Source organism: Arthrobacter tecti, assembly GCF_054511355.1.
The window spans coordinates 113,079-170,042 of the sequence record NZ_JBTNCT010000004.1 but is presented as its reverse complement, the minus strand read 5'-3'; the positions used below and the strand labels follow the sequence as shown (position 1 = coordinate 170,042).

The following is a 56,964-nucleotide window of genomic DNA, read 5'->3' as shown; positions in this document are numbered from 1 at the left end:
CCATCCGCGAGATCGTCAAGAACCTCGGTGTCTCCGATGCACGCATGGAGCGAGGCAACGTCCGCTGCGACGCCAACGTCTCCCTCAAACCCAAGGGCCAGGAGAAATTCGGTACCCGCACCGAGACCAAGAATGTGAACTCGCTCCGGGCCGTCGAGCACGCTGTCCGCTACGAGATCCAGCGGCACGCCGCCGTCCTCGACTCCGGCGTTGCGATCACCCAGGAAACCCGGCACTGGCACGAGGACACACGGTCGACGACGGCGGGCCGTCCCAAGTCCGACGCCGACGACTACCGTTACTTCCCTGAGCCGGACCTTGTTCCGGTGGTTACGGACGATGCGTGGATCGAGAAGCTTCGCAGCGAGCTGCCCGAACCACCGGCAGCCCGCCGTAAGCGTCTCCAGGCGGACTGGGGCTACTCGGACGCCGAGTTCCGCGATGTCGTCAATGCCGGCGTCATGGACTCCATCGAGGAAACTGTTGCCGCCGGGGTCAAACCGGCAACAGCGCGGAAGTGGTGGATGGGCGAGATCTCCCGCCGTGCCAAGGTTGCCGACGTCGAACCCGCCGAACTGGGCGTCACACCGGCCATGATCGTTGAGTTGCAGGGGCTGATCGACGCCGGCAAGATCAACGACAAGCTCTCCCGCGAGGTGCTCGACGGCGTCCTTGCCGGCGAGGGTACGCCCACGGAAGTGGTCTCCCAGCGGGGCCTTGAGGTGGTGTCCGACGACGGCGCTCTCCTCGAGGCGATCGACGGCGCGCTCGCCGCACAGCCCGACGTCGCGGACAAGATCCGGGGCGGAAAGCTGCAGGCGGTCGGCGCGATCGTGGGCGGCGTGATGAAGGCTACCCGTGGCCAGGCCGACGCCGGCAAGGTCCGCCAGCTGATCCTGGAACGCCTAGGGGTCGAGGGCTAGCTCCTTCCAGGGACGAGGAAGCCATGGCGAACATGCCGGCCGCGGAGATCGACATCACCGCCGAACTGGTGCAGGGACTTCTCGACGAACAGCACCCGGACCTCTCCGGGCTGCCGCTCACGCTGGTCGCCAATGGCTGGGACAACGCGATCTTCCGGCTTGGCAAGGAGTTCGCCGTCCGCCTGCCCCGACGCGAGGCGGCGGCGAACCTCATCGTCAATGAGCAGGGTTGGCTGCGCATACTCACTCAAGGTGTGAAGGCACTGACGCCGGTCCCGCAGCGGACCGGCGCGCCGGCGTCGTACTTTCCCTGGTACTGGACGATCACCCGCTGGATCGAAGGGCCGTTGGCGGCCGATCTCCCTGCCGCCGACCGGACGGGGGCAGCGGAACAGTTGGCGGACTTCGTCCTCGCGTTTCAGCAGCCGGCACCCGCAGACGCTCCGCGGAACCCGGTACGGGGAGTTCCGCTTTCCACACGCAGCAGGGCGGTGGAGGAGAGGATCAGCGGTGCAGGACTGGCCGCAGAATTTTCCGCGCTCTGGGTCGAACTGCGCGACCAGCCGCCGTGGGAGGGCGAACCGCTGTGGCTCCACGGAGATTTCCATGCCGCGAACATCGTGCTGGACTCCCACTGCCGGCTACTAGGCATCCTGGATTTCGGTGATCTGACCAGCGGAGACCCGGCCACGGATCTCGCTGCGGCCTGGATGGTTTTTGAAAGAAACGGACGCCGCGCCTTCATCAACCGAATCAACAGCGAACGTCGCACCGATGCCGCCACGTGGCAGCGGGCACGCGGATGGGCGCTCTGCATGGGATCAGCAATGGCCGCGACGTCCGATGACAACCCTGACTTCGAGGGGATGGGCCGGAACATCCTGCACGAGGTACTCACCGACGCAGGAGATGAAGGGAAAGCATGAACTGGACACACGTATCGCGCGTGCAGACCGAGGGCGACAATCACGTGCAGGAGGACGCCTGCGGCTACCGGGGCAATGCCGCCTGGATGGTTGACGGCGCCACCTCCCTGCTGGACGAACTGGATCTTCCCGGCGCCTCCAACCCGTCCTGGTATGCGCGCGTTCTGGATCTTGCGATTGCCGAATGCGTGGGACCGGCTGATCCGCGCGCGGTTCTGGCAGCCGCGCTTGGCAGAGTGGACGAGCTTGGACACCAGCTGGTGGGCGCCGAGTCCCAGCGCTTTCCCAGCGCGGCGGTGTCGTTGGTAACGGCCGACGACGACGGCGGCCTGCACGTTCTCAGCCTCGCGGACTGCCACGTGGTCGCGGCCCTCAACAACGGCGAAGTACGCCACGTCGGGGAGGGAATCAGTGAGCCCTCTGCGTCTGGAGAACAGTTGCGCCAGGCACGGCTGGACCGCAATACGCCCGGCGGCGTCTGGGTCGCGCGAAGGGAGCCGGCTGCCGCTGAACAAGCGCGGCTGAACACACTAGGGCCGGCCCACACGGTTGCGCTTGCCTCGGATGGGGCGTGGCGCGCCGTCGATCTCGGTCTGGTCAGCGGACCGGAGGAGTTCCTCGAAGCCGTGCGGACACCCATCGGCGCCCAGGAACTGCTGCTGACACTGCGAAGCGTCCAGGAGGAGATCGGTGAATCGGCTGACGACGCCTCCGTGCTCTGCGTCGCACTCGCGTAGAGCTGGGAATCAGAGCCGGAAATACCCGGCCGTTCCCAGCACCGGAGTTCCGGCGGCATACCGGTCCAGCACCGCGCGCTGCACCGAGGATGCCCGGGGAAGCGACGCGAGAGAATTGGTGTCGCGGGTGCGGAAGACGAAGTACAGCGCATCGGTCGGCTCAGCACCCTGACGCCCAAGATGCGTGAACCGGTCAGCGAACCGCGCCACGTTGGAGGTATCCGGCAGTTCGGACCGGAGGCCGGGATCGAGCATCCAGGAATCGCAGGTGGCGAAGGTAGGCAAAACCTCGGGGAAGTGCACGGGGAAGAACGCGCGCGCACGTTCAATCGATGCATCCACTGCATCGGGATCGAGCGGCTCTGAAGTCTCCGGGATATGGATGCCCAGTGCGTAGGTGCCCTCCCCATCGGGCAGTGCAGGATCCGGCCTGTAGAGCATGAACTGCAACCGGCCCAGCTGGAACATGGTGCCCTGTGCATGAGCCACCAGCCAGCGCCACGTTTCGAGGCCGAACGCACCGTGCACCCGCCGGTGCAGCGCGAAGTGCCGTCCCCAGTCGGGAAGGGAATCGGCAATCACGTCCTCCGGGACGCCACGCGCCCGGTACCAGTCCAACAGTTCGGGAACGAAGCGCAGCAGGCCCGCTGTCCACACCGATTCCGGGTATTCGGGAAGCTGCGGTTTCTCAGTCAGTACGCCAAGGCGTGCGCGTAGCGAATTAAGCGCTCCCTGCACCTCGGAGTCAATGGGCGCTTCCAGCATTTCCCGGCACGCGTCCCGTGCAGCGGACGGCAGCCGTAATAGGTCAAGATGGTCCTGAGTCATGCCCTGCCTTCCCGTTCCGCGTGCGGTTCCACTCATGAGCCGCTGACGAGGACGTCAGGGTCTGTTAGAACAGTACCTAACGCTTCGGCGATCGGCGCGGCCGAAAGCGCCGCGAACCAGGCGGGTTGTACAACGATGGAGGTGGGTGCGCTGTGGCTTTGACAGCAGATGTCCTGATTGTCGGCGGAGGCATTGCCGGACTATCCCTTGCCTCGGCGCTTTCCTCGGAGTACCCGGAACTCGAGGTCATCCTGGTTGAGGCGGAACAGACGCTGGCCTACCACACCTCCTCAAGGTCCGCCCGGCAGCTCATTCCGAGTTATGGCCCGCCGGAGGTTCGGCAGCTCACCGAACGAACCCTGGATTTGATCCGGGAGTTCCAGCAGGAACTGCCCGAACCTATCCTGGTTCCGCGCAGCTTCATGCTCGTCGGATCGGAAGCGGACGTCACAGCGCGGGCAAGCGGGGCAATGCAGCGCATCTCCATCCGCGAGGCGGAGAGTCTCTGTCCGCAAATTGCCGCAGCGGGGTTCGAGGCAGCCGGGCTCGACACCACGGCGTTCGGTTCCAACACCGAAGCGCTGCTGCAGTACCACCGCACTCGTGCTGAAGCCGGGAGCTGCCGGATACTCACGGGAGCGCCCGTTCACTCCGTCCAGCGGCTGCGCAGCGGGTGGGAAGCCGGTGCCGGAGCGCACGGCGTGCATGCCGCCGTCGTCGTTAATGCTGCGGGCGCCTGGGCTGATGAACTGGCCGTGCTGTCCGGTGTTGCCACCCAGGGTCTGCGCCCCTACCGACGGAGCGCCGCCGTCGTGAAGGCGGCCAATCCGCCAGCACCCGGTGCGCCGATGGTTGCCGCGGCCGATGACACCTTCTACTTCCGGCGGGACGACGCCGGCGCGCTGGTTTCGCCGTCGGAATCCGTTCCCAGCGTGCCCGAGGACGCACAACCGCGGTCGGAGGACATTGCGGAGCTGATTGACCGGCTCAACCGGTTGACCACCCTGGGCATCGGGGACGTTGTCCGATCGTGGACCGGACTGCGGACACAGGCTGCCCACGGCTTGCCGGTTGTGGGTTTCGACCCCGAAGCAAGCGGCTTCTTCTGGCTCGCCGGCCAGGGCGGCTACGGATTCCAGACCTCATCCGGGATCGCGGAGCTCGCATCCCGACTCATTGCCGGGAGGGAATCCGACCAAAAAATCACCGGCGCGCTCGCACCCCAGAAGTGAACATGAACGCCCTTAGCACAAGCAGGTCTAGAGTAAAACCATGAGGGTTGAACAGACACCACTTCCGGGAATCGGTGTGCGCAAGGACATTGTGACCGCGTCCGGCCGGCGCATCGGGACAGTCACCCAGCGGGACGGCGAGACGGAGCTCATTGTCTCGCGCGCCGATGATCCGGATGCCTGCCTGGCATCCATCCCGCTCACCGCGGATGAAGCATCCACCCTGGGCAACCTGCTCGGCGCGCACCAGGTGGTGGCACAGCTGACCGAAGAACACCGGGATCTTCCCGGCGTCAACACGCGCCAGTTCCTGATCGACGTCGATTCGCCCTATGACGGACGCAAGCTCGGTGACACTAAAATGCGGACCCGGACCAGCGTGTCCCTGGTGGCAGTCCTCCGCAAGGGGCAGGTGCAGGCTTCACCCACCCCGGACTTCACTCTCGCAGCCGGCGATCTCCTCGTTGCCGTCGGCACCTCTGAGGGGCTCGACGCCGCCGCCGAGATACTTCGCGGCGGCTGAGCCGCCCATGGGGAATCACAGTGCACTGGTCCTCATTGAATTGGGGGCCGTTTTCTTCGGCCTTGGCATCCTCGGCCGGCTCGCAGGACGAATCGGCCTTTCGCCGATCCCGCTTTACCTGCTGGGTGGTCTCTTCTTCGGGCAGGGCGGATTCGTTGAGCTCGGCGGACTCGAGGAGTTCAGCGCGATTGCCAGCGAAATCGGCGTAATACTGCTCCTGTTGCTCCTGGGCCTCGAATACACGGCAGGTGAACTGGTTACCGGGCTCCGGCAGTCCTGGATGGCCGGCATCCTGGATATCCTCCTGAACTTCCTTCCCGGCGTCGTCATCGCCCTGATACTCGGCTGGGGGGTCGTGGGTGCCCTGGTACTGGGCGGCGTCACGTACATCTCCTCCTCAGGCATCATTGCCAAAGTGCTCACCGACCTGGGGCGGCTCGGCAACAGGGAAACCCCGGTGGTGCTGTCCCTGCTGGTATTTGAGGACCTGGCGATGGCGGTCTACCTCCCCATCCTGACCGCCGTCCTGGCCGGAGTGAGTTTCGCGGGAGGGCTTCAGGCGGTCGGAATCTCCCTGGTTGTCGTGACCATCGTGCTCGTCATCGCCCTGAAGTTCGGCAACGCGGTCTCCGCCGTCGTCGACTCCAAGGACCGGGAGGTTTTCCTCCTTACCCTCCTTGGTGCTGCGCTGCTCGTTGCCGGCGTTGCTTCAGCGATGCAGGTCTCGGCTGCCGTTGGGGCGTTCCTCCTGGGCATCGCGATTTCGGGGGCAACCGCCACCAACGCGACCCGGCTTCTGGAACCCCTCCGGGACCTTTTCGCTGCCGTCTTCTTCGTGGTGTTCGGACTCAACACGGATCCGAGCACCATCCCGCCGGTGCTCGGGTATGCGCTGCTGCTTGCGCTCATCACCTCGGTCACCAAGGTGGCAACGGGCTGGTGGGCTGCCAAACGGCAGGGCATCGGCAAGCTTGGGCGGGCGCGCGCCGGTGCTGCGCTGATTGCCCGTGGCGAGTTCTCCATTGTTATCGCTGGTCTGGCCGTAGCCTCCGGTGCGGTGACCGATGAGCTTGCCGCCCTAGCAACTGCCTACGTCCTGCTGATGGCTGTCCTCGGACCGATCGCCGCGCGTCTTGCTGAACCGGTCATGGGTTTTCTCACCCGCAAAACACCGCAGACCGTCTGAGTCGTCAGAAGCACACGGTGACATTGCGGATTCGCGTTGGTTGCGTTTTGAGCCGGGTTGGCCGTTGAAAACCCCGCACAAGCAGCCGCAGTAACGGTTGGGCGCCATAGTCTGTACGGCCGGATCTTTCTATCCGGCGCAGCCCTACGATGATTCCACCTACTCCTCCTTGAAAGGTGGTGCATCATGCACAAAATTCGTGCGCTGCTGGCGGCCCTGCTCCTGATTGCCGGGCTTGGCCTGGTGGTGCCGAGCAGTGCCACAGCAGCTCCCTACTGTGGAATTACCTGGGGATCAACGGCCAAGAGCAGTACCGCTCAGACCAGCGCTCCCATAGTCAACGCACGCGCCGGACGCCATGCCTGCTTCGATCGGCTCGTGATCGATGTTCGAGGCAAAGGCGCCAGCTACACCGTCAGGTACGTAAGCGCCGTCGTCGGCGTTTCCGGTATGGCTACTCCGCTTCGCGGTGCCGCCGACCTGCAGGTGAGAGTCAACGCCCCCGCGTATGATTCCCGCGGCAACGCAACCTATCGCCCGGCCGTCCGGAGTGAAGCAGTCAATGTGGCTGGCTTCACCACGTTCCGCCAGGTGGCTTTCGTCGACAGTTTCGAGGCCCGCACCACCTTCGGTCTTGGTGTGCGCGCCCGCCTTCCTTTCCGTGTCTTCACCCTCGATGGCCCGGGAACCTCATCACGCCTCGTCATCGACGTGGCGCATCGCTGGTAAACCACACTTAGTCGCGCGTGAGTGTGTAGATAATGGCTGAATGTTCTCGGGAAACGCCATTATCTACGCACTCAGCGTTGGGATCAGGCCGGGTTAGACGAGCGGATCATCAAGAACGCCGTCGACGGCTTCAAGCACCGAACCTGCTACCACCAGCTTTCGAACGGCTTCTATCTCGGGGGCCAGGTACCGGTCAGTGCTGGGCCCCTGAACAACCTCCCGGATGGTGGTCCGCGCAGCGTGGATCGCAGCGGAACTCAACGAATCCCCTCCGCCGCCGTCGCGCTCATCGAGTCCACGGGCAGCGGTCAGCAACTCCACCGCCAGGACGCGTTCGAGGCCGTCCAGCGCCCGCCGTAACTTGAGGCCCGCGGACCAACCCATGGACACGTGGTCCTCCTGCATGGCTGAGGACGGAATGGAGTCCACCGACGCCGGCACCGCCAACCGCTTGAGCTCGGAGACGATCCCCGCCTGCGTGTATTGGGCGATCATGTGCCCGGAGTCCACCCCGGGATCGTGGGCCAGGAACGGGTTCAGCCCGTGGTTGCGGCTCTTGTCAAGGAAGCGGTCCGTCCTGCGTTCGCTCATGGAGGCGAGATCGGCGACGGCGATGGCCAGGAAGTCGAGGGCATAACCGATGGGCGCGCCATGGAAGTTCCCGTTTGACTCAACGCGGCCGTCAACCGTGACCACCGGGTTATCGATTGCCGAGCCGAGCTCGATGGATGCAACCGACTCCACATGCGCCAACGTGGCCCTGGCAGCACCGTGAACCTGCGGCGCGCACCGCAACGAATAGGCGTCCTGGACGCGGGTGTAACGGTGTTCGCTGCGTTCGGCAGAGTCATGCCGGCCGATCAGGCGCGACCCGGCAAGCACCCGCCGGATGTTCGCAGCCGTTGCCACCTGCCCCGGGTGCGGACGCAGCTCATGCAGGTCCTCGGCAAACACACTGTCGGTGCCCAGAAGTCCCTCGACACTCATGGCGGCGGCGAGATCGGCGGTCCGGAGCAACCGGTGGAGGTCCGCAGAGGCAAGGACCAGCATCCCCAGCATGCCGTCCGTACCGTTGATGAGCGCCAGGCCCTCCTTCTCGCGCAGCTCGACGGGCGCAATTCCGGCGGCAGCCAACGCATCAGCGGCAGGCAGCAGTGCGCCGTCGTCGTTCCTTACTTCGCCCTCACCCATGAGGGCCAGCGCAACATGTGACAGCGGGGCAAGATCACCCGAGCAGCCCAGCGAACCGTACTCGCCGATGACCGGCGTGATGCCGGCGTTCAACATCTGCGCGTAGGTGCGGGCCACGATGGGCCGGACGCCCGTGCGTCCGGTGGCCATGGTGGAGAGCCTGCCGAGCATGAGCCCGCGCACCACCTCGCGGTCCACTTCAGCGCCCGACGACGCCGCGTGGCTGCGGATCAGGCTCCGCTGCAGGTGAGTGCGTTTCTCCACCGGGATGTGCTTGGTGGCCAGTGCGCCGAAACCGGTGGAGACGCCGTAGTGGGGGGTGGGATCGTCGATGAGGGACTCGATCACCGAGCGGCTGGCCTCCATCGCAGCGACGGCGTCGCCGCTCAGCTCCACCTGCGCTCCGTGGCGGGCGACCGCGACAACATCGTTCGGCGTCAGCGCCCCGCGACTGATGGTGACAGTGGTTTCGACCTGCATTCCGTTCCTCTTCTCAGCTGCATACTCGGGCCGCTCTTGCCAATAGATGAAATGAGCGTTTCAATAAGTGAAATACAAATTCTTTGACAACGCAAGGATGGATTCGTGGCGGATACCTCAACCCGCACCGTCGAGCGGGCACTGCTGCTGCTCGGGACCGTGTGCGACCGCGGCTCGGTCACACTGGCTGATGCTGCGCGTGACGCAGGCCTCTCCGCGTCAACAGCGCTGCGTCTGCTGCGGACACTGGAAGGCACGGGCTTTGTTCGACGGGACGACGACGGTTACCGGCCGGGAATGCGGGTTGTGCAGTTGGGTGCACAGGCTCTTTCGAACGAGTCGCTGGTTTCGCTCGCGGAACAGGCACTGGAACGGCTGGTGGATTCGACCGGCGAATCCGCCTACCTCAACGTTCCCTCGCACGACGGCCACGGCATCTACCTCGCAGTCCGCGAAGGCACCCACTCGGTACGGCACACCAGTTGGGTTGGCCGCAGTATTCCGCTGACCGGTTCCGCCGCGGGCGCCGTGTTGAGCGGAGGGACGCCCGAGAGCGGGTTCGTCGTCGTCAGCAACGGGATTGAACCCGACGTCACAGCCATTGCCGCGCCCGTGATTTCCGGCGGACAGGTGGTGGCATCGCTCAGCGTAGTGGTGCCCAGCTACCGGATTACCGATGCCGGTGCGCAGAAGATAGGCCGTCTTGTCGCCGCCGAGGCGGCCGGTATCCTCACGCCCGGGCAAGTAAAGACCCAGCAGGTAAAGACGCAGCACGAAAAGAACAGCTCAGACGCCCCGACAACAGGAGCACAGTCATGACATTTACCCAGCACGATCCCTCGCGTTCGGTCCGCGCACCCCGCGGAACGAGCCTGACCGCCAAGTCCTGGCAGACCGAAGCGCCGCTGCGGATGCTGATGAACAACCTCGACCCCGAGGTCGCCGAACGCCCCGAGGACCTGGTGGTTTATGGGGGGACAGGCAGGGCTGCCCGCAGTTGGGAATCCTTCGACGCGATCGTGGCGGCACTGAAGGACCTCGAGGATGATGAGACCCTGCTGGTCCAGTCCGGCAAGCCGGTAGGGGTTTTCCGCACCAACCCCTGGGCCCCGCGTGTTCTGCTCGCCAACTCGAACCTGGTGGGGGATTGGGCCACCTGGCCGGAGTTCCGGCGCCTGGAAGCCGAAGGCCTGACTATGTACGGGCAGATGACCGCCGGGTCCTGGATCTACATCGGTACCCAGGGGATCCTGCAGGGCACGTACGAGACGTTCGCCGCCGTCGCGCGCGCCCTGTTCGCCTCGGAGGACGCAACCCTCGCCAGCACACTGACGCTCACCGCCGGCTGTGGCGGGATGGGCGGTGCGCAGCCGCTGGCGGTGACGCTGAACGGCGGTGCGGTGCTGATTATCGACGTCGATGAAACCCGCCTGAGGCGCCGGGCCGCCAAACGGTATCTCGACGTCGTCGCCGAAGATCTTGAGGACGGGCTGCGCCAGGTGCTCGCCGCGAAGGCCGAACGCCGGCCGCTGTCGGTCGGAGTGGTGGGCAACGCCGCAGAGATTGTTCCGGCGCTGCTTGAGCGGCAACGAAACGGTGAGTTCACCGTCGATATCGTGACCGACCAGACCTCCGCTCACGATCCGCTCAGCTACCTTCCCGAGGGAGTGGCCGTGGATGAATGGGAGCGCGAGGCGGCCAGTGATCCGGACGGCTTCACCAAGAAGGCGCAGACCTCCATGGCCCGCCACGTCGAAGCGATGGTCGGTTTCCAGGACGCAGGTGCCACCGTCTTCGATTACGGGAACTCGATCCGCGACGAAGCGAGGAAGGGCGGGTACCCGCGGGCATTCGACTTTCCCGGCTTCGTGCCCGCCTACATCCGTCCGCTCTTCTGCGAGGGTCTAGGTCCCTTCCGCTGGGTTGCGCTGTCCGGCGATCCTGCGGACATCGCCGTCACCGATGCAGCACTCAAGGAGCTGTTCCCGGAGAACAAGCACCTGCACCGCTGGCTCGACGCCGCCGGTGATCTCGTCGAATTCGAGGGGCTGCCCGCACGCATCTGCTGGCTCGGTTACGGCGACCGCGCCAAAGCCGGCCTGCTGTTCAACCGGCTCGTCGCCGAAGGCAAGGTATCCGCACCGATTGTGATCGGCAGGGATCACCTCGATTCAGGCTCCGTCGCATCGCCGTACCGGGAGACCGAGGGCATGGCCGACGGCTCTGATGCCATCGCCGACTGGCCGCTGCTGAACGCCCTGCTCAATACCTCCTCCGGCGCCACCTGGGTGTCCATCCACCACGGCGGAGGAGTGGGCATCGGCCGGTCAATCCACGCCGGGCAGGTGTCAGTGGCGGACGGGTCCGCGCTCGCCGCCGAGAAACTGGAGAGGCTCCTCACCAATGATCCCGGCACCGGCGTCATCCGCCATGTCGACGCCGGTTATGAGCGTGCGCAGGAGGTGGCGCGTGAGCGTGGTGTCCGCATTCCGATGCAGCAGTGAACCCTCAGGCGTTCTCCCACAGTCCCATGATGTTCCCCTCCGGATCGCGGAAATAGGCGGCGAACCCCATGTCACCGACAGCCATCTTCTCGCCGACGGTCGACCCTCCCAGCTCCTGAACCTTCGCGAGTGCGGCGTCGATGCTTTCGACGTCCACGGTGATGACCGGTGTGGGGGAGCTCTCCGGATCCCGCTTGTACATGCCCCCGTTGATGAACCCGGCCTCGCTCGGCATGCCCTGCTCGCCGACGGGGCCCGAGGCGAGCATCGTATAGTCCATCTCCGGCATCTCGGTGATGTTCCAGCCGAATGCGTCGCGGTAGAAGCTCCGCGCGCGGTCGCCGTCGTCGAATGGAATCTCGAAATGCACCACGCGTCCGCTCATGAGAATTGTCTCCTTCAAGGGTGGGTTAGGAATAGCCGTGTTGGTGAGTCTAGGCCCGGCAAGCGAAGCTGAACAGGGGCTTCCCAGGCAAACGCAGGAACATTCCTGGAACGGAAGGAAAACCTTTGGAAACCGTTAGTAATCTGTTCGGAGCCATAGCCGATGTCGGCCGCGACGTAGCGCGCGGCGGCTATTCCCGGCCTGTCTTCTCAACTGCTGAAATGGATCTGAGGTCCTGGTTCGAGGAACAGGCCACCCGGCGGGGGCTCGCCGTTGAAACCGACCGGAACGGCGTCCTCTGGGGCTGGTGGGATTCTGCCACAGGGATCGGCCGCCGGGGTGCGCTGGTGACCGGAAGTCACCTTGATTCCGTGCCCGGGGGAGGTGCGTTCGACGGCCCGCTCGGCGTCGCGTCCGCCCTCGCCGCCGTCGACATCCTGCGTGAGCGCGGCGTGGAACCCCAGCGATCGCTGGCTGTCGCCGTGTTCCCGGAGGAAGAGGGCTCCCGTTTCGGAGTGGCCTGCCTGGGTTCCCGCCTGCTGACCGGCGCGATTGACGCGGATGCCGCACGGAACCTGAAAGATCCTGACGGCACAACCTTTGCTGAGGCGGCACGGGCCAGAGGACTGGACCCGCAACACCTTGGCAGGGACGAAGAAGCGCTGGGCAGGATCGGTGACTTTGTGGAACTGCATGTCGAGCAGGGCCGCGGGCTGATCGACCTTGACTCTCCCGTGGCGGTTGGAACCTCGATCATCGGCCACGGGCGCTGGAAGCTCACCATCACGGGGCAGGGCAACCATGCCGGCACCACGCTGATGGACGACCGGGCGGATCCCATGATCGCCGCGGCCCAGGTCATCCTCGCCATCCGTAAGACCGCTGCGGCAACGGCCGATGCCCGTGCAACGGTCGGCCGCGTGCAACCCATCCCGGGCGGCACCAACGTCATCGCGTCCCGGGTTGAACTATGGATCGACGTCCGCCACCCTGACGACGCCACGACCGCCTCCCTCGTCGAAAGCATTCACGGTCAGGCGCAGAAGGCTGCAGCCTTCGAGGGCTGCTCGGCGCACCTTACACAGGAATCGGTCAGCGGGACTGTAACGTTTAATGCCGAACTCCAGCGCCAGCTTTCCCTGGCCATGCCCGCAGCGCCGGGCCTGCCCACAGGTGCCGGTCACGACGCCGGCATCCTCGCCGGCTACGTGCCCTCGGCCATGCTCTACGTGCGTAACCCGACCGGTATCAGCCATTCGCCCGAGGAGCACGTGGAACCCGACGACGCCGATCACGGCGCCACCGTGCTCGCCGACGTCCTTGAGCGCCTGCTGTGAGCACCCTCTGGTGCGAGCGGGCCTGGATGGGGGACGGCAATAACGCGCCGCATATTCAGCGCGGCGTTCGGGTGGAGTACGACGACGGCGGCATCGTCCGCGACGTCAGCGTCGGCACCGGGCCTCCACCGGACGCGCTGGTGTTGACGGGCGTGGTCTTCCCCGCTGCCTCCAATGCCCACTCGCACGCCTTCCACCGGGCACTCCGGGGCCGGACCCACGGCGAAAGCGGGACCTTCTGGACCTGGCGCCAGGCAATGTACCGGGCAGCACGAGCCCTGACGCCGGCCCTGTACGAGGAGCTAGCAACCGCCGTCTACACCGAAATGGTGACTGCCGGCTGGACCAGCGTGGCCGAGTTCCACTACCTGCATCACCGCCCGGACGGAACACCCTACGGCCCGAAGGGCGACAGCGGCTCCCACGAGCGTACCCACGAGATGGAGCGGGCTCTTGCGCGCGCGGCAGTGACTGCCGGCATCCGCCTCACCCTGCTCGATACGTGCTACCTCTCCTCGGGCTTCGGTGCGCCCCTGCAGCCGGAACAGGCCCGCTTCAGCGACGGCAGCGCAGCCGCGTGGCTTACCCGGTTGGACGCCTTGCGTAGCGCCTTCGCTGACGAGTTCGACGCCGCAGAGGTTTCCGTGGGAGCGGCCCTCCATTCCGTTCGCGCTGTGGACGAGGCTGCGCTCGCCGAGATCGGCGGAAAACTGCCGGCGGATCTGCCCCTGCACATTCACCTCTCGGAGCAACCGGCGGAGAACAGCGATTGCCTAGCGGCGACCGGTCTCACGCCCACTGCCCTGCTGGCGCGGCACGGTCTACTGTCGACGCGGCTTACGGTCGTCCACGCGACCCATCTCACGCCCGACGACATTCGGATGCTCGGTGACGCGCACGTCACCATGGCGATGTGCCCGACAACCGAAGCAGACCTCGCAGACGGCATTGGTCCTGCCCGCGCACTCCACGACGCCGGTGCTCAGGTGGCGCTCGGAACCGACCAGCACGCCGTCATCGACCCCTGGCTGGAGATGCGGGCACTGGAGCACGGGGAAAGGCTTACCAGCGGCCAGCGCGGGCGGTTTGCGCCGGCGGACCTGATTCGGATTGCTGCGGCGGGGGGTGCCCGCGCCCAGGGCAGGACCAGCCCCGGCCTGGCAGTCGGCCAACTGTGCGACCTCGTAGCATTGGACCCGCGCAGCACGCGTACAGCCGGATCCCAGCCCGACCAGCTCCCGGTGACAGCCACGGCACAGGACGTTACTGCCGTCGTCGTCGGGGGAGTGGTGGTGGCACGGGACGGCCGCCATATTCGGCTGGGGAATCCGGCCGACCTCTTGGCCGCGGCGATCGACAAACTGGATGTGGCCGGTGAGCCGGAAGGCGCTGCTGCGCTTAGGGACGGAAGGAAGGCGCCATGACGTCGCTGCTGATCACCAACATCGGTGAACTGATGACGCAGGACCGCGAACATCGCGTGCTTGCCGATGCCGCCGTCGTACTGGAGGGCGAACGGATCTCCTGGATCGGTGCGGCATCCGCAGCGCCTGCCGCCGATGAAGAGTACGACGCCGGCGGGCGGGCTTGCCTGCCCGGCTGGGTGGACAGCCACACGCATCTGGTGTTCGCGGGCGATCGGACGGCGGAGTTCGAAGCGAGGATGGCGGGGCAGTCCTACGCGGCCGGCGGAATCTCAGTCACAGTTGATGCAACCCGGCGGGCCACCGACAAGGAACTGGCGCGGCTCGTAACGGCGCGGGCAGCCGAGGCAGCGGCGGGTGGAACCACCTACCTTGAGACGAAATCCGGTTACGGCCTGGACGTTGGCGAGGAAGCCCGCAGCGCCCGCATCGCGGCGACGGTAGCCGACGAAGTTACGTTCCTCGGCGCGCACCTCGTGCCCGATGGGTGGGCGGCCGACGATTACGTACAGCTGGTCACCGGGCCGATGCTTTCCGCCGTCCGCCCGTACGCGCAGTGGGCCGACGTCTTCTGCGAAACAGGTGCTTTCACTCCGGATCAGAGCCGTGAAGTGTTGCGTGCGTGCCACGACGCCGGGCTCGGACTAAGGGTCCACGGAAACCAGTTGGGACCGGGCGGCGGCGTGCAGCTGGCGGTCGAGATGGAGGCCGCGAGCGTGGACCATGTCAACTACCTCGGCCGGCCTGACGTGGACGCCCTTGCCGGTTCCTGGTCCTCCTGGGACTCCGGTGCCGGTAGGCGCGGCACCGTGGCTACCTGCCTGCCGGCCTGCGACCTGTCCACACGGCAGCCGCTCGCGCCGGCCCGGGAGCTGCTGGACGCCGGCGTCGAAATCGCAATCGCGTCGAACTGCAATCCCGGGACGTCCTACACAACGTCCATGGGTTTCTGCGTAGCAACTGCCGTGCTGCAGATGGGGCTGATCGTGCACGAGGCGGTGCGGGCTGCCACTTTCGGGGGCGCGCTCGCACTTCAGCGGGAGCAGGGAAACGACGACGACGGCGCCCGCGCCGTGGGGTCGCTGGCCGTCGGACATCGCGCGGACCTGCAATTGCTCAGTGCACCGTCGGCTACGCATCTGGCCTACCGGCCAGGTATGCAGCTCACCCATGCGGTATGGCGTAAGGGCATTCGCGTAGCGTGAGGGGCGGTGCAAGACAAAGGGTCGCCCGGTCATGGACCGGACGACCCTTTGAAGCGATCCCGGGCATGCAGCCAGGGTTCGATCCGGGTGTTACTTCATGGTGCCCTGGGTGACGGACCCCTGCAGTTGGCGCTGGAAGATCACGTACACCACAAGGACCGGTGCAACGGTGATGACAACGGCCGCAAACAACGCACCGAAGTCGACGGCGTAGCCCATCTGGGAGGCAAACCGCGCCAGGCCCTGGGAAAGCACGTAATTGTCTACGTTGGTGTTCAGCGCCACCGGAATGAGGAACTGGTTCCACAGTCCGAGGAAGTTGAAGATGGTTACCGACGCGATGCCGGGTTTTGCCATTGGCAGCATGACCTGGAAGAAGGTCCGCCAGTCCCCGGCACCGTCGATCGCCGCGGCCTCGCCAATCTCGTACGGGAGAGTTTTGAAGAACGAGTACAGGAAGAACACCGTGAACGGCAGTGCGAAGGCCACGTAGGTGATGATCAGGCCAGGCAGGGTGTTGAGGAGTCCCATGTTCTGCAGGATGAAGAACAACGGAACGATCGCCAGGAAGATCGGGAAGGTCAGGCCGGCCAGCATGAGGTAATAAATGGCCCTGCTGCCACGGAAGGTGAACCTGGCCAGGACGTAGGCGCACATTGATCCCAGAACCATCACGATGATGAGTGCGCTTCCCACCACAATGACGGAGTTGAGGAAGTAATCCCCAATGCCCGCCGTTGTCCACGCGTTGACGTAGTTCGCGAAGTTGAGCCCCTCCGGCAGCGCGAACGTGGACGCAAAAATCTCATCAGTCGACTTGAAGGACGTCATCAAGGTCCACAGCAGCGGCAACACCACAATGACGGACCACAGAATCAGCGCGGTGTGGGAAATAGTTCCTACAACCTTGTCGCTCCCGGTGGAGTCCTTTTGTTTCCGGGGCTCAGCGGCGGGAGGAGCGTCCTTTGCATGCTTGGTTTCAGCGACTTTGGTGGTCATAGCCGGTTGTCCTTCTTCGTGCCTCCGGTGAGGCTGTTGATCAGGAACACGAGCCCTGCGAACGTAAGCGTCACAACCGCGAGGACAACGCCCATTGCACTAGCCCGACCGAACTGGCCTTGACTGAACGCGGTCTCCAGGAGGACCTGTGGCATCACGATGGTGGAGAATGCCGGGCCGCCGCCGGGATTCATCGCTTCCATGTAGACAAAGGCGTCAAGTGCGAGGATACCCATGTAGACGTAGGCGGTCTGTACGTTGTCACGAATCATCGGGATGGTGATGCTGATCGCAGTGCGGAAGCGACCGGCGCCGTCCAGGCGTGCGGCCTCATAGATTTCCGCGGGGATGCCCTTGATCGCAGCCACGAACAGCACCATGTAGAACCCCACGAAACCCCAGACGATAACGAACATGGATACCGGCATTGCGGTAGCCACCTCGCCCAACCATGCGTAGTTGATGAACTGGTCGAGTCCGAGCGCGGTGAGCGCGCCATTGACCAGGCCATTCGGCGCGAAGACCTGGCGCCACATAAGGCCAATGGCGATTGCCGGGATCACGTAGGGGAAGAAGGAAACGACGCGGTAGAAACCGGCGTGCTTGAGGCCGGAGATCTGTCCTTTGCTCCTGCCTCCTACGGTTACCAACGTAGCCAGGATGAGGCTGAGGATGATCGTCACGATCGGCAGCACAATCACCAGCACTACGTTGTTGCCCAGTGACTTCACAAAAGTGGCGTCCTGGAACAGGCGAACGTAGTTGTCGATGCCGATGAAATTCATCACCGGGGTGAATCCTGACCAGTCCGTCATCGAGTAGTAAAACGCTTGGATGAACGGTGAAACTACGAAGATCAGGTACACCGCGAGGGGTAGGCCCAAAAAGATGGCGAAGAAACTGATCCGGCCAAACGAAAAATTTCGACGGCGGCGCCGGCCGCCCTTGTTGGAGGCGACCGGCGCTGCGCGATCAATTGCTGCAGTCACTGTACTTCTAGCTTCTCAATCGAGTCGTCGTTACGGATGGCGTCGGAGATCTTCTGCATTTCTGCAGTAAGCGCTGCTGCGTCAATCTCACCATCGAGGAAGCTGTTCCACCATACGAGGTTGTCCGCGTTGGTTCCGTAGAAATCGATGAAGTTCCAGGTGAAGACGTTCTCACCTGCCGCTTCCAGAAGTTCGACCTGCGATACGAGGGCGGTCGATCCGAAGCCGTCTTCCGGAACGGTTCCGCGCACAATGGTGGGGGAGAGCTTCGACTCGGTGAAGTTCGTTGCTGCTTCCTTGGAAAGCATGGTCCGCATGTATTCCTTGCCGCCCTCAACGTTCGCGCCCTGCGAGGGCACGATGAAGGGCTCGCCGGCTGCACTGTGCAGTGCCTCGGCTGGAAGTGCGGGATCGGTCGACACGGTAGGAACCGGGGCGCCCGTGAGCTGGAAGTTCTCGGCCATCTGGTCGCGCATTTCGTTCTCGATCCAGGAGCCGGAGGGGTACAGGAGCGCTTCCTGGCCCTCTCCGATCCACTGGGCCTGCGCCGCGGTGAACTGCGTGCCCGACCCGCCCGGAAGTACGTATCCCGCGGCAATGATCTCCTCCATCGCCGTGAATACTCCCTGAATGGCCGGATGCGACCAGCAGCCTTCCTCCAGGTTCTCCAGTGAGAGACGGACCTCGTCGCCGCCTTCCTTGATGGCCGAAGCGATCGCGAGCTCGAGGTAGTAGCTCGCGGCTTCCTGGCCCCAGCAGAACAGGTACTTGTCCTGTGCCTTTGCTTCCTCGCCGAGAGTCATCATCTCGTCCCAGGTGGTTGGCACAGTCCATCCGTTCTCATCGAACAGCGACTTGGAGTACCAGAGTGCGTAGACAGTCAGCACGTAGTTGATGGCAGCGAGCTTGCCGTCGAAAGTGCCCGGGTTGAGAACACCGGGGAAGAGCGTGTCGCGAATGGTTTCGCCCTCGATGTTCTGCGCGTCGATGACGTCGGTGAGATCCTCGAGCTGAGCGAGAATAGTAGCGATGCCAATAGCGTTTGCGCCCGAGTTGTCGATCACGTCCGGTGGGTTGCCGCCCACGAAGCGGGGCTGAAGCTCCTGCGCCAGGTTGGTGGACGGAGCGACATTGACAGTGACGCCCTGGTTCTCGGCCATCAGTTCGCCGGCGAACTCGGCATAGTCAATCCCGTAGCCGCCGTTGAAGATGACAACATCAACGGTTGAATCAGCCGCGACTCCGAAGGGATTGGTATCCGATACTTCGCCCTCAGGCGCGTTGCCGCCGTTCGGTGCGCCGCCACCCGCAGCACAGGAGGCAAGCGCTCCTCCGAGCGGAATGAGCGCTGCGGTCGCGAGCGCGCCCTTAAGGAAGTTGCGGCGCTCGACCGGCTTTTTTGGGAAGTTCATCTTCTTGCCTCCATTGGTAGGAATTGCATCCCGTGATGTGTGAGATAGTGCAAAGTACTGATTGAACGGCTAGCAAAGTGATCATGTCGATTCATCGCTTGAAGTAGATAATTGCGTGATCTACGCCTCACGTCAAGTCTTCCAGCCCCTCCGTTACAGGAGAGTTATAGCAAATTTACTCCACTCGGTAGGATCATGCCGCTCTATTCAGTGAGACACTTTCTGACTTATGCTTGCTGTCTACACGCAGTTTCGCTCACTCAGCCCTCACTGGGACTGATCAGGCCACCAGGGAGCACAATGAATCTGGAAGCGGGTCTCAAACGGGGAGACCGTCTCAACGCGATCCTCGAGTTGCTCGCGCAGTCGAAGCAGCTTGAAGTGGAGGACATCGTGACGCGGCTGCACGTGTCCCCGGCAACCGCACGCCGTGACCTGGACAGCCTCGCCGCACAGCGCCTGCTGAGTCGAACGAGGGGCGGCGCAACCATTGAGTCAGGTGCGTACGCTCTGCCCCTGAGGCAGAACCGGGATCTTGGCGCGCTGCGCAAGCGAGCTATTGCATACGCAGCAAGCGCCCTCATACCCCGGGGCTCAGTAGTTGGCCTGTGCGGGGGAACCACAAGCACAGCTCTGGCCCAGGTGCTCAGCGTGCGCCGTGATCTGATGGAACCTTCGAACAAGCCCACCCTCACCGTCGTCACCAACGCGATCAACATAGCCGCCCAACTGGCGGTACGCCCGAACATCAAGATTATGGTGACCGGTGGGATCATCAATTCCCGTTCATCCGAATTGGTGGGTCCCTATACCGATGCCATCCTGAAGCATGTCGCCCTGGATTTCGCGTTCGTTGGAGTCAATGGACTTGATCCTGAGTTCGGACCGACAGTGACTGATGAAGGGGAAGCTGCGGTGAACGCCATGGTTGCACGGCGGGCAGCCACGGCGTATATCGTTGCTGACTCATCAAAGATCGGCGTGCGTGCGTTCGCTACGATGACGGGCCATGCAGTCAGCAACCTCATCACGGACGATGGGATTTCCGAGTACCAGCTGGCCGCATTCAGGGAGCGCGGGACCCGGGTGATTGTTGCCCCGGCGGTGGCCGAAGACTAGGCAGCAGAGACTGCCGGTGGCTGGTGGGCCGCGCGTTGGCCGGCCGGCGCTGCGTACGGCACCATAAAGTATGACAACCGTTCGCGAAGGCGATCCTTCGTCCTTGACCCTTGGCGCTCGTCGCAGGGTCAGGATCGAGATACTCATTGTGCTCGGTCTCTCGCTTGGGCAATCGGCGGTCTACGCCGTCGTCGATCTGGTTGACAAGCTCAGCCAGGCACCGTTGGCAACACAAACCACTCGCCTCAATCCGACGCTGGATGACAGGCAGTACTTCGATCTCACCTACCAATTGCTGGGGATCTTCTTCGCCCTGGTGCCCGTGGCGCTAGCCCTGTTTGTGCTTTCTGGTCCCGGCAGGTCGGCATTCCGGCGGATCGGCTTCACCTTCAGTAACCCGAAGATCGATTTTGGCCTCGGATTCCTGCTCTCCGCCGTCATTGGCCTCGGCACCCTCGGCGTCTATGCAGCAGGCAGGGCCATCGGCCTGACAACCCAGATCATCCCCACCGCGCTGGATACCTACTGGTGGACCGTGCCCGTGCTCGTGTTGTCCGCGCTCCGGCACGCCGTGCTTGAGGAGGTGATTGTGGTCGGCTACCTGTTCGAGCGCCTGCGGGAACTGCGCTGGTCCACTCCGGCCATCATCATTACTTCAGCGCTGCTGCGAGGAAGCTACCACCTGTACCAGGGGATCGGCCCGTTCATCGGGAACGTCGTGATGGGCCTCATCTTCGGCTACGCGTACACGCGAACCAGACGGGTGATGCCGTTGGTTGTTGCACACGCACTGCTCGACATCGCAGGATTCGTGGGCTTCGCGATATTCGGACCGGCGATCGGAATCGGCGGGTAACCCTAGATCTGAACGGAGCCCTGTCCGGTCTCGAAGGTGACCGACATGATCCCCGGGGTTCCGTTGGGTGCAATCCAGTCGACGTCGACGTCGTCAAGCGGGTGGGCCGGAGGAGTGCCGAGCCACTCGGTTACCCGGTCGGCAGATCCGGCGATAGTAAGGGCGCTCAGTCTGACTGAAGCTGGCCGAGCCTGCGAGGGATGGATAGCTTCCGTACCGTTGTCCCAGCGGATCATGTAGGGCACCTGCGGGTCCGAAATGAGACCCTTGATGCCGATCTGCTGCCAGGTGAGCTCTTGCCCGTCCGGGAACTTCCGGTTGCCGGGAACCGCGCTGCGGCCGAGGCGCTCCTCGAACGGGGTGAGGTCATCAACCGCGACGCACCAGCCCATCCAGCCGCCGCCGGCCTCGGAACGGGCGCGGACGGCCTGTCCGAAAGGCGCCTTGTCCGACGCAGGGTGGTCCAGTACCTCAACCACCTCGAGGTACTGGCCGTTCACCAGCGGAAAGATCATGTTGCGGGTTCCGAATCGAGGGTGGACTCCACCCTTGACAAATTCGACTCCCAAAGCTTCGGAGATTCGCTCAGCCGTGGCAGAGAGACCGTCAGGTTCGCAGGCGTAAGAGACGTGATCCAGGCGCATGGCCCCATTTTGGCACTTTGTGATGGAGGCCTCGACTTAGGGTTACCTAAGTCACACGCGGCTCCCGGGTAGTCCCAAGCTAAATACAAGGTTTCGCGCGCATAGTTTGCCGCACAGGAAGACCGGTTCCGAGACCGCCGGGGCTTCCTGCCAGGGGCTTTCGAAACGGAAGTCCCCCTTGAGTGGAGTCGCCCCCTTCCAGGGATACGGCGGCTCCACTCAAGCATGTTGTATGGCATTCCTGGTTCCGTCCAAAAGGCCGGAGATTCACCCCGGGTCATATTAGTTGCCCAATTCCGCACCGTCGGGTTTTCTTGTACCAGGTCACGAGTGACAGTCCGGCGCATCGCGCCGCCAGCCCCGGCTTGCTGTCCGGCAACCCTCCTTCGCGGTGGGGTGCCCCGGGTGACGACCAGGCGATGCACGAACCGGTGCAGGCGCAAGCGCGATTCACGAAGGTGGCACTCTTGACTGGCATCACAACAACCCAGGCCCAACCGCGACCGGAGCTGGACGGGGACGCTGCCATCCGGCGGTTGTCTATCGGCCCGATGACCCTCGAAGGCGGAGGGCACCTGCCCGACGTCGTTCTCGGGTATGAGACCTGGGGCCGGCTGAACGCCGATGCCTCCAACGCGGTCCTGATCGAGCACGCGCTGACGGGCAGTACACACGTTGCACGCGGGGACTCGGAAGAGGAAGGCTGGTGGGACGGGCTGGTTGGCCCAGGCCGGACCATCGACACTGACCGCTATTTCGTTGTGTCCATCAATATGCTCGGCGGCTGTTACGGGTCTACGGGACCGGCGTCCCTGCACACCGATGGGAAACCGTGGGGCTCACGCTTCCCGTTCGTCACGATCCGCGATTCCGTACGGGCTGAGGCATTGCTCGCGGATCTGCTCGGAGTACAGTCCTGGCATTCGGTGATAGGCGGCTCAATGGGAGGCGCCCGCGCACTGGAGTGGGCGCTCACTTATCCCGACCGCGTAAAGCGCTGTGCAGTGATTGCCTGTGCGGCAGCCAGCTCCGCGGAGCAGATCGCATTCGCCCAGGCGCAGGTGCAGGCAATCCGGCTTGACCCGCGGTTTGCCCAGGGAGACTACTACGGCACCGCCGGGCCGGAGGGTGGCCTCGGGATCGCCCGGCGGATTGCGCATATCACCTACCGGTCCGAACCCGAGTTCGCACACCGGTTCGGGCGCGCTGCGCAGGGTACGGAGGAGCCGTTCGGCTTCCGGCTCCCGGCGGAGCGCGGCCGCTACCAGATTGAAAGCTATCTCGACCACCAGGCAGACAAGCTCGTCCGGCGCTTCGACGCCAACAGTTACATCGTCCTCACTGAGGCACTGATGAGCCATGATGCTGCACGTGACCGCGGCAGCCTTCCCGAAGCACTGAGCAAGGCACAGGCGCAGTTCTTCATCGCGACGGTGGATTCCGACCGGCTCTACTGGCCCGCGCAGTCACACGAACTCGCGGCCGCGCTGCCGGGAAAAGTGGCGGTACACACCATCACCTCGCCAATCGGCCACGACGCGTTCCTGACGGAGATAGCGCAGCTTGAGCCCGCGCTGCGTGAGGCTTTTTATGAAGACAACGACGACGACGCCGCGTAGTACTCAGCGCTTCCAGACCTTCAGTGCACGTCCAAGGAAATCCCCGTACCTTCGCACCGCGTTGTCCAGTGCCGCTGTCTCCGCCTCATCAAACGGACGATCGGTGACAATATCCAGGACCGCTTCCCGTGGGCTCAGGGAGTGTTTCCACCCACCCGCCACCTGTCCGTTGAGCAGGATGAGGTGCCCGGACAGGCGGGCCGGGCTGCTCGCCAACGGCGGCGCACCGAAGAACCGGGTGGGTGTGTAACCCATGACGAATTCGTCATAGCACTGGATGAGGTCTACCACGGGGCGCTCCGGGGGCCTGACTTCCAGCGGTTCCACCGGGATAACGAACCTCTGCCCGCCGATCTCTTCGGAAGTGAGGAGATCGGCGGCTTCCCGCAACCCCTCGCGTACGTCGGTGAGCGTGAGCCCTGACCAGAGGGAGCAGTCCTTGGCCGTAGCCGGTGCACGGCCGCCGAAGTAGCGGATCACCAGTTCGCGCAGTGCTTCAGTCCGGTTGAATTCCGTGCCGGAAGGGATGCGGACAGATCCGTCCGCGGCTCCGGGCTCCGCTCTTGCTTCGAATGCGGCGTAGGTGTGCCTGACCGTCCCGCCGGCACTGACGCGGGGCGTTCCGCTGATCAGTACCCGATCGAGTTCGGCCGCCATGAGGAAGCTGCCAAGCGCCGGTCCGGCTGATGGCAGGGAGGCCGCTTCCAATGCTGTTGCCAGTTCGTCGCGGGTTCGGTGGGATCCGTCCGCTACACACGCTCCAAGGACGGCGATTCCGGACCGTAAGGCGGCTTCGTCAAGACCCCATTGCCTGATCACTGAGCGCATTGTCATCTTTACCCGCGGCGCCGTGAGCTGCAGCAACCAGGCGGCGTCGGCGCGGTGCACAAAATGCCAGGTGGGCCTGAGCACGTGTGTCCGCAGGAGAACGCCGTCTGCGTAGAGCCGATCAATAGTGGAGGCAGTTTCGCCGGCGCTCCGCTGGGCAAGGGACCAGCGCGCGTAAGCGAACTCCTGCGCCTGCATCGCTCCGAACTTACGCAGCACCGCGGCCGCGGGTTGGTCGCCAGTGCCCCAGAGGTGCTGGCGCAGCAGGCGCCGCATGCCGACGTCGTGCCCTGATTCGTTCGGTGGAGGATCCGGAGCAACCTGTCCGTGCGGCACGCTCAGGTGCCTGATCCGGGAGGCATGCCGGGCCCGAAAATCGGTGCCGGTTCAGGACGCTTCGGTGTGATCCCATCCCCGGAGGAGCGGTGCCGCAACCGGCGCAACACCCAGGGCACAAAATACTCACGGGCCCACACGAAGTCCTCGCTGCGCGCAACGCGCCAGTTCTTCGGGGGCAGCGGCTTCGGCTCAAGCGGCTGCAACTGGTGGCCCACGGCGAGGGTGTCCAGGACCATCATCGCGATCGTATGGTGTCCCAACGGTGAGAAGTGCAGACGATCCGGGTCCCACATCTGCGGATTGACCAGTTGCCGCAGCGCCCACATGTCCGCGATGACGGCGTCGTGCCTTGCCGCAATGATTCGAAGGTTTTCGTTATAGATGGCGGTCTTCGCGCGGATGCTGCCGAGAACCGTCTCGCGGACATCCGGTCCCGTGAAGAGGACCACGGTGGCCCCGTTTGCACCCAGGACCTGAACGACGCCGTCCAGCCGGGCGGCAAGCTGGTCGGGGTCGCCTCCCGGCCGGATGAGGTCGTTTCCCCCTGCGGACAGGGTCACCAGGTCCGGTTTGAGTGCGACGGCGGGGCCAACCTGCTGATCGACAATTTCCTGGAGCAGGCGCCCACGGACTGCAAGGTTCGCATAAGCGAAGTTATCGTGTCCCCGGCCCAACTCCTCGGCGACGCGATCCGCCCACCCGCGGTACCCGCCGGCGCTGGCCGGATTGGGATCGCCGATACCCTCGGTAAAGGAATCTCCCAGGGCAACGTAGCGGTTCCACGGGTGGGGTTCGGCATTGAGCTGGGAGCCACTCACCGACGGGGACCCGGTTTCTGAAGGAGGAACGATCGCTTCGGTCACTGTCCTATCCTGCCAACCCGCTCACCGCCTACGCGACCGTAGGTGCGCAACAGCCGTGATGATGGAGAACTCCGCGGGATTCCACCGTGACAGAATGAGCCAATGACTTCTTCCAACCCATTTAGCGGTATCGATACGCAGTCCGCGGAGAAGAGTGCACCGGAACCTGTAGTGGTCTGGTCGCGCCCCGAACAGGAACGCCAGGGCACGCCGCTGCTGGTCCTGCTGCATGGGCATCTGGCCAATGAAGATGACCTCATGGGGATCCTTGAGTTCCTGCCGGATGAATTCACGGTGGCCTCGGTTCGCGCGCCCGTGGCCATGGCCCCCGGCTTCACCTGGTTCCCGCTCCAGCATGACGCCGCCTACTCGGTGGACAAGGTCACGGCGGCGGTACAGGACGTTGTTGACTGGGTCGATTCCAATCGGAGCGGCCATTCCAGCGTGAGCCTGCTTGGTTTCTCCATGGGGATGGCCGTTGCCACTTCGATGTTGCGTGCGCGGCCAGCCGACTATGCCGCCGTCGTCGGTCTCTCTGGATTCGCGGTGCCGGACGAAGGCCGGGAATTTTTCCGCGACGACGAGCTGCTGGCGAATCCGGTTCCATTCTTCTGGGGCCGCGACCAGGAAGACCCGGTCATTTCGCCGGACAGGATCGAGTTCACGCACGGCTGGTTGAACCGGCACACCCGGCTCACCAAGGTGCTCTACGCCGGAATGTTCCACAGCATCAACGTCCAGGAGCTCGGGCACGTGCGCGAATTCCTTCAGTTGAGCGTTCCGGGAGTCAGCCGGACACCACTACAACGCTGACACCGTTCACAGTCACCGAGTCACCCGGGTGGATCTGGCGACCACGTCGCTCCTCGATCTCACTGTTGACCTGCACCAGTCCGTTCTCGATCAGTTCCTTGGCCTCCGCCCCGTCCTCGGCGAGGTTGGCAAGCTTCATCAGCTGACCCAGCCTGATCATCGCGTCGCGGATGGGAATCTCGTTCTGGGTTGTGTCGTCACTGCTCATGGAACCATCATGCCCTCCACCCAGCCGGTGAAAGGGCACGTGTGCGATGTCCTAGGGTTAACGGGTGTCTCACACCCCTCGACTTCCTGCGGTGGTTGGCCTGCCGTTGGCGGTAGTGGCCGGCGTCGCAATTCCCCTGCAGGGCCGGATCAACGGTGCTTTGGGGCAACGGTTGGACGATGGCCTGGCTGCAGCGCTGGTCAGTTTCGGCACCGGTCTTGTGCTGATGATTGCCATCTCGCTACTGTTGCCGCGCGGACGCGCAGGGCTGCGGGAGCTTGTGCCCGCGGTGCGCGAACACCGCTTCCCGCGGATTTATCTCGCCGCCGGCACCATCGGCGCGCTGTTCGTGTTCTCGCAGTCCTTGACCATCGGGGTCCTTGGTGTTGCGCTCTTTACCGTGGCCGCTGTCATGGGGCAGACGATCAGCGGGTTGGCGGTGGACCGGTCCGGCATCGGACCCGGCGGTAAACGGGCAATCACTCCGATGCGGATCATCGGCGTGGTCCTGACCGTGGCGTCGGTGGCATGGGCTGTCTCGCCGCGCCTTGAGGGAACAGGTACGACGGCGGCGCTCATCCTTCCGCTGCTGCTTCCGGTAGCCGCCGGTATTCTCATGAGTTTCCAACAGGCGATGAACGGCACGACGGCTGTGCACTACGGGACACCCATCACCGCGACGCTCATGAACTTCATTTCCGGCTCCACGCTGCTGCTCATCGCCTGGTTGCTGAAGGCCGCGGTGGCTGGGTTCGGGGAGCCCTTGCCAGGGGAATGGTGGTACTACCTCGGGGGGCCGATGGGGTGCGTGTTCATCGGAATCAGCGCATTGCTGGTCCGCACGCTCGGGGTGCTACTGACCGGGCTCGGGATGATCGCCGGCCAGTTACTCGGTTCGCTCGCACTCGACCTGCTGTTCCCGACGCCGGGGACCGTCGTCGTATTCGCGACTATTGCCGGTCCCGTGCTCACCCTCGGTGCGATCATGCTGACCACGCTGCCGTGGAAGCGCCGCAACTTCCCGAGCCGGACCTAGGCCCGTCCCGAGCGGGACGGAGCAGGCGCTGCAGTACCCCGGCTGCAGCGAAGCGGGGCGGGAACCATCGTTCCCACCCCGCTTCTGCCAACCGCTCCCAGCGTGTACAGGTGTTACCGGTTACCGGTTACCGGTCAGCGTGTTCGTGGTCGTGGTCGTGCTCAGGGTGAAGCCCGCCGCCGCTCTCCGTTCCGCCTCCCAGGGGATTGCCGTCGAAGCGTTCGTTCTTCTTGCCTTTCCCCTTGCCCTTCGGGCTGTCTCCGACGCCGTTCACGTTGCTCGTGCTCATCGCGTAGGTGAGGGTCAGATGGGCGATTGCGTCGCTCATCTGATCCAGGGCCTGGATGCTCACGTTTCCGGTGTCGTCGCAGGCAGCGTGGTAGCAGGCGTCGTAGGGTTGGCCCGCGACGCCGCCGAAGAGTGCGGCCTGCTCCGCCGTCTTGACGCCTTCCGCTCCGGTGAATAGACCGCCGGCGGCGATGCCCTTGGCGATGAAGGGTCCGTAATCACTACGGCCGCTGAATGCCGTCTCGCCCGATGCGAGGCCCTCTGAAGCGAAGTAGTTGTGGAAATCCTGTTCGATCTGTCCGGAGCCCTCGGGCCCGGCGGCTGCGCCCGGTCCAACGGGGAACGCGGAATTGTCGCCGTCGTAGACGAACCGCCCGAAGTTGGGGGATCCGATCATGTCGAAGTTGAGGTAGAGACCCACTTTCTCCAACTCCCCGCTTGCCGCAAGGTCGTTGACGTAGTGGTGTGCGCCAAGGAGGCCCTGTTCCTCCGCTCCCCACCAGGCGAACCGCACGGTGTTGGCGGTCTTGACCTTCTGCATCGCCTCGGCCACAGCTAGGATGGCTGCGCTGCCGGTCCCGTTGTCGTTAATGCCTGGCCCGGCCTGCACGCTGTCCAGGTGGGCGCCTATCATCACTACGTTTTCGTCATTTCCGGATGCGGTTTCCGCCAGGACGTTATAGGTTTCGCGGTTCTCAGACACAGTGTCCACAACCACCCGCGCGGTGACCCCGTCCCCCAGAAGGTCGGTGCCCGCGTCGTAGCTCGCTCCAACAACGGGAATCGAAATGCCCGGCGCTCCGAGGGTACCGGTGATCGGTCCAGTACTGCCTGCCACACCGGTATTGAAGATGACGACGGCGGTTGCGCCAGCTGCCTCGGCATTGCTTGCCTTTTGAGCGAAGGGGCAGGTCCCGCGCTGCACCAGGGCGATCGAGCCGGCTGTGAAGTCCGTGAAGTCGCTTGCTTCACACCCACTGGTGCTGCTGGAGCCGGCTGCTCCGGTGGTGTCGACCGCGGTGACTGGTCCGGTTGCAGTACCTGCACCTGAATAGGTCATGGTGGCAAACGAATCAGCTGCATAGACGCGGTTGTCCGGACTGGTCTGCGCCAGCACAGCCGGACTCAGTTCTTCGAAGTAGGGGAAAGTGAACGCCTGCACGGTGGGTGCGTACCCTGCAGCCCGCAGCTTGCCCACCACATAGTCGACCGACTCGTCGTAGCCCTTGGTACCCGCGGCCCTGGTTTTCCCGTTGGCCAGGGCGATTACATCGAGCGCATCGAGATGGTCCACCACACGGTCCACCGAGACGGCGGTACGCAGCTTGGACGAGTTGTTGTTGTTGCTCTTCTCATGCGTTGGATCGGCGCTTGCCGCGAGCCCGCCGGACGTGACGAGGGTGAGCGCACCGATGAGGGCGAGTGTGGCGCGGCCGAAGTTGGCGCGCGGATGAGGAGTGTTTGGGGTCACCTTGGTTCCTTCTTGTGCGAGACCTTTGCAGACCGTGCCTGCGGTTGCAGACGTCTGAAGGCTGTGACGTGGATCACGACACGGGGTTTGCTAAATCTAGGAAGGTTCCCGGAAGGCGTCAAGGGTGCAGGTACGCAAATGAGTGTTCCGGTGCGATATTCGTTTTCAGGCTGCGGCGCACCGGTCCGGATGCTCTTTCGATAGGCTAAGGTGGTACCTTCGCCCATCCGGTCCGGCGCTGATTTTTTGCTTCCAGCGCGCACCCGAGGGCACTTGAAGACGACCGCACCCAGCGGCCAGTCCATACATGAAGAGGATGGCATCAACAGTGGCCAAGCAGGTTTCCGCCCTGGACCCGATCATTTCCCTCGCCAAGCGGCGCGGCTTCGTCTTTCAGGCCGGTGAAATCTACGGAGGTTCCCGGTCAGCCTGGGACTACGGCCCCCTCGGAGCCGAGCTGAAGGAAAACATCAAGCGCCAGTGGTGGCAGTCCATGGTCCGCGGCCGGGAGGATGTCGTCGGGCTTGATTCCTCAGTAATTCTGCCCCGCCAAGTATGGGAAGCCTCCGGGCATGTGGACGTCTTCTCGGACCCGCTGGTCGAGTGCCTGTCCTGCCACAAGCGCTACCGTGCTGACCACCTCGAAGAAGAGTACGAGGAGAAGAAGGGACGCCCGGCTGAGAACGGCCTGGCGGACATCGCCTGCGCCAACTGCGGCACCCGCGGCCAATGGACGCCACCGCAGGAGTTCTCGGGCCTGCTCAAGACGTTCCTTGGCCCGGTTGCCAACGAGGAGGGCCTGCACTACCTGCGGCCTGAAACTGCCCAGGGCATCTTCGTGAACTTCAACAACGTCCTCACTACGTCCCGGAAAAAGCCGCCGTTCGGCATCGGCCAGATCGGCAAGAGCTTCCGGAACGAGATCACACCGGGCAACTTCATCTTCCGGACCCGCGAGTTCGAACAGATGGAGATGGAGTTCTTCGTGGAGCCGGGCACAGACGATGAATGGCACGAGTACTGGATCAAGGAACGGTTCGACTGGTACACGGGACTCGGCATCAACCCGGACAACCTTCGGCTTTTCGTCCACCCGCTCGAGAAGCTGAGCCACTACTCCAAGGGCACCACGGACATCGAGTACCGCTTCGGATTCTCCGGTTCGGAGTGGGGCGAGCTCGAGGGTATCGCCAACCGCACCGACTTCGACCTCTTCACGCACTCGAAGCACTCGGGCACCGACCTCAGCTTCTTCAACCAGGCCACGAACGAGCGGTTCACACCGTACGTGATCGAGCCGGCTGCCGGCCTGACCCGCTCCTTCATGGCATTCCTGGTGGATTCGTACGCCGAGGACGAGGCACCGAATGCAAAGGGCGGCGTTGACAAGCGCACTGTCCTGAAGCTGGATCCGCGCCTTGCCCCGGTGAAAGCTGCCGTGCTTCCCCTCAGCCGCAACGAGGATCTGTCGCCGAAGGCCAAGGACCTCGGAGCGCAGCTTCGGAGGAACTGGAACATCGAATTCGACGACGCCGGTGCGATCGGCCGCCGCTACCGTCGCCAGGATGAGATCGGGACGCCGTTCTGCATCACCGTGGACTTTGACACGCTTGAGGACCACGCGGTCACAATCCGTGAACGCGACACCATGGCGCAGGAGCGGGTGTCGCTCGACAAGGTCGAGGGCTACCTTGCCCAGCGGCTGGTTGGCGCCTAGGTGGCGGTTCAGTACCGGCCCTGGCGGGAGGGTGACGACCTTGAGCTTCTCCAGGTCTGGGGAGGTCCGGCGAACCCGCAGGCTGAGCAGTCACGTGCGCTGTTCCGGCCGTCCACCGACCTGCCGTGGCTGCGCTGCATTGTGGCCGAAGACTCCGTCGGCGGGGTAGCCGTGCCCGTTGCTGCCGGGTACGTCTTCGAACCGAAGCTGCACAACCGGCGGCTGTGGGCGTACGTGGAAGTAGGTGAAGACCATCGCCGCGCGGGAATCGGTGCCACGCTCCTTGGCATGCTGCGGAACGAGGCCGGCCACTCGCCGTCGGGCGTGTCAACCCTCCGTGCCAAGGTAGCGCCGGGCTCCGACGCTGAAGCCTTCGCCGAGGCCGCCGGATTCGAGGAGATCCAGCGTTCTCGGATCATCGAGGTGTCCCCGGGTGCGTTGCCCGTTCCCAATTTCGCCGACGACGACGGCCCGCAACTTGAGGAGGCCGCCACCGGTTCCGTTGAACTCACCTCTGCGGTTGCCGAATGGTACAACTCAGTGCACGCCTGGGATCCGGCGGACATGACGCTCGGTCAGGCGCAGCAATTCCTGCTGGCGGACACGTCCGGCGCCGGCGGTGCGGTGGTCCTGAGGGAGAGGCCGAAGGCCCGGGGCGGCAGCATCGCTGCGTTCGCACTGAGCTACACGCAGAGCCGCACGGACGAACCGGCTGACGTGCTCATCGGCTATCACTCTTCCCTTGAGCCAAGTGAGCAGCAGGCCGCTGTGGCGTCCCTCCTCGCGATGCTTGTGTACCAGTACCCGGTGCAGGTCGAGGTGGATGACTCGATGACCGCGCTTGTGGCGGTCGTGCAGCCCTTGATCGCATCGGGCGCTGCGAAGGTTGTATCAGAGACGCGCGTCGTCAGCAGCTGAACTTAGGGGATCACCCGCGGCGGTAGCGGCCCGTCTCGGCGTCGTGCTGGTCGGCCGCTACCCGCTCCGCTTCGGTCATCGCGCCGCCGCCAAGGTGCGCCGGTTGCCACCAGGCGCCTGCGGGCGGAGGAACGGGGAAGTCAGCGATGCCGCGGTCAATCCCGTCCTGCAGTTCCGCGCGCAGCTGCCCGGTTTCGCCGACCACGTCGGATTCGGGGGAGTGGCGGATTGGTTCGCTGATGTGCACGCGGACCGGCGCCCGCCAGGCGCGGGATGGCGAGAACGGGTGGCCGCGGGTGAGCAGCCGGTGCGCGCCCCAGACAGAAACTGGAATCAGCGGCACACCGGCCTCAGCAGCTAGCCGGACCGCGCCGGTTTTCAACTCCCGGACCGTGAAGCTTCGGCTGACGCCGGCCTCGGGAAGGATTGCCACGTACTCGCCGTCGCGCAGCTTCTGCAACGCGCCCTCATAAGCTGCTGAGCCGGCGCTGCGGTCGACCACGACGTGCCCGCATGCGTGGATGGCAGGACCTGCCAACCAGTGCGACGCCGCGGCCTTGGTGATCAGGAACTTCAGTTGTGCACGGGAGTGCTTCCAGAGCACCAGTTCGGCGAACGCGAAGTCCAGGTAGCCGAAGTGCGTGATGGCGAAAACCGCGCCGCCACCTGGCTCCGGGGTGCGGGAAAGGCCGGTCAGGACCTCGGCCGGCGGGAGGTTCTCCTGCCCGCTCACGATGATCCGAACCCGGAAGATCCAGCGCAGCATCAACCCGGTGCGCACCACGAGCCGGTAAAACCGGTTGCTCGGCTTAGGCGTCCACGCCATGGTTCACGCTCCCCGTCCGGCTTTGGGCGGGAGCGGGAAGAAACCGCTGGTACTTGTGAGGTACTGCCGATAGCCGGGCCGGGCGTTCATCCGCTGCTCGGTCAACGGTTTGCCGGTCTTGTGCGCCAGCGCCCAGTACATCAGGGCGGGGGAGAGGACGGTCAGGACGCCCGGCCAGGAGTCCGCCGCCACGAGGAACAGGCCGATCCACACGAGTGCGTCGCCGAAGTAGTTGGGATGGCGGGTATAGCGCCAGAGGCCCGAATCCAACACCTTGCCACGGTTGGCCGGATTGCCCTTGAAGGCGGAGAGCTGAGCATCGCCCACGGCCTCGAACAGCATCCCCACCAACCAGATCGCAGCACCGAACCACGCCAGCCAACCCAGAGCCGCCTGCGAGTACATCGCAACCTGGACCGGCAGCGACACAAACAACAGGACCGCACCCTGCGGCACGTAGACCCGACGGATCGCGTACAGATTGCGGGAGCCGGGCGCGTCACTCAGCATGTCCTCGTAGCGGGGATCTTCCTTACCGTCCCGTGCACGCCACCCGATGTGGGCAGCCAGCCGCACACCCCACACCGTGGTGAGGATGAGTATGAGCCAGCGTCTGCCGTCGTCGCCGTCGTCCATGGACGCAAGGAAGGTGATCCAGGCAACCAGGACGAAGCCCAGCCCCCAGGCCGTGTCGATCACGGCGTGGCGCTTCTGCGCCACCGCGACCGCGAACACGAGCACAAGCAGTACGACGACGCCGCCCACCGACAGCGCGAAGCCGGCCAGGAAGTCGGTCAGTGGGAAAGCGGGCATGGGGTCCTATCTTGGAGTAGGGACGGTCAGAGGGTCACGGCGAGCGGCGAGTTCTGCTCCAGCAGCGCGGCAGCGCGCCGCAGGTGTTTCGCTTCGACCGGCGCGCCCGTGTTGCGGGAGAAAGAGTCGAGCAGGTAGGAGGCGCTGAGCTCGTGCCACACCGGGATCTTCCTGAACATGAAATGCCCGGCGCCCAGCAGTGTGGCGTAGTGGACCTCGTCGGCGATGGACAGTACGCGCTCGGCGAAGCGAAGCGACTGACGCGGTGACGTCCACCGGTCGGCGGCGCCGTGCATTATGAGGATGCGCTTGCCCGCCACTTGCTGGACCGGCGTCGTACTATCCAGCCACGGCGCGAGGGCGACCACGGCCCGGACCTGCGGGTCATCCGCCGCGCACAGCGCTGTCAGCCCACCCATGGAATGGCCGAGGAGGTAGACGGGGATGCCCGGATGCCGCTGGTGGATCCGTTCCAGGGCCCACCTGGCATCGTGCAGGGGCGACATGTGCGTTCCGTTCCAACCCCTCACCCGGTTCCGCAGGCTCCAGGTCTCCAGGCCGGCGGAAGCGCCCCAGGAGTGCAGCAGGCGGGCGAAGGGCACCATGCGGGCGGGACTGAGGTGCCGCGAGCGTACCGGTTCGAAGCTGTTCGCGCGTCCGCCATGCAGCACGAGCGCCACGCCACGGACGGGACCTTCGCCCGGACGGACCATCACCTCCGGCGCGTGCGCCATCGCGCTCGCCGGATTCTCGTCCGCCTCGCTGAATCGTTCCCTCGCCATGCACACTCCATTGCTTGACAGTGCCGGACCGACTTCCGGCCGCCGGCTGACCAACTGCGTAGAATCCTCTTCGGGACCATGCAGGAGACCGGCCGTATCCATCCTGCCAGCAGTACGCCGACAGCAAGGAACTTCAAGTGGGCCACAGCCATATCCACGCCTCGGACCAGCGCGGCTCCTCTCTGAGTTCGGAGCAGAGGGCCGCGATGATGGGAACCCGGAGAAGGGCAAACCTGCTTCTCGCGGCAGTCCTGGTTCCCCTCGGGATCATCACGATCATCGGGATGTTTCTGCTCTGGCCGACCGGCAATCAGTCCGAGGTCGCCGTCCCAAGCCCCTTCGCGACCGCGCCGGGAACTTCCATGGACGTGGGCACCGTTCAGCGGGTGGTCCTGGAGGATTGCCCCTCGTCCCAGCCGACGGTCGAGGCCGGCGGTGAGGCCCAACAGTGCCAGGTTGCCTACACCCTCCCTGATGCCGGCGGCTCCGCCGTCCCCGTGGAACTCAACCCCGAGGTGGCCCGCTCAGGGCAGGTCGACCCGGGCGATTCCATCCGGTACCTCAACCTTGAGGGCGTCATCAGCGGTGCCGGCGCCCCGTACATCTTCGTCGACTTCGTCCGCACCCTTCCGATGGCGGCGCTCGCGGTGCTGTACGCCGTCGTCGTCGTTTCGGTGGCGCGTTGGCGCGGGCTGCGGGCGATCATCGGGCTGGTCGGCGCGTTGGTGGTCCTCGCCCAGTTCGTGCTTCCCGGCCTCGTGGAGGGCAAGCCGCCGCTGCTGCTTGGACTCGTGGGCTCGGTGGTGATCATGATCGGCGTCCTCTATTTTGCGCACGGCTTCTCCGCGCGGACGTCGACGGCTTTGCTCGGCACCATCTTCGGGCTCGGCATCACTGCGCTGCTGGCTGCGTGGGCAACCGACACCGCCAACCTCACCGGTGTGGGAAGCGACAGTTCGAGCGCCCTGATCAATGCCGCGCCGGCGGTCTCGCTCTCGGGCATCATCCTGTGCGGGCTCATTATCTCCGGGCTTGGCGTGCTGAATGACGTGACGATCACCCAGTCCTCGGCGGTTTGGGAGCTGTACGAGCTCGCACCCCATACCCCCACCCGGCGGCTTTTCGCCGGGGCCATGCGCATTGGCCGGGACCACATCGCCTCCACGGTCTACACCATCGCCTTCGCGTACGCCGGAGCGGCGCTGCCCCTGCTGCTCCTCGTCTCGCTGCAGGACAGTTCCCTGGTGGAGTCGCTGACCAGCGGCGAACTCGCCGAGGAAGTCCTGCGCACGCTCGTGGGATCGATCGGTCTGGTTCTCGCGATTCCGGTGACCACGCTGGTAGCCGTGCTGGTGGTCAAGGCCGTGGGTACCCGTACGCATGCAACGCACGACGACGGCGGCGCTACTTTCCGCGCCGTCGGACACGCCGCCGTGCCTGAGGACGCTACGCCCGCGGCGCTCGCAGCCGAGGAAGCGGCAGCGGCAGCGGCAGCGGAGGAAGCTTCAGCGTCCCCTGGCGTTCCCGCGGGTTCTGACGCGGCAGGCTCTGACGCAGCCGCTGGCATTGCCCCGGGTTCCAGCGCCGAAGGTGCCGCGCCGCAGACTGGGGAAGACGCACCGCTTCCAAGCCGCCGCGCCCTCCGCGAGCAGAATTTGCGCTGACCTGCACCGAATCGGCGATTGTGCCCGCCGAGCAGCCCCCAATGTGCCCGCTCAGCGGGTCACGATGCACCGAACCCGCGAATCCGTTCCCTTCCCGCGCAGGAAGGTGACTCGATGCCGCGTCGCCTGCGCCAAGCCGGCGGATCCGTTGGGCCGGTGCCGCCGGACTCTCCGATTTGCCCCGTCTTGCGACAATGGACGGGTGAGCATTGCACCAACGTCAACCGCGGCGAGGCTGGATCTTCCTCCGTTGCGCCTCGGCGGCATAACCGTGAACACTCCGGTGGTTCTCGCTCCGATGGCCGGCATCACCAATACCGCGTTCCGCAGGCTTTGCCGGGAGTACGGCGGGGGACTTTACGTCTCCGAGATGGTGACCTCCCGTGCCCTCGTTGAGCGCAACCCGGAGTCCCTGCGGATCATCTCCCACGACGCCGACGAAAAAGTACGCTCCGTCCAGCTCTACGGTGTCGACCCGAAGACGGTGGGCGCAGCCGTACGCATCCTCGTCGAGGAGGACCGCGCGGACCACATTGACCTGAACTTCGGCTGCCCCGTGCCCAAGGTCACCCGCAAGGGTGGGGGAGCAGCCCTGCCCTGGAAGCTGGATCTGTTCACCTCGATCGTCCAGGCCGCCGTGCGTGAGGCGAGCCGCGGTGACATCCCGTTGACCATCAAGATGCGCAAGGGCATCGATGAGGATCACCTGACCTTCCGGGAAGCGGGGAAAATTGCCCGGGATGCCGGTGTAGCCGCCGTCGCTCTCCATGGCCGCACGGCCTCTCAGTTCTACTCGGGAACGGCAGACTGGAACGCCATCGCTGAGCTGCGCGAGGCACTTCCGGACATCCCGGTCCTGGGCAACGGCGACATCTGGAGCGCCGAGGACGCAATCCGCATGGTGCACCAGACCGGCGTCGACGGCGTTGTTATTGGCCGCGGCTGCCAGGGCCGGCCGTGGCTGTTCGGCGACCTTGTAAACGCTTTTGAGGGCAGCGACCAGCGGCACAAGCCCGGTCTGGGCGAGGTGGCGGACTCTGTGTACCGGCATGCTGAACTGCTGGTGGACACGTTCGGCAACGAGATGATGGCGCTGCGGGACATCCGGAAGCACATGGCGTGGTACTTCAAGGGTTACGTGGTCGGCGGAGACCTGCGCGCAGCACTCGCGGCCGTGCCAACCCTCGAGGTGCTGCGCGGGCTGCTGGACCAATTGGACCGGTCATCCCCCTATCCCGGTGTTGACGCGGAAGGACCACGCGGGCGTGCAGGTTCGCCGAAACGCACTGCGCTGCCGGAGCGCTGGCTGGAGGCCCGCCGGCTAAACGCTGACCAGCAGGCCGACATCGCTGCAGCGGAAGTGGATGTCTCCGGTGGCTGAAACCCGTCCGGCCGGCTCAAGACCAAATGAAGGCAGCCAGAACGCATTGAACCAGAACCAGAACCCGCTTACTCCCGGCTACACCGACGCTGACATGCAGCGTTGGGCGGATGAATCCCCAAAGAGTACGCACCGTACCCACTTCGAGCGTGACCGCGCACGCGTCCTGCACTCGTCGGCGTTGCGCCGGCTCGGCGCCAAAACGCAGGTGGTGGCCCCAGACACTGATGACTTCGTCCGCACCAGGCTCACGCACAGCCTCGAAGTTGCCCAGGTTGGCCGGGAGCTCGGCCGCTCCCTGGGGTGCGATCCCGACATTGTGGACGCCGCCTGCCTCTCCCACGACCTCGGTCACCCGCCGTTCGGGCATAACGGCGAAGCGACGCTCAATGACCTTGCTCACTCGATCGGCGGTTTCGAGGGCAACGCGCAGACGCTGCGCCTGCTCACCCGGTTGGAGCCGAAGGCCACCCGCGCAGACGGCGCACCCGCAGGCCTCAACCTGACCCGTGCCAGTCTTGACGCCGCCTGCAAGTACCCCTGGACAGCAAAGGAAGCCCCCGTCATCCACGGGCATCGCACCTCGAAGTTCGGCGCCTACACGGATGACCTGCCGGTCTTCAGCTGGTTGCGGGCCGGGGCTCCGGCCGGCCGGTCCTGCCTGGAGGCCCAGGTAATGGACCTTGCCGATGACATCTCCTATTCCGTCCACGACGTCGAAGATGCCATTGTCGCCGGCCACTTCCAGCTCAAGTGGATGGACAATCCCGACCACCGCGCACGCGTAGTCGGTTACACCCAGCAGTGGTATCTGCCGCACTCGGATCCCGCCGCCGTCGACGCCGCGCTCGCCCGGCTCGAGGCGACCGACGTTTGGGTCCGCGAAGCTGACGGCAGCCGAAAGGCCATGGCTGCGCTGAAGGACATGACCAGCCAGCTCATCGGGCGGTTCTGCCTGAGTGCGCTGGAAACCACCCGCGGGATCTACGGAACGGACCCGCTGACCCGCTATGCCGCGGAAATGGTGGTGCCCGAGGAGACCGTGACGGAGATCGCCGTCATGAAGGGACTGGCGACTACTTTTGTGATGACCAGCGTCCACCGCCAGCCCATCTATGAGCGGCAGCGGGAGGTGCTCTCCTCGCTCGTACAGCAGATGGCTGCGGCCGGGGACCGCTACCTGGAGCCGATGTTCGCGGCGGACTGGAAGGAAGCGAACGACGACGACGCCCGCCTCCGCGTGGTCATCGATCAGGTCGCTTCCCTCACCGACGCCTCAGCGCTGACCCTTCACGAACGCGTCGTCGGACCTGTTCCAGCCCTCTGGTAGAGGCTTGTCGGAGCGGGCACCGGGAGTGTCGGCGGCTGCACATACACTGGTTGGCATGGCTGGACTCATCAAGCGCGAAGACATCGATGAGGTTCGCCAGCGCACAGACATCAAGGAAGTTGTTGACGGCTACGTCACGCTGAAGTCCGCCGGCGTGGGTTCCTGGAAGGGACTCTGCCCGTTCCATGATGAGCGTTCGCCGTCCTTCCACGTGCGTCCGCAGATGGGGTCCTATCACTGCTTCGGTTGCGGTGAGGGAGGGGACGTGTTCTCGTTCATCCAGAAACTGGACCATACCTCTTTCGCTGAGACAGTGGAGAAGCTGGCTGCCCGTATCGGGTACGAGCTGCGGTATGAGGACGGCGGCACGGGTCCCCGGCGGGAGGACACCGGCAAGCGTCAGCGTCTCCTCGACGCGCACAAGATTGCATCTGAGTTCTACCGGGACCAGTTGCTGACACCGGAGGCGGCCGTTGGGCGTACCTTCCTGCAGGAACGGGGCTTCGACCGGGCGGCCGCTGAGCACTTCGGGGTCGGTTTCGCGCCGCAGGGATGGGACGGGCTGCTGAGCCACCTCACGGGCAAGGGATTCACGCTCGATGAACTGAAGCTCACCGGGATGTTCAGCATGTCCTCGAACAACGCCGGGCGGCTCTATGACCGGTTCAGGGGACGCCTCATCTGGCCCATCCGCGGGATCACGGGTGAAACGGTCGGTTTCGGTGCCCGCAAGCTGTTCGAGGATGATCCCGGGCCCAAGTACCTCAACACTCCGGAAACCTCGCTCTACAAGAAGTCGCAGGTGTTGTACGGGATCGACCTCGCGAAGAGAGACATCGCGAAGACGCGCCAGCTCGTGGTCGTCGAGGGCTACACCGATGTGATGGCCTGCCACCTCGCGGGGGTCGGTACGGCCGTTGCAACCTGCGGTACCGCTTTCGGGGCGGACCACATCAAGATAGCCCGGCGGTTACTGTCCGACGACGGCACGGGCGGCGAGGTGATTTTCACCTTCGACGGCGACGCCGCGGGACAGAAGGCCGCGCTGCGGGCCTTCGAGGAGGACCAGCGCTTCAATTCCCAGACCTATGTCGCGGTTGGGGCGGACGGTGCGGATCCGTGTGAGTTGCGGCAGAGCGCCGGAGACCAGGCTGTTCAGGACCTCATTGCCACCCGCCGGCCGCTCTTCGAGTTCGCCATCAAGGCATCGTTCGAGCAGTTCGATCTCTCCACCGGCGAGGGCCAGATGAAGGCGTTGCGGCACGCAGCGCCCATCGTCGCGAACATCCGCGACGTCTCCCTCCGGTCCATCTATACCCGCGAACTTTCGCGCTGGCTCGGAATGCAGTTCGTGGGAGAGGACCAGGTGGTGCGGGCAGTTGCGGCGGCGGCCAAACGCGCGGCCGGCACTCCGTCCGGTAACCAGGGGAATCAAGGTAATCAAGCAAGCCAGGGCAATCAGGGTAACCGGACAAGCCAGTCCGATGACCGGCGTCGTCCGGGTGCGCCGGAGCAGCGCCGTGATTGGCGGAACGACGACGACGGCGCGCCGTCCCCGTCAGGGCAGCCGCAGGAGCCGGTAGCCGAGGCACCGCGGTTCAGCCGCCCGGACCCGAGGGATCCTGTGGCGCGGATGGAGCGTGAGGCCCTGGAGGTTGTGCTGCAGCATCCCGAGTTCCTTGATGCCGCTCAGTGGGAACGGTTCGCCGATTCCCGGTTCTCGGTGCCGGCCTACGCGGCATTGCATGATGCGGTGCGCGCGTCCGGTGCAATGTCGTCGGCCGATGTTTCGTCGAATTGGGTTGAACGGGTCCGCCAGGAAGTCCCGGAGGTACTGCGAGGATTTGTGAGCGAGCTCGCGGTGACGCCGCTGCCCGCGAAGGATGCTGATGCGCTTGCTCTCTACTGCAGGGACATCCTGAACAGGCTGTCGGAACTGCGCATCACCCGCCTGAAGGCGGAGAAGCTCAGCGCCCTCCAGCGGCTGGACTCGAGCGCCGATCCGGCGTTGTTTCAGCAGCTGAACCGGGAGCTGATGGAGCTTGAGATGGAGCGCCGTGCACTGCGTTCGGACTAGGCTCAGCCAATTTCACTTCGCGGCTATTCCTCTGTAGAGTTGTTCTCGCTGCTTTCCCCCGTAGCTCAATTGGCAGAGCATTCGACTGTTAATCGAAGGGTTACTGGTTCAAGTCCAGTCGGGGGAGCAAATAGGCTCCTGAGCTGCGGAAACGTAGGTCAGGAGCCTTTCTCTTTAACCGCAGCCCTTCTCGTTGACTGCTCGCCCCCCGGATGGTTCGGCCCACCTGCTAGTGCAGAGCGGGCACCGTGCTTGGGCGCACAACCGTCCAGAGGAACACCGCACCTAGTCCTATGCAGGAGGCCATGACTGCCGCCATGGGAGTGGCTGAGTCGATCCCCAGGACGCCGACGATGGGGGAGATGATCCCCGCAAGGCCAAACGTCGTCGCGCCCAGCAGGGAGGCCGCGGTGCCTGCCTGTGCGCCGTGGTTCGCCAGCGCGAGGACCTGCACACAGGGGAAGGTGAAGCCGGCAGCCATGATGTAGAACCACAGGGGTACGGCTGTGCCCCAGAAACCGAGCCCCAGGTAGTCGGTTGCGATCATGGTCATCGCCATCAGGAACATGGCCGCAGTCGAACACGCGATGATCCATTGCGGCCCGACCCTCCGCACCACCCGCGCGCTGATCTGGACGGCGGCGACGATTCCGAGCGAGTTCACGGCGAACAGGATGCCGTACTGTTGCGGATCCAGCCCGTATACGCCCTGGAAGAGGAAGGGTGACGCCGAAAGGTAGGAGAAGAGGCCTGCGAAGTTCATGCCGCCTACGAGCAGGACTCCGATGAAGATGCGGTCGGTCAGCACCGCGCGGTACCGCTGGAGCGCAGTCGACGACGACGCCTTCCGACGGTCCGCAGGGAGCGTCTCGATAATGAGGAAGCTCACCGCAAGGATGACCAGGAAGCCATAGGCTGCCAGGAACCAGAAGATGCCCGGCCACGGCATGACCACGAGCAGTTGCGAACCGATCACTGGAGCGAAAATGGGGGCCATGCCGTTGACCAGCGCCATGTAGGAGAGCATGCGCACGAGGGGGTAGCCGCTGAAGAGGTCGCGGATCATCGCCATGGCGACTACCCCGCCGCCCGCCGCGCCCATGCCCTGCAGCACCCGGAACACCATCAGCATGCCGATGTCAGTCGACAGGGCCGCACCAAGCGATGCCACCACATGGAGGCTTGTGGCCATGATCAGCGGCAGCCGCCGTCCGACCTTGTCGCTCAACGGCCCAACCAGCAACTGGCCCGCCGCGAATCCTACGATGGTTCCGGTCAGGGTGAGCTGAACCGCCGCTTCGGTCACGTTGAGGTCATCCTGCAGGGCTGGGAATGCAGGCAGGTAGAGGTCGATGGTGAAGGGACCAAGCGCGGTCAGGGTGCCGAGGATGACGACGTAGACGAGCTTCTGGCGGCGGGAGAGGGTGTCGCCGGGATGGGTGGTGGTACTCAACGGATACCTAACATGCGAACAGATGTACGAAGCACTGCGACGCTGCAGGCGGGGATGGGAGAGGCTGGCTGACAGGGATGCCTGAGCCGGGGGAAGCGCGTGTGGTTGCCACAGCGAATCAACATCTATTCTAGAGCCCCTGCGCAAGCCCCCGGGTGTTACTCAGCGTGCTTTGTATTGACGTAGGCTGAAGTGCAAGTAGAAGGTGAAGGAGCACGACGTGAATGCCAGCGGTGGGAACAGGACAGGCGGCGCTTCGGTACAGCCGCACACTGGGAAGGTCATCGGTGTTTCCGTCGCTGCTGCGGTGGGCGGTTTGCTTTTCGGCTTCGACACGGCCGTCGTCAACGGCGCAGTGGATGCCATCCAGGAGGATTTCGGCCTCGGCGAGGCTGTCCTGGGCTTCACCGTCGCGATCACCCTTCTAGGTTGCGCGGCCGGAGCCTGGTTCGCTGGTGACCTGGCCGACCGGCTGGGGCGCAAACGGGTCATGTTCGGCGCTGCCATCCTCTTCCTCGTCAACTCCGTGGGTTCAGGTTTTTCGTTCAGCGAATGGGACCTGATGTTCTGGCGGCTGGTCGGGGGAGTCGCGATTGGCATCGCCTCGGTCATTGCACCCGGCTATATCGCGGAAATTGCGCCGGCGAAGTGGCGCGGCGGACTGGCGTCCATCCAGCAGCTGGCTATCACCGTGGGTATCTTCGCGGCGTTGCTCTCTGATGCCTGGCTCGCTGATATCGCAGGAGGCGCCACAGGAGAACTCTGGTGGGGACTGCCGGCCTGGCGCTGGATGCTGCTGGTCGGCGTCGTACCCGCGATCATCTACGGCGTGCTCTCCCTGACCATCCCGGAATCACCGCACTACCTTATCCGCGGCGGACGCGACGCCGAGGCTGCGCACGTGCTGTCCCGTGTGACCGGTGTCAAGGACACGACCACGAAGCTGAATGAAATCCGTTCCACGCTGCGGATGGAGGACAAGACCAGCTACCGCGATCTTCGCGGCCCGGCGCTCGGGCTTCAACCCATCCTCTGGGTGGGCATGGCCATCGCAGCGCTGCAGCAGCTCGTGGGCATCAACGCGATCTTCTACTACTCGACCACCCTGTGGCAGTCGGTAGGGTTCAGCGAAAGCGACTCATTCACGACGTCGGTGATCACCTCCGTGATCAACGTTGCGATGACGTTCGTGGCCATCTTCTTCGTCGACCGGATCGGGCGGCGGAAGCTCTTGCTGGTCGGCTCCGGAGGCATGTTCGTCGGGCTGCTGGCAGCAACTGTCTCCTTCGCCCAGGCAACAGGCAGCGGCGAAGACGTCTCGCTGCCCGGGATCTGGGGGCCGGTCGCGCTGATCGGCGCTAACCTCTTCGTGGTCTTTTTCGCAGCCACCTGGGGCCCGGTCATGTGGGTGACGCTCGGGGAGATGTTCCCGAACCGCATCCGAGCCATCGCTTTGGGTGTAGCCACCATGGTCAACTGGATCTTCAACTTCATCGTGACCCTCGCCTTCCCCTGGGTCAGCGAGAACCTGGGTGTATGGCTCATGTACGCAGTGTTCACGGGTTTCGCGGTGGTTTCATTCTGGTTCGTGAAGACCCGGCTCGAGGAATACGCGGGCCGTGAGCTCGAAGACAGGGACGACGTCGTGGCGCGCTAGGTGCCGAAGCGCCCGATGGGGCGCCGCACCGAATATGCGTCGGTGGTAATTTTGGGAACAGGTTGAAACAGTGCGCAGGACATACTGATGGAGGCAGGGCATATGGAAAGCTCGGGCAGCACGCGGGTAAATCGATCCGGCGGCACGCCGTCGATCATTGGGCTGATCAAGCTGCTGCTGCGGCTGACGCCCCGCCAGTTTGGCGATGAGTTCTCGCTCGCCAAGGAACAGCTGAAGCAGAAGGGCATCAAGGCGGGCATTGCTGCGGCCTTCTTCGTGGTCGCGCTGGTCTTCCTCGCCTTCCTTGTGATCGCCCTGATCGTGGCGGCCATCATGGGCCTTGCCACGGTCATGCCGGCATGGCTCAGCGCACTCTGTTTTGCAGCGCTCTTCCTGATCATCGCGGCCATTGCCGCGCTCATGGGACTGTCCCGTTTCAAGAAGGCGCTGCCGCTGCTGCCCGAGGATGCCATCCGCGGCATCAAGTACGACATCGGCGTGTTGAAGGAAGGCAGGCAGTTCAACCCGGCCACGCTGGATGTGAAGAAGCCGGCTGAAGAAAAGAAGCCCAAGCACAAGGACGACGACGGCGCGCCGAAGCCGCCACAGCCGTCGTACGCGGAACTGCGCAGCCGCTCGGGCAGGCGCCGCGACCATATCGCCGAAACCCGCGACGAACTGGGCCGCGGAATGGACTTCAAGGCGCAGTTCAGCGGTGCGAAATCCCGCGCGAAGGACGCCGCTACCCATGCCAAAGCCTCGGCGGCTCATGCCAAGGATGCAGCGGTTACCCGTGCGCACGCGTCGAAGTCTGCCGGGACCGGTGGTGGACAGGCTCCGGCACGGCACGACCACACCCTCGCCGATCGTTGGAAGCCGTTGAGCGTCGTCGCTGCATCCGCGGCTGCGATCGCCGTGATGGTGCGCAGGCTGGTTGCCAAGTAGCGGTTCGAACTCCGCCTGGCGGGCTGCGACGATCCGGGCCTGCATAATGGGAGCGGAGGGACAGTGATCAGACTTATTGGCGCGGGGGGTAAGCCGGGGCAGCCTGGGCCCGAATTGAACACTTTCTGGACCGTACCCAACCTTCTTACGGTTGTGCGGTTCTGCGGCGTGCCGCTGTTTGTCCTGTTCATCGTCCAGCGCAACTATTCGGCCGCCGTTGTGACGCTGGTCCTGCTGGGTTCCACGGACTGGATTGACGGGTATATCGCACGACGGTTCGACCAGGTGTCGTCGGTGGGGAAGTGGCTGGACCCGGTTGCGGACCGCACCGCACTGATAGTCATTGCCGTGACGTTCGTCGTGGATGGGATCGCACCGCCGTGGCTGGTGTGGTCGATCGTAATCCCGGACGCGATTCTCATCATCAACGCGCTGATACTGTTCCACGGGCCCGTGCACCTGCCGGTGACAACGGTGGGCAAGATACGCACCGCACTGCTGCTGGTCGGCTCGCCGCTTCTGCTTCTGAAGCGGGTGGAAGGCTTCGATCAGCCCTGGCTCACCATCACCGCGAACGTACTGCTGATCCTTGGCTGCGTGGGCCACCTGATTGCCTTCTACGGCTACTTCACGGCCGCCCACCGCAAGTACCGTCTGGAGCGTTCCGCATGATGGAAGCAGGCGCATGGCCTGGCTAGCAATTGTTCTGGCGCTGCTCGGGGCCTGCTTCCTTGCAGTGGGCGCGCAACGCCAGGGCAGCGCGGTGCGCTCCAATACCGGCGGGCTCTCACTGAATTCCACAGGCTTCATGCGCCTGCTGCGAAACCCCCGGTGGATCCTCGGCCTGATCCTCCTCGGCGTGGGAATGGCCCTGAACGTGGTCGCGCTCAGCCTGGCCAGCCTCACTGTCGTGCAGCCGATCGGGGCGATCGCGCTGGTCATCACCACGATCGTGAACTCAAAGGACCAGGGCGTGCGGATCAACCGTGCGACCGTCGTGGCTATCGCTGCGTGTGTCACCGGAAGCGCGCTGTTCGTGCTGCTTGCGGTCAATGTGACCCGCAAGGACCACGTGGTGCTGCCGGCCCAGGAGCTCACGGCCGTGTTGCTGCTGTGCGTTGCGGTTGCCCTGTTCGGGACCCTTGCGGTGGCGTTCAAGCGTCGCCTGAACGCCTTTGCCTACATCCTGGGCGCGGGTGTTCTGTTCGGGTTCGTTGCGGTGCTGACCAAGATCATCGCGACCCACCTGCTGGATCCAAACGGCCGGTTCATCCTCAACGTTCCGCTATACAGTGTCCTGGCGATCATCGCAGCTGCAGCGCTGGGTTCGTGGTTCGTGCAGAGCGCGTATGCAACCGGTCCACCGGATCTGGTGATCGCCGGGCTCACCGTAATCGACCCGATTGTCGGCATCGCCGTCGGAATCATCGTGCTGGGAGAACTTCAGCCCAACGTCGAATCCGTGATCGCGATTGCCATGGGAGTAGCGGCGTTCGTTGCTATTGTTGGGGTGATAGCCCTGTCGCGGCACCATCCAGATGTTGTCAAGCGGCAGAAGGAAGCACGACGGCGGTAACGCCTTTCGCTGCTTCGCCCACCGTTGCCAAACCCGAGGACTACTTCGTGACTGATCCGGCAGCAGACGCGCCGCTGACCATCCTCATCGCTGCAGACACCTACCCGCCGCACATCAACGGCGCAGCCCAGTTCGGGTACCGGTTGGCCAAGGGCATGAAGGCGCGTGGACACAAGGTTCACGTTCTCGCTCCGCACACCACCAACGGCAAGAGCTTCACGGAGCCGGGAGGCGAGTGGGCTGTCCACCGCCTGCGCTCGCACTCGGTGCCCACGCATGAGTACTGGCGCATCTGCCTGCCGTGGGAAATCAAGCGGGAGATCAGCATGTTGTTCGACCGCGTGCAACCCGACGTCGTGCACATCCAGTGCCATTACATGGTCGGCGAGTACGCGCTCTATGAGGCTGTGAAGCGTGGCATCCGGGTGGTGGCCACCAACCACTTCATGCCCGAGAATCTGAACCCGTTCCTCCCGTTCCCGCAGTGGTTCAAGAACATCGTCGCGAAGAACTCGTGGCGGGATATGGGCAAGGTGATGGGTAAGGCCAACGTCGTCACCACTCCCACCCCGTTGGCAGCGAAGGCTATGCATGAGCACGCATTCCTGCGCAAGGTGCTTCCGTTGTCCAACGGCATTGACGCCTCCGCGTACGAGCCGCGGCCGGGGGAGAAGGTTGAGCGCCCGAACCATCCGACTGTCCTGTTTGTCGGCAGGCTCGCCGAGGAAAAGCACGTTGACGTACTGATCGACGCCGTCGCCAAGACGCCTGAGGAATTGAACCTGCACCTCGAAATTGTCGGTGGAGGCGAGGTTAAGTCGGCACTCCAGGCGCTGGTGTTGCGTCTGGGCCTGAGTGGGCGGGTGAAGTTCCTGGGCTTGATTTCCGACGAGGAACTCCGCCAGGCTTACCTCCGGGCGACGGTTTTCTGCCAGCCGGGAACTGCCGAACTCCAGTCGCTGGTGACCCTGGAGGCCATGTCCGCCTCAACGCCTGTCCTCCTCGCCAACGCCATGGCGCTGCCGCACCTGGTGGAGGACGGTTCGAACGGGTACCTCTTCACTCCACATGACAGCGCTGAGCTTGGCCGCCGCCTCACCGAGATCATTTCGATGCCGGAGGCGGAGCGTGAGCGCATGGGCAAGATGAGCAGGTCGATGGTGGAGAAGCACAGCATCAATGCGACCCTCGCGACGTTCGAGGATCTCTACTATGGCCGGTTCCACGCGGGTGAAGCTGTATAGCGCCCGGTCGGTCTGCGTCCTGACCGCGGGCATGGCTAGAATGGGTCTGCGCCGGGTACCACCGGCGTTGCGGGGCTGTAGCTCAGCCGGTTAGAGCAGCGGACTCATAATCCGTTTGTCGTGGGTTCAAGCCCCACCAGCCCTACAACACTCCCGCATGGAGCAAAGGAATCCTCGGCTTACACAGCCGGGGATTCCTTAGTTCTATTGGTGTGGTGCAACAAGTTACTGGCGGGTAACATTACCGGAAGGGGTTCGTACCAACGCGGTGCGGACCGCGGGTGCCCAGTGATGGCGCCGAATGACTGCCAGTGAGGAATGTGTCCATGGGTGCACCCGTAATTGACGCCGACAACCTTCCCTACGCGGACGGTGACTTCTACGCCTTCGAGGAGCTGCTCAGTTCCAAGGAACGCGACCGGCTGCATGAGGTCCGGGACTGGTTGGCCGCTGAAGTCCGCCCGCATGCCGCCCGCTGGTGGAACGAGGGAGAGTTCCCACACGCGCTCATCCCGCGGATAGCGGAGCTCGACATCGTGAGCCCGGTTCGCAGACTGGGCTATTCGAATCTGTTCGCGGGCTTGCTGCATGCCGAATTCACGAGGGCGGACACCTCGGTGGCCACGTTCATGGGTGTGCATGACGGACTCTTCACGGGGTCGATCGAGACCCTCGCCTCGCCCGAGCAGCAGGCGGTGTGGCTTCCGGACATCTATTCCATGAAGAAGATCGGCGCCTTCGGCCTGACCGAGCCACTGGGCGGCTCCGACGTTGCCGGCGGCACGCGCACCACGGCCGAGCGCGACGGCGACAGCTGGGTCCTCAATGGAGCCAAGCGCTGGATCGGCAATGCGACGTTCTCCGACTGGGTGGTCATCTATGCCCGGGACATCGCGGACAACCAGGTCAAAGGCTTTTTGGTGGACACCTCCCTGCCCGGTTACAGCGCCACGAAGATAGAGAACAAGATCGCACTGCGCAGCGTCCAGAACGCCGATATCGTGCTTGACGGAGTGCGCATCGGGGATGAATTCCACCTGGCCGGTGCCAACAGTTTCAAGGACGCCAACAAGGTGCTGCGGATCACCCGTCTCTCGGTGGCCTGGCAGGCAGTGGGCCAGCAACTGGCAGCGTTCGATGTGGCTCGCCGTTACGCGGTGGAACGCCAACAGTTCGGTCGCCCGCTGGCATCCTTTCAGCTCATCCAACAACAGTTGGTGGAAATGCTCGGCAACACGGTGTCCTCGCTCGGAATGATGGTTCGGCTCGCTCAACTGGCAGACAACGGCGGGGCCCGCGATGAGCAGTCTGCGCTGGCGAAGGCGTTCACCACGGCCCGCATGAGGGAGACCGTGGCGCTTGGCCGCAGTATCCTCGGCGGCAACGGCATTGTCACCGATTATGAGATGGCCAAGATCTTCGCCGATGCCGAAGCAATCTACTCGTATGAGGGCACCTACGAGATCAATTCGCTGGTTACGGGGCGCGCTATCACGGGTATGGCGGCTTTCCTGTAGCCCTGTAGCGCAGTCCTGTGTGCAGTGTCGCTAGCCCGGGGTGGTCATTGGAAGCAGGATGGACGGCCGCCGGTCAGTGACGAAATTCAACGGATTGACGTACTCACCGTGCTCCCGGACGCCCCAGTGCACGCAGTCCCGGGGGCAGTGCGGTTCGCTGCTGAGGTGTCCCACAGCATCACCTGCGCTGACCACCGTGCCCTCCGCCAGGAGGGCAGTCACCGGTTCGAAGCTGCTGAGGAGGCCATCGCCGTGGTCGATGGTGATGACGGGTCTGTCCACCACCTTTCCGACGAAGACCACGACGCCGTCCGCGGGACTGGTGACCAGACTGCCGGCCGAAGCGCCGAGATCCACGCCGCGGTGGCCGGCCATCCAGCGCTCCGGCGGGCGGTCGAAGGGGCGCAGCACGGGTGGGGGCCCGTCCAGGGGCCAACCCCAGGTGGCGTCGGCGGGGACTGGGGCTGCATGGCCCGGCAGCACCGGGGCGACAATGCTGAACAAGGCAGCGACAAAGAGCGCGCCTACGCGGTGGCGGGTTGTCTTCTTCTGGTTTCTCACCCCTTCAGCCTGGCTCCTGCGGTCCGGGGCTGCTCATCGTCGTTCGCGTATGTGGATAAATTCAGCCGAACGCCGGTGCCTGTGCAGGAGGACCGCTAGATCGGCCGGGCATAGTTGCCCGAGGGCTGTAGTACACTTGACGAAGCAGTTTTCCGCGTTTTGGCGTGCCATGATTCGCAAAGCTGACTACGCGTGCCCCGATTCGCATGCGCACATCCCGAGCCTTCTGTAAAGCAGTTCGGAATGGACGCGGGCGAGCATCCTTCCAGCGGTCCGGAGTAATCCGGTTGGAAGAGTGGTCTTACCTGACTGACGGGCACCAGGAACCCCCGCACCTTGAGCGGGATATCAACCGTCAAACAGGCAGTCCTAGAGCAATGCCTATGCTGCCCAAAGAAAGGAACGGCATGCCAGTCGTTACCATGCGCCAGCTGCTTGACAGCGGCGTCCACTTCGGTCACCAGACCCGTCGCTGGAACCCGAAGATGAAGCGCTTTATCTTCACCGAGCGCAACGGAATCTACATCATTGACCTGCAGCAGTCGCTGTCCTACATCGACCGCGCCTACGAGTTCATCAAGGCCACCGTTGCACACGGTGGAACTGTGCTTTTCGTCGGAACCAAGAAGCAGGCACAGGAAGCCATTGCCGAGCAGGCAATGCGCGTTGGCCAGCCCTACGTCAACCAGCGCTGGCTGGGCGGTATGCTCACCAACTTCCAGACTGTCTCCAAGCGTATCCAGCGCATGAAGGAACTCGAAGAGATCAACTTCGAGGACGTAGCCGGTTCCGGGCACACCAAGAAGGAGCTCCTGCTGCTTCAGCGTGAGCTGACCAAGCTTGAGAACAACCTCGGCGGCATCCGTAACCTCACCAAGGCTCCCTCCATCATCTGGGTTGTGGACACCAAGAAGGAACACCTCGCCATCGACGAGGCCAAGAAGCTCAACATCCCGGTTGTGGCCATCCTGGATACCAACTGCGATCCGGACGAGGTCGATTTCCCGATCCCGGGTAATGATGACGCCATCCGCGCCGTCAACCTCCTGACCCGCGTTGTAGCCGACGCCGTTGCCGAGGGCCTCATCGCCCGCAACAACCGTGCGTCCGGCAATGATGCAGCAGCCGTCGAAGAGCCCCTTGCTGAGTGGGAGCGCGAACTGCTCGAGGGCAGCACCGCTGAAGAAGCACCAGCTGCCGAAGCACCTGCAGCCGAGGCACCCGCAGCAGAAGCCCAGGCCACCGAAGCACCCGCGACCGAAGAAGCTCCGGCTGCTGAGGAAGCACCTGCGGCTGAAGAGGCTGCGGAAGCTGAGAAGAGCGAGAGCAAGTAATTCTTGCTTGACGGGGTGCGGGACGCGAAACCCGCACCCTTTCGCTTGTGCCGGGCAGGTGCCCGGCACATGATGCGAACAATCTTGACGAGAAAACCACATCTGAGGAGTTTCAAATGGCAAACTACACTGCCGCTGACATCAAGGCCCTCCGCGAGCGGACCGGCGCCGGAATGATGGACGTGAAGAAGGCTCTGGACGAGGCCAACGGCGATGCCGAGAAGGCTATGGAGCTCATCCGCATCAAGGGGCTCAAGGGCGCCACCAAGCGTGAGGGACGCTCCACCGCCGAGGGACTCGTTGCCGCGAAGGTCGACGGAAACGTCGGCGTCATGGTCGAGGTCAATTGCGAGACGGACTTCGTGGCCAAGGCTGGCCCGTTCATTGAGTTCGCCAACAAGGTGCTCGCGGCCGCTATCGATTCCGGTGCTTCCGACGTTGAAGGCGTGCTCGCCCACACCGTCGACGGCAAGCCTGTTTCGGAGCACGTCATCGAAGCCGGCGCCCTGCTTGGTGAGAAGGTCGACATCCGCCGCGTTGCACGCGTCGAGGGTGCCATCGTAGATGCCTACCTGCACAAGACCTCCAAGGATCTTCCGGCCCAGGTCGGCGTTCTCTTCGCCGTTGAGGGAAGCGGGAACGGCGCGGCCGAGGCTGCTCACGACGTCGCCGTCCACATCGCTGCGTACTCGCCGACCTACCTCACCCGTGAGGATGTCCCTGCCGAGCTCGTGGAAACCGAGCGCCGCATCGCCGATGAAACCGCACGCGCTGAAGGCAAGCCTGAAGCTGCACTGCCGAAGATCGTCGAGGGTCGCCTCACCGGCTTCTTCAAGGAGGGAGTCCTGGTGGACCAGGCCTTCGCCAAGGACGCCAAGAAGTCCGTTGCACAGGTGCTCAAGGACGCGGGCGCCGAGCCCAAGGAATTCGCTCGATTCCGGGTGGGTGCGTAACCCTCGCGGGCTGCACATTGTTTGAGATGATGGAGGGGCGGTCGCCACGGTGGCCGCCCCTCCATCATGTCCGCAGGAACACCGCTAGAGCCCCAATCACCACCGAAGTTCCAACGCTGACACCCACATAGACACGCAGGCAGCACAGCCTTCAGGAGGCATCATGGAAGAGTACGAGACGACCGCCCAGGGCGAATCTTCAAAGCGGCGCGTTCTGCTGAAATTGTCGGGTGAAGTCTTCGGCGGGGGAAAGCTCGGCGTGGATCCGGAAATGGTGCGGGGCATCGCCAAGCAGATCGCTGCAACCATCGGACAGGTCGAGGTTGCCATTGTGGTGGGCGGCGGAAACTTCTTCCGGGGAGCGGAGCTCTCCCAGAGCGGCATGGACCGGTCCCGCGCGGACTACATGGGCATGCTCGGCACGGTGATGAATTGTCTTGCCCTCCAGGACTTCCTGGAGCAGGCGGGCGTTGAAACCCGAGTCCAGAGCGCCATCACCATGGGTCAGGTGGCCGAAGCGTACATTCCGCGCCGGGCCATCCGACACCTCGAGAAGGACCGCGTAGTAATCTTCGGTGCCGGTGCCGGACTGCCCTATTTCTCGACCGACACAGTGGCCGCCCAGCGCGCGCTGGAGGTGCGTGCCGACGTCGTTCTCATGGCGAAGAGCGGTGTGGATGGTGTCTACACGGCGGATCCCCGCAAGGACCCGACCGCCCGCAAGCTCGACTCCCTTTCGTACGACGACGCCCTCCGCCAGGACATTCGGGTCATGGACCAGACGGCGATGACCATGTGCAAGGACAACAACCTTTCAATGGTGGTCTTCGGCATGGAAGGCGAAGGCAACGTGACGAGTGCGATCATGGGCGAGCGGATCGGAACAACAGTCACGGCCTGAGCCCGGCGGCCACACGTGCCGTTCAACACATGAGCGCGCCCGGCGTGAACTAGGATTATCAACTGAATCGGACGCTTCAACAGCAGCGGATTTCGAACAAAGGAGAAATCGTGATCGAAGAGACTTTGTCAGACGCCACAGACAGGATGGACCGCGCGGTCGAAGCGGCGAAGGAAGACTTCGCAACGGTGCGCACAGGCCGGGCCAACCCGTCACTGTTCGCCAAGGTCATCGTCAACTACTACGGCTCGCCCACTCCGTTGCAGCAGCTCGCCTCCTTCCAGAACCCCGAAGCCCGCACACTGCTGATCACGCCGTTCGACCGTTCGGCCCTGTCGGAGATCGAGAAGGCTCTGCGGGATTCTGATCTGGGAGCCAACCCGTCGAATGATGGCAACATCATCCGCGTTGTCCTTCCCGAGCTGACCGAGGAACGCCGCAAGGAATACGTCAAGCTGGTGCGTGGCAAGGCTGAGGACGCAAAGATCCAGATCCGCAACATCCGCCGCAAGGCCAAGGACGGCATCGACAAAGCCGTCAAGGACGGCGACGCCGGTGAGGATGACGGGGCGAGGGCAGAAAAGGATCTCGACGCCCGGACGAAGTCCCACACGGAGAACATTGACGACATGCTCAAGCGCAAGGAAACCGAGTTGCTCGAGGTCTGATGAGCGATCCCCAGCCTTCAACCGAGGCTGGCCGTGCACCTGAGCCTGACGCTGAACAACAGGTGCACGCCGGTCCGGCGCCCACCGGCGTCCTGCCCGGCAGACGTGCCCTCCGAAAGGCTGAAACCGAGCGTCGGAGTCTGTTCCGCCGTCGATCATCCTCGGCGGAAGCGCAGCAGGCCTCCCGCGCCGGGCGAAATCTTCCTGCCGCTATCGGAGTGGGCCTCGCGCTCCTGATCTCAGTACTGGTCGGAATGTTGTTCCTGCCGATTGCCTTCGTCGCGCTGGCAACCATGTTCGGTGTGGTCGGAGTGTGGGAAGTAGCGCGCGCCCTTGAGGTCCGGCACATAAGCGTACCGCTGGTCCCTGCTGTGGCGGCCGCTGTCGCCATGCCGTTCGCCGCCTACCTTGGTGGGCCTGAGGCGCTGTCCTACGCCGTCGTTGTGTCAGTGACGGCGTTGGTACTGTGGCGTTGCCTGGATCCGGCGCCCGACGTCGCGCGCAGCGCCATGGCCGGAACTTTTGTGCTGTTGTGGATACCGTTCCTGCTGAGCTTTGCGATGCTGCTGCTACATGAGCCCTCCGGCTCGCTGAAAGTCGCAACCTTGCTCCTGCTGGTGGTGGCAAATGACACCTTTGGCTATCTGATCGGTGCCTTCTTCGGCAAGCATCCGATGGCTCCGCGGATCAGTCCCAAGAAATCGTGGGAAGGCTTCGCGGGATCGGTAGGCGGCGCCATGCTCATCGGTGTGCTGGCGGTGGTTTTCCTGCTGGAGCGGCCGTGGTGGGTCGGCATCCTGCTCGCGGTAGGGGTTGTGGCAGCTGCAACGGCCGGCGACCTCGCGGAGTCGATGATCAAGCGGGAACTTGGTGTGAAGGACATGAGCAGTATCCTCCCGGGGCACGGTGGCGTGATGGACAGGTTGGATTCGATCGTCTTCGCTTCGCCGGTTGCCTTCCTACTGTCCGTTACATTGGTACCGGGAGCCCTTTAGTTAAAGCCGATGCGCACCTGTTGACGCGCTGTTTGCGCTTACACGCACGCATCGCGACGGAAAAGAGAGAAACACCCAACCATGGATGGAGCACGCAACGGCAGCTCGCCGTTCGCCCGCGTCGGACGGCGGGATTTCGGTTATAACGCCCGGCAGGTTGACCGCTTCCTGACCGAAGCGCGCAGCTACTACAACTCCGACGGCGCCGACGGCGATCCGATCACCAGCTCGGACGTGCGCACCATGGCCTTTGATCCCGCGCGCGGAGGTTATGAACCCCAGGCTGTTGACGCGGCGCTGGACCGGCTGGAGGATGTCTTCGCGCAGCGGGAACGCGATGCCCTCATCGACTCAAACGGCGAAGAAGCCTGGTTGATGCAGATAGGCCGCATTTCCGCTGTACTGCGCAGCAGGCTTCACCGGCCGCCGGGGGAGCGGTTCCGGCGTCCCTCACGCAGGAACTCGCCCAGCTACAACGTCGACGACGTCGATGCGCTCTGCAACGAGCTGCTCGGCTACTTCGAAAATGATATGCCTCTCAGCGTTGATGTGGTCCGCAGGGCGGTGTTCCGGGAATCCGTTGGGGAGGAAGGCTACGAGGAGACGCAGGTTGATGCGTTTCTGGACCGCGTGGTCGAACTGATGGCCGCGATCGACTGATTGGAGCCCTGCTGGCACCTCACAATGCTTCGGGTGTGTGAAGCCGGGCCAGAACCCGCGATGTGTTGGCCGGTCTACGCCGCGCCGTGAGCAGCGACACCGCGATGGTTACCGCAAACGCGGACGGGACGGTCCAAAGCGCCGGCTGCTCGAGCCAGTGCGGTGCCCGACCGGGTCCCATGCCCGCAGCGGCAAGGATTGACCCGCCGCACAGTGCGGCTCCGGAAAGCATGCCCGCGATCGCTCCGGCGTCGGTCAACCCGCGCCACCAGATGCCAAGCAGCAAAAGAGGGCAGATGGTCGAGGCTGTGAAAGCGAAGACCATGCTCACGCTGCCGGCCAAAGCAAGGGTGTCAGTGAGCAGGGCGAAGCCCAGCGGGATGAGCGCGGAGATGATCGCGGCCCACCTGAAACCGGACACGCTGCCGCGGAAGAAGTCCTGACTCACGACGCCGGCTAGCGAAACCACGAGGCCGCTCGAGGTCGACAGGAACGCGGCAAACGCCCCCGCAGTTACGAGAGCGGAAAGAAGGTCTCCGGCGGCGCCGTCGAAAATGCGGCTTGGCAGGAGCAGGACCGTGGCATCCGCAGCGCCGCGGACCGCAAGATCCGGTGTGTGGATCCTGCCAAGCACGCCGTAGAGCGTGGGGAAAAGGTAGAAGACCGACAGCAGTCCGAGCACAATCAGCGTAGTGCGGCGGGCTGAGGGTCCATCCGGGTTGGTGTAGAACCGCACCAGTACGTGCGGCAGCCCGAGTGTCCCGAAGAGCAGGGCGATCACCAGGGAAATGTTCTGATAGAGGGATGCACCTGCAGTGGCGTTGAGCGCGGAATCGAAGACGGCGCCGTCGTCGGTCAACGCCTCGCCGCTGCCGGCGAGCTGGATCAGGATGAAGACGATCGGCACAGCAATTGCAGTAAGTTTCAGCCAGTACTGGAAGGCCTGAACGAAGGTGATGGAGCGCATGCCGCCGGTGACGACGCTCAGGCACACCACAACGACGACGGCGACGGAGCCCACCCAGGACGGCAGGCCGGTGGTGATGCGCACCGTAAGTGCCGCGCCGTGAAGCTGGGGCACGATGTAGAGCCACCCGACCGCGATCACGAGCAGGCTGGTGACCCTGCGGACGTTGCGTGAGTCCAGGCGGGCCTGGGCGAAGTCGGGGATCGTGTACGCGCCGGAGCGCCGCAGGGGAGCGGCCACGAACAAGAGCAGCATCAGGTACCCGGCCGTATATCCGATCGGGAACCAGAGCGCATCGACGCCCGAGAGCAGGATGAGCCCGGCCACCCCGAGGAAGCTGGCCGCGGAGAGGTATTCACCGCCGATCGCTGAGGCATTCCACCACGGCCGTACAGTGCGGGATGCAACGTAAAAGTCGCCGGTCGTGCGGGAGATCCGCAATCCGTAGATGCCGATCAGCACGGTGGAGAGGGCTACGAGCACCAGCGAGACGTATCCGACCACAGGATTCAGTTCCGGGAAGGTCATTGATCGTCCACCAAATCCCGGAAGCGCTGTTCAATCCGCCCCGCACTGCGGACGTAGAGTGCGCCACAGCTGATCACCAGGGGATAGATGCCAAGGCCCAGCAGCAGCCACGGCACGGGCACGGTCGCGATTGTCCAGGTATTGATGACGGGAAACACCGTGATCAGCACCGGGATGCCGACCAGGATGATCAGGAAGCCGGACGCAACCACCACTGCCAGGCGCAGTTGCGAGCGGATCAGCGAGCGCACAAAAAGCTCGCCGACGTCCGAGTGCTCAGCCAACTCGCGGGCTACGGGATAATTGGTGACGGGGTCGGAGCTGATGGTGGGTGCGGTGACCCGCACCCGGCCCCCTTTGGGCGCAGGCTCTGCCATCAGGCTTATTGCCCTGGCCTCAGACG

At 64.2% G+C, this 56,964-nt stretch carries 54 protein-coding genes, 2 tRNA genes and 1 riboswitch (2 of these 57 running past the window's edge); of the genes, 37 read left to right on the top strand and 19 right to left on the bottom strand.

Annotated elements, in window-relative coordinates; genetic code table 11:
• The 3 genes in view from gatB to ACX80C_RS07230 are tightly spaced (at most 23 nt apart) and all read left to right on the top strand, a layout consistent with a single transcriptional unit that may run on beyond the window.
• Positions 1-923: the 3' portion of an Asp-tRNA(Asn)/Glu-tRNA(Gln) amidotransferase subunit GatB gene (gene gatB / locus ACX80C_RS07240; RefSeq protein ID WP_459325707.1), read on the top strand. Its footprint begins 592 nt before the window's first position; 923 of the gene's 1,515 nt are visible here — the last part of the coding sequence; its start codon lies beyond the left edge, outside the window; the stop codon is at positions 921-923.
• Positions 924-946: 23 nt separating this feature from the next.
• Positions 947-1,849 (top strand): aminoglycoside phosphotransferase family protein, encoded by a 903-nt coding sequence (locus ACX80C_RS07235; protein ID WP_459325706.1) that lies wholly within the window; start codon positions 947-949, stop codon positions 1,847-1,849.
• A complete protein-coding gene (locus ACX80C_RS07230) occupies positions 1,846-2,586 on the top strand; it encodes a hypothetical protein (protein ID WP_459325704.1) in 741 nt (246 codons plus the stop codon). The genes ACX80C_RS07235 and ACX80C_RS07230 overlap by 4 nt, the downstream gene beginning before the upstream one ends.
• A 9-nt stretch (positions 2,587-2,595) precedes the next feature.
• Here the strand turns inward: ACX80C_RS07230 and ACX80C_RS07225 are convergent, their stop codons facing one another.
• Positions 2,596-3,414, bottom strand: a complete 819-nt coding sequence (locus tag ACX80C_RS07225; RefSeq protein ID WP_459325703.1) for an acyltransferase domain-containing protein — start codon at positions 3,412-3,414, stop codon at positions 2,596-2,598.
• A 152-nt stretch (positions 3,415-3,566) separates the two neighbouring features.
• Between ACX80C_RS07225 and ACX80C_RS07220 the strand changes: the two genes are divergently transcribed.
• From ACX80C_RS07220 to ACX80C_RS07205, 4 genes are all read left to right on the top strand, one after another.
• Complete coding sequence (locus tag ACX80C_RS07220) at positions 3,567-4,646, top strand: NAD(P)/FAD-dependent oxidoreductase (RefSeq protein ID WP_459325701.1); 1,080 nt, start codon at positions 3,567-3,569, stop codon at positions 4,644-4,646.
• A gap of 40 nt (positions 4,647-4,686) precedes the next feature.
• Positions 4,687-5,169 (top strand): cation:proton antiporter regulatory subunit, encoded by a 483-nt coding sequence (locus ACX80C_RS07215; protein ID WP_459325699.1) that lies wholly within the window; start codon positions 4,687-4,689, stop codon positions 5,167-5,169.
• 7 nt (positions 5,170-5,176) lie between these two features.
• On the top strand, positions 5,177-6,355 hold the full coding sequence (locus ACX80C_RS07210) for a cation:proton antiporter (protein WP_459325698.1): 1,179 nt from the start codon (positions 5,177-5,179) through the stop codon (positions 6,353-6,355).
• A 186-nt stretch (positions 6,356-6,541) separates the two neighbouring features.
• A complete protein-coding gene (locus ACX80C_RS07205) occupies positions 6,542-7,084 on the top strand; it encodes an AMIN-like domain-containing (lipo)protein (RefSeq protein WP_459325696.1) in 543 nt (180 codons plus the stop codon).
• A 93-nt stretch (positions 7,085-7,177) separates the two neighbouring features.
• Here the strand turns inward: ACX80C_RS07205 and hutH are convergent, their stop codons facing one another.
• The gene (gene hutH / locus ACX80C_RS07200; RefSeq protein WP_459325695.1) at positions 7,178-8,755 is read right to left on the bottom strand and encodes a histidine ammonia-lyase; all 1,578 of its coding nucleotides are present in this window, start codon (positions 8,753-8,755) and stop codon (positions 7,178-7,180) included.
• A 105-nt stretch (positions 8,756-8,860) separates the two neighbouring features.
• Here hutH and ACX80C_RS07195 point away from each other — a divergent pair, with 105 nt between their 5' ends.
• Entirely contained in the window at positions 8,861-9,574 is a 714-nt protein-coding gene (locus ACX80C_RS07195) for an IclR family transcriptional regulator (protein ID WP_459325694.1), read from the top strand.
• Complete coding sequence (gene hutU / locus ACX80C_RS07190; protein ID WP_459325692.1) at positions 9,571-11,259, top strand: urocanate hydratase; 1,689 nt, start codon at positions 9,571-9,573, stop codon at positions 11,257-11,259. Before ACX80C_RS07195 ends, hutU begins: the two co-directional genes overlap by 4 nt.
• 4 nt (positions 11,260-11,263) lie before the next feature.
• On the opposite strand, the gene ACX80C_RS07185 is transcribed toward hutU, so the two are convergent.
• Positions 11,264-11,644, bottom strand: coding sequence for a VOC family protein (locus ACX80C_RS07185; protein ID WP_459325690.1), 381 nt, complete (start codon positions 11,642-11,644; stop codon positions 11,264-11,266).
• Positions 11,645-11,769: 125 nt separating this feature from the next.
• On the opposite strand from ACX80C_RS07185, the gene ACX80C_RS07180 reads away from it, so the two are divergent.
• The 3 genes from ACX80C_RS07180 to hutI are packed head-to-tail and all read left to right on the top strand — an operon-like array spanning position 11,770 to position 15,610.
• A complete protein-coding gene (locus ACX80C_RS07180) occupies positions 11,770-12,981 on the top strand; it encodes an allantoate amidohydrolase (protein ID WP_459325688.1) in 1,212 nt (403 codons plus the stop codon).
• A complete protein-coding gene (locus tag ACX80C_RS07175; protein ID WP_459325686.1) occupies positions 12,978-14,405 on the top strand; it encodes a formimidoylglutamate deiminase in 1,428 nt (475 codons plus the stop codon). Before ACX80C_RS07180 ends, ACX80C_RS07175 begins: the two co-directional genes overlap by 4 nt.
• Positions 14,402-15,610, top strand: coding sequence for an imidazolonepropionase (gene hutI, locus ACX80C_RS07170; protein WP_459325684.1), 1,209 nt, complete (start codon positions 14,402-14,404; stop codon positions 15,608-15,610). The genes ACX80C_RS07175 and hutI overlap by 4 nt, the downstream gene beginning before the upstream one ends.
• A 90-nt stretch (positions 15,611-15,700) precedes the next feature.
• On the opposite strand, the gene ACX80C_RS07165 is transcribed toward hutI, so the two are convergent.
• The 3 genes from ACX80C_RS07165 to ngcE are packed head-to-tail and all read right to left on the bottom strand — an operon-like array spanning position 15,701 to position 19,010.
• Positions 15,701-16,609 (bottom strand): carbohydrate ABC transporter permease, encoded by a 909-nt coding sequence (locus ACX80C_RS07165; RefSeq protein ID WP_459325683.1) that lies wholly within the window; start codon positions 16,607-16,609, stop codon positions 15,701-15,703.
• Positions 16,606-17,598, bottom strand: a complete 993-nt coding sequence (locus ACX80C_RS07160) for a carbohydrate ABC transporter permease (protein WP_459325682.1) — start codon at positions 17,596-17,598, stop codon at positions 16,606-16,608. The genes ACX80C_RS07165 and ACX80C_RS07160 overlap by 4 nt, the downstream gene beginning before the upstream one ends.
• On the bottom strand, positions 17,595-19,010 hold the full coding sequence (gene ngcE, locus ACX80C_RS07155; RefSeq protein WP_459325680.1) for an N-acetylglucosamine/diacetylchitobiose ABC transporter substrate-binding protein: 1,416 nt from the start codon (positions 19,008-19,010) through the stop codon (positions 17,595-17,597). The genes ACX80C_RS07160 and ngcE overlap by 4 nt, the downstream gene beginning before the upstream one ends.
• A 300-nt stretch (positions 19,011-19,310) precedes the next feature.
• Here ngcE and ACX80C_RS07150 point away from each other — a divergent pair, with 300 nt between their 5' ends.
• A complete protein-coding gene (locus tag ACX80C_RS07150) occupies positions 19,311-20,129 on the top strand; it encodes a DeoR/GlpR family DNA-binding transcription regulator (RefSeq protein ID WP_459325679.1) in 819 nt (272 codons plus the stop codon).
• A gap of 103 nt (positions 20,130-20,232) precedes the next feature.
• Positions 20,233-20,985, top strand: a complete 753-nt coding sequence (locus ACX80C_RS07145; protein ID WP_459325887.1) for a CPBP family intramembrane glutamic endopeptidase — start codon at positions 20,233-20,235, stop codon at positions 20,983-20,985.
• Positions 20,986-20,987: 2 nt separating this feature from the next.
• On the opposite strand, the gene ACX80C_RS07140 is transcribed toward ACX80C_RS07145, so the two are convergent.
• Entirely contained in the window at positions 20,988-21,629 is a 642-nt protein-coding gene (locus tag ACX80C_RS07140) for a VOC family protein (protein WP_459325678.1), read from the bottom strand.
• Positions 21,630-21,951: 322 nt separating this feature from the next.
• Positions 21,952-22,081: riboswitch (SAM riboswitch) on the top strand.
• Between the two features lie 15 nt (positions 22,082-22,096).
• On the opposite strand from ACX80C_RS07140, the gene metX reads away from it, so the two are divergent.
• The gene (metX, locus tag ACX80C_RS07135; RefSeq protein WP_459325676.1) at positions 22,097-23,248 is read left to right on the top strand and encodes a homoserine O-acetyltransferase MetX; all 1,152 of its coding nucleotides are present in this window, start codon (positions 22,097-22,099) and stop codon (positions 23,246-23,248) included.
• A 3-nt stretch (positions 23,249-23,251) separates the two neighbouring features.
• Here the strand turns inward: metX and ACX80C_RS07130 are convergent, their stop codons facing one another.
• Both ACX80C_RS07130 and ACX80C_RS07125 read right to left on the bottom strand, forming a co-directional pair.
• Positions 23,252-24,412: a winged helix DNA-binding domain-containing protein gene (locus ACX80C_RS07130; protein ID WP_459325675.1), complete on the bottom strand. Its 1,161-nt coding sequence runs from the start codon at positions 24,410-24,412 to the stop codon at positions 23,252-23,254.
• Between the two features lie 2 nt (positions 24,413-24,414).
• Entirely contained in the window at positions 24,415-25,233 is an 819-nt protein-coding gene (locus tag ACX80C_RS07125) for an SGNH/GDSL hydrolase family protein (RefSeq protein WP_459325885.1), read from the bottom strand.
• A 147-nt stretch (positions 25,234-25,380) separates the two neighbouring features.
• Between ACX80C_RS07125 and ACX80C_RS07120 the strand changes: the two genes are divergently transcribed.
• A complete protein-coding gene (locus ACX80C_RS07120; protein WP_459325673.1) occupies positions 25,381-26,091 on the top strand; it encodes an alpha/beta hydrolase in 711 nt (236 codons plus the stop codon).
• On the opposite strand, the gene ACX80C_RS07115 is transcribed toward ACX80C_RS07120, so the two are convergent.
• Entirely contained in the window at positions 26,066-26,299 is a 234-nt protein-coding gene (locus tag ACX80C_RS07115) for an RNA-binding S4 domain-containing protein (RefSeq protein ID WP_459325671.1), read from the bottom strand. The genes ACX80C_RS07120 and ACX80C_RS07115 overlap by 26 nt on opposite strands.
• Positions 26,300-26,363: 64 nt before the next feature.
• Between ACX80C_RS07115 and ACX80C_RS07110 the strand changes: the two genes are divergently transcribed.
• Positions 26,364-27,335, top strand: coding sequence for a DMT family transporter (locus tag ACX80C_RS07110; RefSeq protein WP_459325670.1), 972 nt, complete (start codon positions 26,364-26,366; stop codon positions 27,333-27,335).
• Positions 27,336-27,462: 127 nt separating this feature from the next.
• Here the strand turns inward: ACX80C_RS07110 and ACX80C_RS07105 are convergent, their stop codons facing one another.
• Complete coding sequence (locus tag ACX80C_RS07105) at positions 27,463-29,094, bottom strand: M28 family peptidase (protein WP_459325669.1); 1,632 nt, start codon at positions 29,092-29,094, stop codon at positions 27,463-27,465.
• A 316-nt stretch (positions 29,095-29,410) separates the two neighbouring features.
• Here ACX80C_RS07105 and ACX80C_RS07100 point away from each other — a divergent pair, with 316 nt between their 5' ends.
• Both ACX80C_RS07100 and ACX80C_RS07095 read left to right on the top strand, forming a co-directional pair.
• Positions 29,411-30,811 (top strand): glycine--tRNA ligase, encoded by a 1,401-nt coding sequence (locus ACX80C_RS07100; protein WP_459325668.1) that lies wholly within the window; start codon positions 29,411-29,413, stop codon positions 30,809-30,811.
• Complete coding sequence (locus ACX80C_RS07095) at positions 30,812-31,729, top strand: GNAT family N-acetyltransferase (RefSeq protein ID WP_459325667.1); 918 nt, start codon at positions 30,812-30,814, stop codon at positions 31,727-31,729.
• A 10-nt stretch (positions 31,730-31,739) separates the two neighbouring features.
• On the opposite strand, the gene ACX80C_RS07090 is transcribed toward ACX80C_RS07095, so the two are convergent.
• From ACX80C_RS07090 to ACX80C_RS07080, 3 genes are read right to left on the bottom strand one after another with little or no spacing between them, the layout of a single operon-like run.
• Positions 31,740-32,555 (bottom strand): lysophospholipid acyltransferase family protein, encoded by an 816-nt coding sequence (locus ACX80C_RS07090; protein ID WP_459325666.1) that lies wholly within the window; start codon positions 32,553-32,555, stop codon positions 31,740-31,742.
• Positions 32,556-32,558: 3 nt separating this feature from the next.
• A complete protein-coding gene (locus tag ACX80C_RS07085) occupies positions 32,559-33,368 on the bottom strand; it encodes a DUF1295 domain-containing protein (RefSeq protein WP_459325665.1) in 810 nt (269 codons plus the stop codon).
• 26 nt (positions 33,369-33,394) lie between these two features.
• Positions 33,395-34,150: an alpha/beta hydrolase gene (locus ACX80C_RS07080; protein WP_459325663.1), complete on the bottom strand. Its 756-nt coding sequence runs from the start codon at positions 34,148-34,150 to the stop codon at positions 33,395-33,397.
• Positions 34,151-34,359: 209 nt separating this feature from the next.
• Here ACX80C_RS07080 and ACX80C_RS07075 point away from each other — a divergent pair, with 209 nt between their 5' ends.
• From ACX80C_RS07075 to ACX80C_RS07055, 5 genes are all read left to right on the top strand, one after another.
• The gene (locus ACX80C_RS07075) at positions 34,360-35,814 is read left to right on the top strand and encodes a YibE/F family protein (RefSeq protein WP_459325883.1); all 1,455 of its coding nucleotides are present in this window, start codon (positions 34,360-34,362) and stop codon (positions 35,812-35,814) included.
• Positions 35,815-36,016: 202 nt separating this feature from the next.
• Positions 36,017-37,195, top strand: coding sequence for a tRNA dihydrouridine synthase DusB (gene dusB, locus ACX80C_RS07070; protein WP_459325662.1), 1,179 nt, complete (start codon positions 36,017-36,019; stop codon positions 37,193-37,195).
• On the top strand, positions 37,179-38,525 hold the full coding sequence (locus tag ACX80C_RS07065; protein ID WP_459325660.1) for a deoxyguanosinetriphosphate triphosphohydrolase: 1,347 nt from the start codon (positions 37,179-37,181) through the stop codon (positions 38,523-38,525). Before dusB ends, ACX80C_RS07065 begins: the two co-directional genes overlap by 17 nt.
• A gap of 55 nt (positions 38,526-38,580) precedes the next feature.
• Complete coding sequence (dnaG, locus tag ACX80C_RS07060) at positions 38,581-40,602, top strand: DNA primase (RefSeq protein ID WP_459325659.1); 2,022 nt, start codon at positions 38,581-38,583, stop codon at positions 40,600-40,602.
• A gap of 54 nt (positions 40,603-40,656) precedes the next feature.
• Positions 40,657-40,729: transfer RNA gene (locus ACX80C_RS07055), tRNA-Asn, on the top strand.
• 102 nt (positions 40,730-40,831) lie between these two features.
• Here the strand turns inward: ACX80C_RS07055 and ACX80C_RS07050 are convergent.
• On the bottom strand, positions 40,832-42,055 hold the full coding sequence (locus tag ACX80C_RS07050) for a multidrug effflux MFS transporter (protein WP_459325658.1): 1,224 nt from the start codon (positions 42,053-42,055) through the stop codon (positions 40,832-40,834).
• 220 nt (positions 42,056-42,275) lie between these two features.
• Between ACX80C_RS07050 and ACX80C_RS07045 the strand changes: the two genes are divergently transcribed.
• The 7 genes from ACX80C_RS07045 to ACX80C_RS07015 all read left to right on the top strand — a co-directional run bounded on the left by ACX80C_RS07045 (position 42,276) and on the right by ACX80C_RS07015 (position 48,994).
• A complete protein-coding gene (locus tag ACX80C_RS07045) occupies positions 42,276-43,712 on the top strand; it encodes a sugar porter family MFS transporter (protein ID WP_459325657.1) in 1,437 nt (478 codons plus the stop codon).
• Positions 43,713-43,799: 87 nt separating this feature from the next.
• Positions 43,800-44,657, top strand: coding sequence for a phage holin family protein (locus ACX80C_RS07040; RefSeq protein ID WP_459325655.1), 858 nt, complete (start codon positions 43,800-43,802; stop codon positions 44,655-44,657).
• A 63-nt stretch (positions 44,658-44,720) separates the two neighbouring features.
• Complete coding sequence (locus ACX80C_RS07035) at positions 44,721-45,329, top strand: CDP-alcohol phosphatidyltransferase family protein (RefSeq protein ID WP_459325654.1); 609 nt, start codon at positions 44,721-44,723, stop codon at positions 45,327-45,329.
• Positions 45,330-45,342: 13 nt separating this feature from the next.
• Complete coding sequence (locus ACX80C_RS07030) at positions 45,343-46,233, top strand: DMT family transporter (RefSeq protein ID WP_459325652.1); 891 nt, start codon at positions 45,343-45,345, stop codon at positions 46,231-46,233.
• Positions 46,234-46,280: 47 nt separating this feature from the next.
• Positions 46,281-47,477: a glycosyltransferase gene (locus ACX80C_RS07025; RefSeq protein WP_459325650.1), complete on the top strand. Its 1,197-nt coding sequence runs from the start codon at positions 46,281-46,283 to the stop codon at positions 47,475-47,477.
• Between the two features lie 71 nt (positions 47,478-47,548).
• A tRNA-Ile gene (locus ACX80C_RS07020) sits at positions 47,549-47,622 on the top strand.
• A gap of 181 nt (positions 47,623-47,803) precedes the next feature.
• Positions 47,804-48,994, top strand: coding sequence for an acyl-CoA dehydrogenase family protein (locus ACX80C_RS07015; RefSeq protein ID WP_459325649.1), 1,191 nt, complete (start codon positions 47,804-47,806; stop codon positions 48,992-48,994).
• Between the two features lie 30 nt (positions 48,995-49,024).
• On the opposite strand, the gene ACX80C_RS07010 is transcribed toward ACX80C_RS07015, so the two are convergent.
• Complete coding sequence (locus ACX80C_RS07010) at positions 49,025-49,555, bottom strand: M23 family metallopeptidase (RefSeq protein ID WP_459325648.1); 531 nt, start codon at positions 49,553-49,555, stop codon at positions 49,025-49,027.
• Positions 49,556-49,962: 407 nt separating this feature from the next.
• Between ACX80C_RS07010 and rpsB the strand changes: the two genes are divergently transcribed.
• The 6 genes from rpsB to ACX80C_RS06980 all read left to right on the top strand — a co-directional run bounded on the left by rpsB (position 49,963) and on the right by ACX80C_RS06980 (position 55,066).
• Complete coding sequence (gene rpsB / locus ACX80C_RS07005) at positions 49,963-50,889, top strand: 30S ribosomal protein S2 (protein ID WP_459325646.1); 927 nt, start codon at positions 49,963-49,965, stop codon at positions 50,887-50,889.
• Positions 50,890-51,005: 116 nt separating this feature from the next.
• Positions 51,006-51,842: a translation elongation factor Ts gene (tsf, locus tag ACX80C_RS07000; protein ID WP_167992057.1), complete on the top strand. Its 837-nt coding sequence runs from the start codon at positions 51,006-51,008 to the stop codon at positions 51,840-51,842.
• A 163-nt stretch (positions 51,843-52,005) separates the two neighbouring features.
• A complete protein-coding gene (gene pyrH, locus ACX80C_RS06995) occupies positions 52,006-52,743 on the top strand; it encodes a UMP kinase (RefSeq protein ID WP_459325644.1) in 738 nt (245 codons plus the stop codon).
• Positions 52,744-52,853: 110 nt separating this feature from the next.
• Positions 52,854-53,411 (top strand): ribosome recycling factor, encoded by a 558-nt coding sequence (frr, locus tag ACX80C_RS06990; RefSeq protein WP_167992063.1) that lies wholly within the window; start codon positions 52,854-52,856, stop codon positions 53,409-53,411.
• Positions 53,411-54,406 carry a phosphatidate cytidylyltransferase gene (locus tag ACX80C_RS06985; RefSeq protein WP_459325642.1) on the top strand — a complete coding sequence of 332 codons (996 nt, stop codon included), beginning with the start codon at positions 53,411-53,413 and terminating at the stop codon, positions 54,404-54,406. Before frr ends, ACX80C_RS06985 begins: the two co-directional genes overlap by 1 nt.
• A gap of 81 nt (positions 54,407-54,487) precedes the next feature.
• Positions 54,488-55,066: a DivIVA domain-containing protein gene (locus ACX80C_RS06980; RefSeq protein WP_459325641.1), complete on the top strand. Its 579-nt coding sequence runs from the start codon at positions 54,488-54,490 to the stop codon at positions 55,064-55,066.
• Between the two features lie 19 nt (positions 55,067-55,085).
• On the opposite strand, the gene ACX80C_RS06975 is transcribed toward ACX80C_RS06980, so the two are convergent.
• The 3 genes in view from ACX80C_RS06975 to ACX80C_RS06965 are tightly spaced (at most 11 nt apart) and all read right to left on the bottom strand, a layout consistent with a single transcriptional unit that may run on beyond the window.
• Positions 55,086-56,546 (bottom strand): sodium/solute symporter, encoded by a 1,461-nt coding sequence (locus tag ACX80C_RS06975; protein ID WP_459325881.1) that lies wholly within the window; start codon positions 56,544-56,546, stop codon positions 55,086-55,088.
• Positions 56,547-56,557: 11 nt separating this feature from the next.
• A complete protein-coding gene (locus tag ACX80C_RS06970) occupies positions 56,558-56,938 on the bottom strand; it encodes a DUF485 domain-containing protein (RefSeq protein ID WP_459325640.1) in 381 nt (126 codons plus the stop codon).
• 5 nt (positions 56,939-56,943) lie between these two features.
• On the bottom strand, positions 56,944-56,964 hold the 3' end of the coding sequence (locus ACX80C_RS06965) for a LytR/AlgR family response regulator transcription factor (protein WP_167992073.1). 699 nt of this gene lie beyond the right edge of the window; only the last 21 of its 720 coding nucleotides appear in the window; its start codon lies off the right edge, out of view; its stop codon occupies positions 56,944-56,946.

Coding starts and splice junctions, on each gene's coding strand:
- ACX80C_RS07235 (WP_459325706.1), top strand. CDS start 947: ATGGCGAACATGCCGGCCGCGGAGATCGACATCACCGCCGAACTGGTG.
- ACX80C_RS07230 (WP_459325704.1), top strand. CDS start 1,846: ATGAACTGGACACACGTATCGCGCGTGCAGACCGAGGGCGACAATCAC.
- ACX80C_RS07225 (WP_459325703.1), bottom strand. CDS start 3,414: ATGACTCAGGACCATCTTGACCTATTACGGCTGCCGTCCGCTGCACGG.
- ACX80C_RS07215 (WP_459325699.1), top strand. CDS start 4,687: ATGAGGGTTGAACAGACACCACTTCCGGGAATCGGTGTGCGCAAGGAC.
- ACX80C_RS07210 (WP_459325698.1), top strand. CDS start 5,177: ATGGGGAATCACAGTGCACTGGTCCTCATTGAATTGGGGGCCGTTTTC.
- ACX80C_RS07205 (WP_459325696.1), top strand. CDS start 6,542: ATGCACAAAATTCGTGCGCTGCTGGCGGCCCTGCTCCTGATTGCCGGG.
- hutH (WP_459325695.1), bottom strand. CDS start 8,755: ATGCAGGTCGAAACCACTGTCACCATCAGTCGCGGGGCGCTGACGCCG.
- hutU (WP_459325692.1), top strand. CDS start 9,571: ATGACATTTACCCAGCACGATCCCTCGCGTTCGGTCCGCGCACCCCGC.
- ACX80C_RS07185 (WP_459325690.1), bottom strand. CDS start 11,644: ATGAGCGGACGCGTGGTGCATTTCGAGATTCCATTCGACGACGGCGAC.
- hutI (WP_459325684.1), top strand. CDS start 14,402: ATGACGTCGCTGCTGATCACCAACATCGGTGAACTGATGACGCAGGAC.
- ACX80C_RS07165 (WP_459325683.1), bottom strand. CDS start 16,609: ATGACCACCAAAGTCGCTGAAACCAAGCATGCAAAGGACGCTCCTCCC.
- ngcE (WP_459325680.1), bottom strand. CDS start 19,010: ATGAACTTCCCAAAAAAGCCGGTCGAGCGCCGCAACTTCCTTAAGGGC.
- ACX80C_RS07150 (WP_459325679.1), top strand. CDS start 19,311: ATGAATCTGGAAGCGGGTCTCAAACGGGGAGACCGTCTCAACGCGATC.
- ACX80C_RS07140 (WP_459325678.1), bottom strand. CDS start 21,629: ATGCGCCTGGATCACGTCTCTTACGCCTGCGAACCTGACGGTCTCTCT.
- ACX80C_RS07120 (WP_459325673.1), top strand. CDS start 25,381: ATGACTTCTTCCAACCCATTTAGCGGTATCGATACGCAGTCCGCGGAG.
- ACX80C_RS07115 (WP_459325671.1), bottom strand. CDS start 26,299: ATGAGCAGTGACGACACAACCCAGAACGAGATTCCCATCCGCGACGCG.
- ACX80C_RS07100 (WP_459325668.1), top strand. CDS start 29,411: ATGGCATCAACAGTGGCCAAGCAGGTTTCCGCCCTGGACCCGATCATT.
- ACX80C_RS07090 (WP_459325666.1), bottom strand. CDS start 32,555: ATGGCGTGGACGCCTAAGCCGAGCAACCGGTTTTACCGGCTCGTGGTG.
- ACX80C_RS07085 (WP_459325665.1), bottom strand. CDS start 33,368: ATGCCCGCTTTCCCACTGACCGACTTCCTGGCCGGCTTCGCGCTGTCG.
- ACX80C_RS07080 (WP_459325663.1), bottom strand. CDS start 34,150: ATGGCGAGGGAACGATTCAGCGAGGCGGACGAGAATCCGGCGAGCGCG.
- ACX80C_RS07075 (WP_459325883.1), top strand. CDS start 34,360: ATGGGAACCCGGAGAAGGGCAAACCTGCTTCTCGCGGCAGTCCTGGTT.
- ACX80C_RS07065 (WP_459325660.1), top strand. CDS start 37,179: ATGTCTCCGGTGGCTGAAACCCGTCCGGCCGGCTCAAGACCAAATGAA.
- dnaG (WP_459325659.1), top strand. CDS start 38,581: ATGGCTGGACTCATCAAGCGCGAAGACATCGATGAGGTTCGCCAGCGC.
- ACX80C_RS07040 (WP_459325655.1), top strand. CDS start 43,800: ATGGAGGCAGGGCATATGGAAAGCTCGGGCAGCACGCGGGTAAATCGA.
- ACX80C_RS07030 (WP_459325652.1), top strand. CDS start 45,343: ATGGCCTGGCTAGCAATTGTTCTGGCGCTGCTCGGGGCCTGCTTCCTT.
- ACX80C_RS07015 (WP_459325649.1), top strand. CDS start 47,804: ATGGGTGCACCCGTAATTGACGCCGACAACCTTCCCTACGCGGACGGT.
- rpsB (WP_459325646.1), top strand. CDS start 49,963: ATGCCAGTCGTTACCATGCGCCAGCTGCTTGACAGCGGCGTCCACTTC.
- tsf (WP_167992057.1), top strand. CDS start 51,006: ATGGCAAACTACACTGCCGCTGACATCAAGGCCCTCCGCGAGCGGACC.
- pyrH (WP_459325644.1), top strand. CDS start 52,006: ATGGAAGAGTACGAGACGACCGCCCAGGGCGAATCTTCAAAGCGGCGC.
- ACX80C_RS06985 (WP_459325642.1), top strand. CDS start 53,411: ATGAGCGATCCCCAGCCTTCAACCGAGGCTGGCCGTGCACCTGAGCCT.
- ACX80C_RS06980 (WP_459325641.1), top strand. CDS start 54,488: ATGGATGGAGCACGCAACGGCAGCTCGCCGTTCGCCCGCGTCGGACGG.
- ACX80C_RS06970 (WP_459325640.1), bottom strand. CDS start 56,938: ATGGCAGAGCCTGCGCCCAAAGGGGGCCGGGTGCGGGTCACCGCACCC.